Consider the following 50,267-nt stretch of genomic DNA (forward strand, 5'->3'; position numbering starts at 1 on the left):
CGCTTCCCGCCGCCGGGAATCCGGTCGGTGAACCGGGCCAGGCGGCCCGCGTCGCGGGCCAGCACCTCGGCGTCGCGCGCGATGATCGCGGCGCTGCCGTCGATTCCCTGCGCGCTCACCGCGATCCGTTCGGCGCTCTCGGCGATCTGCCGGGCGGCGACCAGCAGTTCGGAGAGGTCGTCGAGGGCGGGGCCGAGCCGGTCGATGAGCGCGCCGAGTTGCTGGGCGCGGTCCACGATCGGGGCGAACGCGTCGAAGACGCCGCGGGCTGCGGCGAGGGTCGCCATGAACTGACGTTCCAGTTCGCGGAGTTCACCGAAACCGCGCGTGAGCACACGTTCCGGCAGCAGGAGTGCGCTGGCGATGTTGATGGTGGCTCCTCGCCGTCAGCGGATCGCGTCGTAGTCGAAGACCCGGGCGTGCAGGACGACCCTGTTGCGCAGGGCGGAGCGGACCGCGCGGTGCAGTCCGTCCTCGAGATAGATCACGCCGTCCCAGAGCACCGCGTGCGGGAACAGGTCGCCGTAGAAGGTGGAGTCCTCGGACAGCAGGCGATCCAGCTCCAGGACCTTGGTGGTGGTCACGATCTCGTCGAGGCGCACCTGGCGCGGCGGGATCTTCGACCAGTCGCGGATCGACAGCCCATGGTCCGGGTACGGCTTGCCGTCCCTCACGCCCTTGAAAATCATCGGTGTTCCCGTCCCGGTAGTCGGGGGTGCGCGGTCGGCACCTGGCGCCGTTCGCGCACCCCACACAGTAAGGCCTCGCGGGAAGTGCCCGGCAGGGCGATTAGACTGGTAGCCGGTCGCGGGGGTGTGAACCACGCCGACCGTGACGATGGTCTCGCCGGACTTCCGGACGGGGGAGTTGGGTGACGGAGGTGGCCGCAGTGTCGAGTACCGATGAACGACGCTTCGAGGTGCTGCGCGCGATCGTCGCCGACTACGTCGCCACCCAGGAACCGATCGGCTCGAAGGCCCTCGTCGAACGCCACAACCTGGGCGTATCCAGCGCCACCGTGCGCAACGACATGGCCGTGCTCGAGGCCGAGGGCTACATCGCCCAGCCGCACACCAGTTCGGGCCGGGTGCCGACGGACAAGGGCTACCGGCAGTTCGTGGACCGGATCGCCGACGTCAAGCCGCTCTCGCCCGCCGAGCGCCGCGCCATCCTGGAGTTCCTCGAATCCGGCGTGGACCTGGACGACGTGCTCCGCCGAGGGGTGCGGCTGCTCGCCCAGCTGACCCGGCAGGTCGCGGTCGTGCAGTACCCGACGCTCTCGTCCTCCTCGGTCCGCCACCTCGAGGTGGTCGCGCTGACCCCGGCCCGGCTGCTGCTGGTGCTCATCACCGACTCCGGCCGCGTGGACCAGCGCATCGTCGAACTGGGCGACGTGATCGACGACGAGAGCCTGTCCCGGCTACGGGACCTGCTCGGTGGCGCGCTGGAGGGCAAGCGCCTGGCCGCCGCGTCGATCGCCGTCTCGGAGCTCGCCGCCGACGCCCCCGACCACCTGCGCGACGCCGTGGTCCGCTCGGCGACGGTGCTGATCGAGACCCTCGTCGAGCATCCCGAGGAGCGGCTGGTGCTGGGCGGCACCGCGAACCTGACCCGCAACGCGGCCGACTTCACCGGATTCCCCGGTTCCCTGCGGTCTGTCCTCGAGGCGCTCGAGGAGCAGGTAATCGTGCTCAAGCTGCTCGCCGCCACCGGCGACGCGGGCAAGGTGACAGTCCGGATCGGCGAAGAGACCCAAATGGAGCAGATCCGCGGGACCTCGGTGATCACCACCGGATACGGCGCGGGCGGCAACGTCTTCGGCGGCATGGGGGTGCTCGGACCCACCCGGATGGACTACCCGGGAACAATCGCATCGGTCGCCGCCGTTGCGAGGTATATCGGCGAGGTGCTCGCCGAGCGCTGACGCGCGTGCGCGGCCGGCCCGCGAGCAGGACTTTCACTGACAGCTGGAACTGATCGACAACGAGGACGAGAGACTTAACGTGGCACGGGATTACTACGGACTTCTGGGCGTCAGCACCAAGGCGACCGATCAGGAGATCAAGCGGGCGTACCGCAAGCTCGCCAGGGAGCTGCATCCCGACGTCAACCCCGACGAGGCGGCGCAGGCCCGATTCAAGGACATCTCGACCGCGTACGAGGTGCTCTCCGACCCTGAGAAGCGACGCATCGTCGACCTCGGCGGCGACCCGCTGTCCCAGGGCGGCGGGGGCGGCGCCGGATTCGGTGGTGCCGGCTTCGGCGGCGGACTCGGCGACGTGTTCGAGGCCTTCTTCGGCGGCGGCGGACAGACCAGCCGCGGACCGCGCGGCCGCGTCCAGCCCGGCGCCGACTCGCTGCTGCGGACCAAGCTGACCCTCGAGGAGTGCGCCACCGGCGTCACCAAGCACATCACGGTGGACACCGCGATCCTGTGCGACGCGTGCACCGGCTCCGGCACCAACGGCGACTCCAAGCCCGTGACCTGTGAGACCTGCCGCGGCGCGGGCGAGGTGCAGTCCGTCCAGCGCTCGTTCCTCGGCCAGGTGATGACCTCCCGTCCGTGCCCGACCTGTCGCGGCGCGGGCGAGACGATCCCGGATCCCTGCCACAAGTGCGGCGGCGACGGCCGGGTGCGCGCCCGCCGCGACATCGCGGTGAAGGTCCCGGTCGGCGTGAGCGGCGGCATGCGGATCCGGCTGGCCGCCCAGGGCGAGGTCGGCCCCGGCGGCGGCCACGCAGGCGATCTGTACGTCGAGATCATCGAGCAGCAGCACGACGTGTTCGTCCGCGACGGCGACGACCTGCACTGCACGGTTCGCGTCCCGATGGTCGACGCGGCGCTCGGCACCACCGTCACCGTCAACACGATCATCGACGGCCCGACGGAGATCACCGTCCCCCCGGGCACCCAGCCGGGCAAGGTCGAGTCGGTCCGCGGGCACGGCATGCCGAAGCTGCGTTCCGGGGTGCGCGGCGACCTGCACGCGCACCTGGAGGTCGTGGTCCCCTCGCGCCTCGACAGCAAGCAGGCCGCGGCGCTGAGCGCGTTCAAGGACCTGCGCGACAAGGACCAGGCCGAGGTCGTCACCACCGCCTCGCAGCACAACGGCGGACTGTTCTCCCGCCTGCGCGACGCGTTCAGCGGTCGCTGACGGGTCCGGCGAACGATCATGGCCGCGACGGTGTTCTATCTGGACCCGCTGCCCGAGGTCGGCGCGGTCGCCGTGCTCGACGGCAAGGAGGGCAGGCACGCCGCAACGGTGCGCCGGATCCGGGTCGGTGAGCGGCTGGTGCTCTCCGACGGCCGGGGTGCCGTCGCGGACGCGGTGGTCGTGGAGGTCGGCAAGGACCGTCTCGACCTGGAGGTCACCGCCCGCGACACCGTCCCGGCGGCCGTCCCGGCGGTGACGCTGGTGCAGGCACTGCCGAAGGCGGAGCGCTCCGAGCTGGCGGTCGAGCTGGCCACCGAGGCCGGGATCGACGCGATCGTGCCCTGGCAGTCCGCGCGGTGCGTGGCCCGCTGGGAGGGGCCGAAGGCCGACAAGGGCGTGGCGAAGTGGCGCGCGGTGGCGGCGGCTGCCGCGAAACAGTCACGGCGAGCACATATTCCGGAGGTCCTCGACCTGCACCGCACGCCCGCGGTTGTCGAGCGGGTGGCGCGGTCGGTGGCCGATGGTGGTGTGGTCGCGGTGCTGCACGAGTCGGCCACGACGGCGCTGGCGGAGCTGCCGCTGTCCCAGGCAGCCGAGGTGCTGCTGGTGGTCGGGCCCGAGGGCGGCCTGGACGACGCGGAGGTCGACGCGCTGACCGCGGCGGGGGCGGTCGCGGTGCGGCTCGGTCCCACGGTGCTGCGGACCTCCACGGCCGGCGCGGTGGCGCTCGGCGCGATCGGCGTGCTGACCGGCCGCTGGTCCGCGCGGCCCCCGCAGTAGCCGCCGTGCCCCGCCAACGCGTCGACTACGGACCCGAGCCGCAGCAGTTCGGGCACCTGTACCTGCCCGCCGCCCCGGTCGCCGAGCCGGTGCCGGTGGTGATGCTCGTCCACGGCGGCTATTGGAGCGCCGACTTCCACCTCAACCTGGCGACCTCCCTCGCCATCGAATTGGCCCGGCTCGGCGTGGCGTCGTGGAACGTCGAGTACCGCCGGGTCGGCGCGGGCGGCGGCTGGGAGCAGACCAGTGCCGACATGGAGGCCGCGCTGGCCGCGGTCGGCGGCGTGCTGCCCGCGCTGTCACCGATCCCGCTGGACCTGGCCAACGTCAGGATCGTCGGTCACTCCGCGGGCGCGCAGCTGGCGTTGTGGGTTGCCGGGCAACGGGATTCCCCGGTTCGCCCCGAGCGGGTCGTCGCGCAGGCGGGCGCGATGGACCTGGCGGCACGCGCGGCCGGTCGCACGGCCGGGGCCGCCTTGACGGCGTTCTTCGGCGCGCGATTCGAGGACGCGCCGCAGCTCTATCGCGACGCCTCACCGGTCTATCGGGTCCCGATCGGCGTCCCGGTGGTCTGCATCCACGGCGCGGAGGACATCCAGGTTCCGGCCGCCGCCAGCCGCGCGTACCGGGACGCCGCGGCGGCGGCCGGGGACACGGTGGCGTTCTGGGAGGTGCCGGGCGAGGGGCACAACGACTTCCTCTCCCGCGGTTCCCGCAGCTGGGATCTGACCGTGCGGGCGCTGCTCGACGACGATCCGTGGTCGACGCCGCCGGCGTGAATCAGGCCCCCGGACCGGGCCACCCGGCCCCCGGCGCCGGCGCGGACGTGCTGATCACGGTGCCCTCCCACGCCGCGTGCTCCATCAGACGCTCGACTCCCGGCCACCGCGCGGCGACGACGAAGAGGGTGTCGCCGTCGGCCCCGCCGAGCGCGCAGGCGAAGGCGCCGCGGTCGAGCTGCACCCGATCGGTGACCTGACCGCCCTCCGTGACGCGCACGCAGCACCGGTCGCCGACGTCGGCGTACCAGGCGGCGCCCTCGGCGTCGAGGCAGATGCCGTCGGGTGAGTGGTCGCCGACGTCGGCCCAGAGGCGCCGGTTCGTCAGCGACCCGTCGTCAGCGATCTCGAAGGCGGTGAGCCGGTGACGGTAGGACTCGGCGACGACGAGCGTGGCATTGTCGGCGGTGACGGCCATCCCGTTCGGGAAGGCCAGGTCCTCGGCGACCATGCGTGCTCGTCCGTCCGCGGTGATCAGTGCCACGAATCCGGGTGCGGTCCCGGTCGCGGGCGGCCCGTCGGCGAAGTCGAAGTTGATGTTGTTGACGTAGGTGTTTCCCCGGCCGTCGACGACGATGTCGTTGCTGCCGTAGGGCGACAGCGCCGACAGGTCCGCGTAGCGCGTGAGGGTCCGGTCGGGAGACAGGAGCAGCAGCGCCTGCTCGGGGCCCGAGGCGAGCACCGGTGTCCCGTCGGGCAGGAAGTCGAAGCACAGCGGCAACGACCGGTGCTCGACCACGGCCTCGATCCGGCCGTCCTGGTCGATCGCGTGGATCACCCCGGCCGTCCAGTCCGCGAACCACAATCGGCCGTCGTGCCACCGTGGGGATTCGAGCTGGCCGAAACCGCTCGCCAATGTCTGCATCACCCGCATGATCCGCCTCCCGTTGTGTTCCCTGGGGAGGTAGACCCCTCGGCGGGGCGAAACTCATCGGTCCGAGGTCCGCCCGCGCCGCCGGCTACGGTCGGTCGGTCGACCTGCCCGGCAGGATCACCGCCACCAGCACCGCGCCGATGGCGAGCGCGAGCCCACCGGCCAGGCTCGCGCTCACGATCGCGTCCGCGAACGAGGTGGAGGCCGCCTGGAGGAGCGGCTGCGCGTACGAGGCCGACAGCGGATTGGTCGCCAGCTCCTGCGCGACGAGCGCCGCGCCGCCGACGGACTCCCGCGAGACCTCCATCGCGTAGTCGGCCTTGGCGGCGAGTTCCCCGCCGAGCTGGGGGAGCGGTGCGCCGTCGATGAAGCCGGCGATCGAGTCCTTGTAGGTCGCGGCCAGGACGGAGCCGAGGATGGCGATGCCGAGCGAACCGCCCAGCTCGATGGCGGTGTCGTTGAGGCCGCCCGCGGCGCCGAGGTCGCTGTCGGGGAAGCTGCCCATGATCGCGTCGGTGGCGGGCGGCTCGCTCAGGCCGATGCCGACGCCGAGCAGGATCAGTGGCACCAGGAAGTCGAGGTAGCCCGAGCCGCCGTCGACCCGCGTCAGCAGCAGCACGCCCGCCGCCGCGAGGACCATGCCGGCCACGATCGCGCCGCGGACCCCGATGCGCGGGGTGATCCGGCCGCTGACGACCGCACCCGCCGACACCGCCGCCGCCAGGGGCAGCAACCGGACACCGGTCTCGAGCGGGCCGTACCCGAGCACGAACTGGAACTCCTGCGCGACGAAGTAGATGGCGCCGAACGCGGACAGGAACAGCAGCAGCACCGCGAGGGTGGAGCCGCCGACGGCGCGCTCGCCGAGCTTGCGCACGTTCAGCAGCGGCTGCGGGTGCCGGAGCTCCCAGGCGACGAACGCCGCGAGCCCGACCAGTGCCGTCGCGGCACCGACGAGCGGGCCTGCGCCCCAACCGAAGTGGAAGCCGTTGATGATCGCGTAGACGAGCGCCCCGATCGCGACCACCGACAGCAGACCACCGATCCAGTCGATGCGGCCGAGGCCCTCCGCCCGCGACGGCGGCACGAGGATCACGGCGGCGACGGCCGCGACCGCGGCGATGGGGACGTTGATCAGGAAGGTCGCGTTCCAGGAGTGGCTCTCGAGGATCCAGCCCGCCAGCAGCGGCCCGAACGCGATGGCCAGCCCGGAGGTGGCCGCCCACGCGGCGATCGCGCGGGAGCGCTCGGTCTTGGGGAAGGTCGCGACGAGCAGCGACAGCGTCGCGGGCATGATGATCGCCGCGCCGATGCCCATGATCATCCGGGCGGCGATCACCGCGTTCGTCGTGTCCGCGAGGCTGCCGAACACCGCGCCGCCGCCGAACACCAGCAGGCCGGTGAGCAGCGCGCCGCGGCGGCTGTACTTGTCGCCGATCACGCCTGCCAGCAGCATCAGCGCCGCGTAGGGCACGGTGTAGCCGTCGATCACCCACTGCAGCTGGGCGCTGGTCAGGGCGAGGTCCCTGGTCATGTCCGGCGCCGCCACGATGAGCGCGGTGTTCGCCATCACCACGATCAGGAGGCTCAGGCACAGCACGCCGAGCGCGGCCCAGCGCCAGCGGTAGGGCTGCTCCATCCGGGAGACCGGTTTGGTCGCGAGTGTGGTCATCGTCGGCGCTCCGTTCGGCGGCGGTCCGGTGAGGTTCCGGGCCTATCTGCACATTGATGTGCAAGTTAATAGCTTGCACAGTGCTGTGCAACTATGCTTGACGCAGATCACATCGGGCGGCGAGAGGGTGGATGCGACGGTGGCGGAGCCGGTGAGGCGTCGGCGCAGCGAGGCGCGGGCCAATCGGACGCGCATCATCGACGCCGCGATCGGCGCCTTCGCCGCCGATCCGGATGCGAGCATGGACGACGTCGCCCGCGCGGCAGGGGTGGTCCGCCGCACGGTCTACGCGCATTTCCCCAGCCGGGAGGCGCTCGTCGAGGGCATCGCGGACGAGGCGTCGGCCGCGCTGGTTGCGTCGTTCGGTGCGGACATCCCGCGGCCGGAACGTCCCGACCTCGCGCTCGCCGTGCTCGCGCTGCTGACCTGGCCGGTCGGCGACCGGTTTCGGATGCTGCTGACCTTCGCGCGCAAGGAGCTCGGCGAGCAGCGGATGCTCGACCTGATGGAACCGGCGCGGGCGCCGACCATCGCCCTCGTCGAGCAGGGCCAGCGCGACGGGCTCTTCTCGTCGTACCTGCCGGCCGGGCTCCTGGTCGCGATGACCGAGGCCGTCACGATGACCCTGCTCGACCAGGCCAACAAGGGCGGCATCCGCGATTCCGGGGAGTCGTTCGGGGTCACCTCGCTTGTGCTGCTCGGGGTCCCGCCCGAGCGGGCGGCGGCGGTTGTCGAGGAGGCATGGGCGTGGATCCGCGACAGCGCAGGCCCTTCGGTGTCCACGGCTGGCCCTGACCGGCGGTAATCGTGTGGGCGGCGCGAACGACCCGCGATAGACTTCGAGGTATCAGGGCGGCCCGAGCCGTCGGGACACGGAACCAGGAAAGTAGGCCATAGCTACCACGTGAGTGCAGACAGCGACATGGGCGATCAGTCGGACGACGCAGGGGGACGCGCTTCGCGCGCAGGGGCGAAGGCCAACGGCAGCCAGGACCGCCCAGCGCAGCGCACTGTGCGGTCGAGCATGGAGGTCTCACCCGACGCGGTGCTCCCGCTCCTCGGTTCCTCGGATCAGAACCTCAAGGAACTCGAACGCGCCCTCGACGCAGACATTCACGTTCGTGGCAACGCGATCACCCTCACCGGCAGGGCCGCGGACGTCGCGCTGGCCGAGCGGGTGATCGGCGAGCTGATCGCGGTCGTCGCCGGCGGTAACTCGCTGACCCCCGACGCGGTGCGGCGCAGCATCGCGATGCTCACCGAGGGCGTCGCGGAATCGCCAGCGGAGGTCCTTAGCCTCGACATCCTGTCCCGGCGCGGCAAGACCATCCGGCCCAAGACGGTCAACCAGAAGCGATACGTCGACGCGATCGACGCGAACACCATCGTCTTCGGTATCGGCCCCGCGGGCACCGGCAAGACCTACCTCGCCATGGCCAAGGCCGTGCAGGCGCTGCAGAGCAAGAACGTCAGCCGGATCATCCTGACCCGCCCCGCGGTCGAGGCGGGGGAGCGGCTCGGGTTCCTGCCCGGCACATTGCACGAGAAGATCGATCCGTACCTGCGGCCGCTGCACGACGCGCTGCACGACATGATGGATCCCGAGGCGATCCCGAAGCTGATGCAGGCGGGCGTCATCGAGGTCGCCCCGCTGGCCTACATGCGCGGCCGCACCCTCAATGACGCGTTCATCATCCTGGACGAGGCGCAGAACACCACGGCCGAGCAGATGAAGATGTTCCTGACCCGGCTCGGGTTCGGTTCCAAGATCGTGGTGACCGGTGACGTGACCCAGGTGGACCTGCCCGGCGGCGCCCGGTCCGGGCTGCGGGCGGCCTCGGAGATCCTGACCGACATCGACGACATCCACTTCGCGGAGCTCACCAGTGCGGACGTGGTGCGGCACCGCCTGGTCTCCGACATCGTCGACGCCTACGACCGTTTCGAGACCGAGCGGATCGACGAGGTCAAGCTCGGCAACCGCTCGCAGCGCCGGGCGGCGCAGGCCCGCTCGTCGCGGCGCTGACGGTCAGCCCACGTGAGCCACACCGCCCCCGCCCATCACCGCCGCAGGCGGCCCCGAGGAGAACGACTGTCATGAGTATTGAGGTATCCAACGAGTCCGGGATCGACGTTTCCGAGGGCGAGCTGATCAGCGTCGCGCGGTTCGTCATCGGCCGGATGGACGTGCACCCGGCGGCCGAGCTGTCGATGGTGCTCGTCGACCTCGACACGATGGCCGACCTGCACATGCGGTGGATGGACCTGCCCGGCCCGACCGACGTGATGTCCTTCCCGATGGACGAGCTCGAGCCCGGCGGGCGGCCCGACGCCCCCGAACCCGGACCGGCGATGCTCGGCGACATCGTGCTGTGCCCCGCGTTCGCCGCCGACCAGGCCGCCAAGGCGGGCCATTCCACCGCGCACGAGCTGGCGCTGCTCACCGTGCACGGTGTGCTGCACCTGCTCGGCTACGACCACGCCGAGCCGGAGGAGGAGAAGGAGATGTTCGCGCTGCAGAACAGCCTGCTCGCCGACTGGTACGACGAGCTGCGCATTGCCGAGCGAGAGGCGGAGCTGGCCGCCCGTGACCGCAGGCTGCTGGGCAAGACCGGGTTCTTCGACGGCCCCGAGCAGTGAGTGATGAGCTAGTCCAGATCCTGCTCGCCGCGGTCCTGGTACCGCTCGGCGGGCTGTTCGCCGCCATCGACTCCGCGCTCAACACGATCTCCCGGGCCCGGGTCGAGGACCTGGCCAAGGACGCGCGGCCGGGTGCGCAGCGCCTCCTGACGGTCGTGGCCGACCGGCCCCGGTACGTCAATCTCATGGTGCTGCTGCGGATCCTGGCCGAGATCACCGCCACGGTCCTGCTCGCCGCCGCGCTCCTGGACATGCTCGATCGGAGCTGGGCGCTGCTGGTCACCGCCGTCGTCATGGTGCTCATCGTCTATGTGGCGATCGGGGTCGGGCCGAGGACGATCGGTCGCCAGCACGCCTACTCGATCACGCTCGCCGCGGCGCTGCCGCTGCAGGTGATCGGCGTCCTGTTCTCCCCGATCAGCGGACTGCTGATCCTGGTCGGCAACGCGCTCACCCCCGGCCGGGGTTTCCGCAACGGCCCCTTCGCCTCCGAGATCGAGCTGCGTGAGCTGGTCGACATGGCGCAGGAGCGCGGGGTGGTGGCCGACGAGGAACGCCGGATGATCCAGTCCGTGTTCGAGCTGGGCGACACCCCCGCGAGGGAGGTGATGGTCCCGCGCACCGAGATGGTGTGGATCGAGGCGACCAAGTCCGCGGGTCAGGCCACCTCGCTGGCCGTCCGCAGCGGGCACTCCCGGATCCCGGTGATCGGCGAGAACGTGGACGACATCCTCGGCGTCGTGTACCTCAAGGACCTGGTCCAAAGGACGTATCACTCGACCGACGGCGGACGTGGCGTCACCGTCGGCGAGGTGATGCGACCGCCGGTGTTCGTGCCCGACTCCAAGCCGCTCGACAGCCTGCTCGCGGAGATGCAGCGCGACCGCAACCACATGGCGCTGCTCGTCGACGAGTACGGCGGCATCGCCGGGCTGGTCACCATCGAGGACGTCATCGAGGAGATCGTCGGCGAGATCGCCGACGAGTACGACATCGGCGAGATCGCGCCGGTGGAGGACCTGGGCGACGGCCGGTACCGGCTCTCGGCCCGCCTGCCGGTCGAGGATCTCGCCGAGCTGTTCGAGATCGAGATCGACAACGACGAGGTCGAGACGGTCGGCGGGCTGCTCGGCTACGAGCTGGGCCGGGTCCCGCTGCCGGGCTCGGAGATCACCACCGACGGCCTGATGCTGCGTGCCGAGGGCGGCAGCGACGTCCGCGGCCGCGTCCGGATCAGTACTGTTCTTGCGTGGAGAGCGCCCGAACCGGACGCCGACCTGGTCGGCGATGACGAGGGAGGCGAGGGCCGACATGACTGAGCATCTCGACGAGGAGGACGCCAAGCTGGTGGTCCTCGCCCGCGGAGCCATGGGGCGAACCGGCGGCGCGCAGGGCGCCGCGGTGCGGGACCTCGACGGTCGCACCTATGCCGCAGGCCCGGTCTCGCTCGACGCCCTGACCCTGACCGCGTTGCAGGCCGCGATCGCCGCGGCCCTCTCGAGCGGGGCGGAGGGCTTCGAGGCCGCCGCGGTGGTCGGCGACCTGCCCGGCAGCGCCGCGGACATCGTCACCGCCGTTCGGGACAACGAGCCAGGGGTGCTCGCACTGACCGAGGTGACCGCATCCGCCAAGCTGATCGCCGCCCGAGCCGACGGCTCGGACCCCTATGTCATGGGCTGGGAGCCCTACCGACCCATTTCTGGAGATGCCCATGAGCACTGAGACCGAATTCCGTTCCGGCTTCGTCTGTTTCGTCGGACGGCCGAACACCGGCAAGTCGACGCTGACCAACGCGCTGGTCGGCAGCAAGATCGCGATCACCTCGTCGCGGCCGCAGACCACCCGGCACACCATCCGCGGCATCGTGCACCGCCCGCACGCCCAGCTGATCCTGGTCGACACCCCCGGGCTGCACCGGCCGAGGACGTTGCTCGGTCAGCGGCTGAACGACCTGGTGCGCGACACCTACTCCGAGGTCGACGCGATCGGCCTGTGCATCCCCGCGGACGAGAAGATCGGCCCCGGCGACCGCTGGATCCTCGAGCAGGTCCGCCAGATGGCGCCGAAGACCAAGCTGATCGGCATCGTCACCAAGATCGACAAGGTCAGCCGGGAGAAGGTCGCCGAGCAGCTGGTGGCGCTGTCGAAGCTGCTCGGACCGGAGACCGACGTGATCCCGGTGTCGGCGGCGTCGGGGGAGCAGGTCGAGATGCTGGTCGACCTGCTGGCAAAGTCGATGGACGAGGGCCCGGCCTTCTATCCGGACGGCGAGATCACCGACGAGCCGGAGGAGACGCTGATGGCCGAGCTCATCCGCGAGGCCGCGCTCGAGGGGCTCGGCGACGAGCTGCCGCACTCGCTGGCCGTGGTGATCGAGGAGGTCATCGAGCGCGAGGGTCGCACCGAGAAGCAGGGCGAGATGCTCGACGTGCACGCGCTGCTCTACGTCGAGCGCCCCAGCCAGAAGGGCATCGTGATCGGCAAGGGCGGCGCCCGGCTGCGCGAGGTCGGCACCAAGGCGCGCACACAGATCGAGAAGCTGCTCGGCACCAGGATCTTCCTGGAGCTGCACGTGAAGGTCGCCAAGGACTGGCAGCGCGACCCGAAGCAGCTCGGCCGCCTGGGGTTCTAGCCGGTGCCGATCGGGCGCGCTAGCGCGGCACGACGAGCCTGAGGATGGCCGCCGACACGTCCTGGACGGTGCCGGTTGCCAGGCGGCGCAGCTGCAGGCCGGCGATGGTGGCGACCAGGGTCGGCGCGATCGCCGCGGCGTCGGGCACCCCGAGCGCCTCGAGGATGGTCAGGGTGAGCGTGTCGTAGGCGGCGAAGCACTCGTCGGCGGCCGCGCGGAGCTCGGGGTCGCGGCCTGCCTGGATGTACAGCTCGAACGGCGCCATCCGTTCGGCGTCGAACGCGAGGTCCCGGACCACCTGCTCGGTCAGCGAGGCGGCGTCCTGCACGCTCAACCCGGCGTGCCGGTACTGCTCGGCCAGCTCGGTCAGCCGGGCGGTCTCGGCGGTGACGAACCCGAGCAGGGCGTCGCGCAGCAGGTCCGTCTGGCTGGGGAAGTGGTAGGTGATCGAGCCGAGCGAGACCTCGGCCTGCGCCGCGATCCTGCGGTTGGTGACGGCGGCGATGCCGTCGGTGCCGATGATGTGCAGGACCGCGGCGAGGATCCGCTCACGAACCGGGGCCTCGCTCACCGGTCACCACCACTGTTCGGGACGTTCACGATCCCAACGTAGTTCACGTTCGAGCTGGGCCGCGAGCGAGACCAGCAGCGGTTCGGTGTTGTCGTGCCCCATCAGCTGCGCGCCGACCGGCAGGCCGTCCGAGGTGAAGCCGGCGGGCACGTTCACGCTCGGCCAGCCCAGGATGTTCCACGGCCAGGTGTACGGGCAGGCCGCGGTGATCACCTTGTCCGTCTCGAAGTGCCCGGTGCCGTCGATCGCGTCCACCGGCGGCGGCGGGGTGGCGGTGGTCGGGGCCAGGATCACGTCGAAGTCGTTGAAGATGGCGCCGATCCGCCTGCGCATGCGCGGCTCGGCGGCGCGGGACGCGCGCAACGGCAGGCCCCCCAGTAGCCTGCCGGTGCGCGCGTTGGACAGGGTGCGCGGGTCGAGCAACGTCGGGTCCGGCACCCGCGAACGCCACTGCTCGAGACCCGCCATCGACCGCGGCAGGAAGTTCGTGCCGAGCAGCAGCCCGTAGGCGGGGTCGGCCACGGTCACCTCGTGGCCCAGGCGGCGCAGCGCGTGCGCGGTGGCGCCGATCGCCGCCTTGACCTCGGGGTGCAGGGTCCTCGGCGTGGCCGTATAGGGGATCTTCAGCGACAACGCGATGCGCAGCTTGCCGGGCTCGCGGTCCACGGCGTCCCGCACGGTCACCGGCGGGGGCTGGTGTAGGTCACCCTCGTGGCTGCCGGAGACCAGGTCGAGCAGGAGCGCCGCGTCCGCGACCGTGCGGGCGAGCGGGCCCATGACGGTGATGCCGTAGAACGCCTCGGGCTCGGGCCAGGTGGAGATCCGGCCGCGTTGCGGCTTGATGCCGACCAGGTTGGTCCAGGACGCCGGGATCCGGACCGAACCCGCGCCGTCCGAGCCGAGCGCGGCGGGCACCAATCCGGCGGCGACCGCGGCCGCGCTGCCGCCGGAGGACCCGCCGGGGGTCCGCTCGCGCGCCCACGGGTTCCTGGTGTGCCCGAAGCTGCCTCCCGTGAACGGCCACTGGCCGAGCTCGGGGCTGTTGGTCTTGCCGACGATGACCGCGCCCGCGGCGCGGAGTCGCCGCACGACCTCGGAATCCGCGGTCTTGGCGGGGAATTCGCCAGCGCAGCCGAAGGCGGTCGGCTCGCCGGTGACGTCGACGTCGTCCTTGACCGCGATCGGGACGCCGAGCAGCGGCAGGCGCTCGCCCGCGGCAAGCCGACGGTCGGCCTCGGCGGCCTCCGCGAGGGCGGCTGAACGGCGGACCACCCGGAAGGCGTTGAGGCTCGACTGGCTGGCGTCGATGGCATCCAGGCTGTGACGAACCAGGTCGACGGACGTGGAAGCACCGGTCGCCAGGGAGTGTGCCGTCTCCTCGAGCCCGAGCTCTCGAGTGTCTTCCATGTGCGTGCTCACGCCGTGCCTCCCCATGTCTGTTCGTTCGAACGAACAGTACCTCTGTCGGGTGTCGGCCGCCAGGTTTTCGGGCCCGGAAGCGTGGCCGGGTGAGTAACTTTGGGCCCAGCGCCGAACATCGGAGGAGTCATGAGCGGTGATCTGAGCGCCTGGGAACGCCGTGGGCGCCACCTCGAGGTCGACGGGAACCGGATCTTCGTCGTCGAGGTCGGGGCTGGACCGGGGGCACCGCTGGTGATCGTGCACGGGTTTCCCGGGTCGTCGCACGACTTCGCCGGGGTGGCGGAGCGGCTCGGGTCCGGGCGGCGGGTGGTGCTGCTCGACCTGCTGGGGTACGGGCTGTCGGACAAACCGGCCACGGCCCGCTACTCGCTGTTCGAGCAGGCGGACCTGGTGGAGGCAGTGCTCGGCCGGTTGAGCATCGCCCGCTGCGTGCTGATCGCCCACGACATGGGGGACACCGTGGTGGCCGAGCTGCTGTACCGCCACAACCTCGGCGTCCTGGGGTTCGTCCCCGAGCAGGTCATCCTGACCAACGGCTCGATCTTCATCGACCTCGCGCACCTTACGTCCGGCCAGCGCGCGATGCTGCGACTGCCAGCGCGGGCGTTGCCGTTCTCGCCCCCGCGATGGCTGCTGACCCGCGCGATCGACCGCAGCTTCTCGCCGCGCGCGCCCGCGCCCGCCGGTGCCATCGACGCCCTGATCGAGGCCATCGAGCGTGGCGGCGGCGCGCGGCTGCTGCCCCGTCAGAACCGCTACATCCTCGAGCGCCGGGCGCACCAGGATCGCTGGACCGCGGGGCTGGTGGAGTACCGGGGACCGCTGGCGCTGCTGTGGGGCGAGTGCGACCCCATCGCCGTCCCCGAGATGACCGCGCGGTTGCTCGAGCTACGTCCCGCCACCGCTGTGACCGTGCTGCCCGGCGTCGGGCACTGGCCGCAGCTCGAGGCGCCGGAGCGGCTCGTCGAGCTGATCGGGCAACATTTGGTATGACACGGTGCGCGCCCGGGAGGGCGGCCCGGGATTGTCCGCGCACCGTGGGACACTCTCCTGGTGAGGTTGTACCGGGACCACGCGGTGGTGTTGCGCCAGCACAAGCTTGGCGAGGCCGATCGCATCGTCACCCTGCTGACCCGCCAGCACGGGCTGGTGCGGGCGGTGGCCAAGGGTGTGCGTCGCACCAAGTCGAAGTTCGGGGCCCGCCTGGAGCCGTTCGCGCACATCGACGTGCAGCTCTACCCGGGCCGCAACCTCGACATCGTCACCCAGGTGCAGACCCTGGACGCCTTCGCAGGCGACATCGTCGACGACTACGGCCGGTACACCACCGCCTGCGCGGTGCTCGAGACCGCCGAGCGGCTCGCGGGCGAGGAGCGTGCCCCCGCGCTGCGGCTGCATCAGCTCACCGTCGGCGCGCTGCGCGCGGTGGGGGAGCAGGCTCGGCCGCCCGAGCTGATCCTCGATGCGTTCCTGTTGCGGGCCATGGGTTTCGCCGGCTGGGCACCCGCGCTGGAGGAGTGCGCGCGGTGCGCAGCCCCCGGCCCGCATCGCGCCTTCCACGTGGCCGCGGGTGGGGCGGTGTGCGTGCACTGCCGCCCGCCGGGCTCGGCGACCCCGTCCCCTGGCGTGCTCGACCTGATGGACGCGCTCGCGCGCGGCGAGTGGGCGCACACCGAGACCGTCACGGCCGCGGTCCGGGCGCAGGCCAGCGGGCTGGTCGCCGCGCACCTGCAGTGGCACCTCGAGCGTCAGCTGCGCACCCTGCCGTTGATCGAGCGCTCGCGCCCGCACGCCGCTGTCGAGCCGGATGCCGCGGATCCGCGGGCGGTGGCGGGAGCACCCCGTCCGGTCGGGCAGGATGGTGACCGTGATTCGACGACGCGAACCGCAAGCTCCGCCTAACCGCGTGATCCGGCCCCCGGCCCCACATCCGTCCGGCGCCAGGGCGCCGATCCTGCAGCCCGAGCTGATCCCGCGGCACGTCGCGCTGGTGATGGACGGCAACGGTCGCTGGGCCCAGGAGCGGGGCCTGCCGCGCACGGCAGGCCACGAGCGCGGCGAGGCGGTGCTGATGGACACCCTCGAGGGCTGCATCGAGATCGGCGTGAAGTGGCTCTCGGCGTACGCGTTCTCCACCGAGAACTGGAAGCGCAGTCCCGAAGAGGTGAAGTTCCTGATGGGCTTCAACCGGGACGTGATCCGGCGTCGGCGCGACGAGATGCACGAGATGGGTGTGCGGGTGCGCTGGGCGGGGCGTCGACCCAGGCTGTGGGCCAGCGTGATCAAGGAGCTCGAGATCGCCGAGGAGCTGACCAAGCACAACACGACGATGACCCTGACGATGTGCGTGAACTACGGCGGTCGCGCCGAGATCGCCGACGCGGCACGGGAGATCGCGCGCCGGGTGGCGGCCGGCGAGCTGAACCCGGAGAAGGTCACCGAGGCCACCGTCGCGAAGTATCTCGACGAGCCCGACATGCCCGACGTGGACCTGTTCCTGCGCCCCTCGGGTGAGCTGCGCACCTCGAACTTCCTGATCTGGCAGTCCGCCTACGCGGAGATGGTGTTCCAGGAGAAGCTGTTTCCTGACTTCGACCGCCGCGACCTGTGGGCCGCGTGCGTCGAGTACGCCTCGCGCGACCGACGCTTCGGTGGGGTCAAATGAGCGCAGGCACCGCGCAGGTATTGCAGGACCGCGCCCGTGACGCGCTCGCGCATTTCGTGGATGTACGCGAATCTGACGACGGGTCACTGGGTTTCGAGTACGCGGGGGCGCTGTGCTCGCTGCGGGCGGTGAACCTCGCGCCCGGGCTCGACGTGCTGTCGGTGACCGCCGTGCTGGCGTGGGATCGTCCGGTCAAACCGGCGCTGCACAAGAAGGTCGCCGAGAAGAACTCGATGATGCAGTTCGGCTCGATCACGGTGATCACCCGCGGCAAGTTGGCTGACGTGATCCTGCGCTACACCTTCCCTGCCGCCGGGCTCGAGGACGAGGCGCTCACCACGATGCTGCTGCTGGTGCTCTCGGGTGCCGACCAGGGGCGGCAGGGGCTGCTGCCCTAGTCGCCGCGCTCGGGCATCACCGATGTGCGCGTTTGGATTCGCGGGCTGCCTTCTTCGCTGAGCGGGTGATGCTCTTGAGCTCGTCGCGGGTGAATCCGAGGTGATGGGCGGATCGCATCCAGGTGTAGAGGTCCGATGCTGCACGGTGCTGGCCGAGTCGCGTGTAGCAGGCCGCCAGGTCGAAGGCGGACTTGCGGCCTCGTTCGGCGATCTCGGAGTCCGGGAAGGCGCAGGCGATGTCCAGGATGATTCGGTGGGCGCCGGTCGCCTCGGGTAGGCGGCCGAGACCGGTCAGGAGTTGCGCCTTGTTGCGCAGTGTCTTGATGCGGCGGAGCCGGCGCTCCGCGGAGTCGACGGACTGGTCGTGGATTCTGAGGACGTGGTCGTAGGCGGCGATCGCGGCGAAGGGGTCGTCCAGGTTGTCGGTCAGGACGGCGCGGTTGTAGGCGGCCACTTCGCGGGCGTTCACGATGTCGCCGTCGGTCGATCCGTCGGCGAGCCGCTCGAGCGCCTCGTAGGCCTCGATCGCGGCACGCTCCTCGCCGAGCCGGCCGAGCGCGATGCCGAGCCTCAGGTGACCACGCGCGTGCACCCGGCGTGCCCGGGTGTCGAGACCGGGGCGGCGCAAGGCGGCGCCGCGTGCGACGGGGACGAGCTCCTCCCACCGCCCGGCGTCGACCAATAAGCCTCCGAGCACGTCCAAGGCCGCGAGCCCGAGCATGACGATGTTCGGATCGGGGTCTGCGCTGGTGTCGGCCACAATCGCCGTGAGGAGTTCTTCGGCGTCCGCGTGGCGTCCCTCGGCGACCGCCGTATCGGCCCGGTACACCCGTTCGCGAAATTCACGGTAGCGGGCCTCTCCCGCCGAGGCGGGGGCCGCATCCGTGGGGGAGGAGATCGCGAGGATCCGTTGATTCTCGGTCGCCAGTTCGACGGTGTCGCGAGTATCCGGGTCGTCGCTGTCGGCATGCCTCGTCAGCAGGCCCTGCAGCACCGTCGCCGCCACCTGGTGTTCGCCTCGTTCTGCCGCGCGGGTCGACTGAGCGAGGCGTCGCCGGGCGTCCAGGCGCCGGATGCGTTCGTCCGGGTCGTCGGCGAACAGGTCTGCGAAGCGTTGTAGGGCACCATCGATCTCGGTGGGATCGAGCTGGGGTGACTGCCACGTCGAGAAGAGCGCGTTCGCCGCCCACACGCGCACATCGGCGTCGGCGTCGGGGGCCGAGCGATCCACAGTGTCGCCGACGACGCGGCGAGATTCGGCCAGCTCGCCTGCTTCGCGCAGTAGGCGTCCTCGCCAGTACATCGCTTGGGCGATCGCGGCGGGGACGCCGGGCGCACTGGCGGCAGTGGCGTAGCGGTGCGGCACCTGCGCCAGCACATCGAGTGCATCTCCGCGTCGTCCGATGTCGGAAAGTCGGAGTGCCCGGTCGACCATGGCCAGGGCGAGCGGCACGACGAGGCGCGCGTCGTGTTCGTGCCCGGGGAATCGAGCATCGAGCCGCTCGTAGAGCCGCACGGCGCCCTCGGGGTCGCCGAGGTGCGCGGTCGCCTCGGCGAGGCGTGCCGCCACCCGCGCGCGTGCTGCCGCGGTGAGCGGGCTCGGGTCGGTGCCGAACGCGTGGTCGGCGTGCGCGAGGATCTGCCGACCTGCCTCCGACACCGCGCCCGCGTCCCCGGGAACACTCCTGAGCACCCACCACAGGATCGCCTCGCGTGCGTCCTCGGATGCGCAGGCGGCATAGCGGTCTACCAGTGCGGCGGAGTGCTCCACGACGGCGAGGTCGCGCTCGGTCTCGGGAAGCCGCTCCAATATCTGGTCGAGGTGCCGGGCCTGTTCGGTGGCCGGCTCGAAGCCGAGCTCGGCGACGGGCACATCCAGGGCACGGAGGCCGTGGGCAATCGCCACAGCCGCCGGCGCCCCTCGACCGATCTCATCGTCGACCAGGCAGAGCGATGCGGCGTGCAGGAGCGTCCGCGCCGAGGGGACAGGCTCGGCCTCGGCGATGACACGGTGCATCAGCGCGATCGCCGACTCCGGGTCATCTCTGGCGTCGTAGCGGATCTGCGCCGCCCGATAGAGCGCGGCAATGCGCAGGTGACGCAACCGCTTGTCGGATTCCGCGGTGAGCGTGAGCGCCAGCGTCTCGAGCCCGACCGCCACCCGATGGTGATCTTGTCCCAGGTGCCTCCGCAGGATCTCGGCGGTGAACATTGCCTCCGCTCGTGCCCGCCGCACACCGAGCGGTTGCTCTTCCCCACTGTGACGCGCCGCGAACGACTCCGCCGCTCGCATCACATCGACGAGCACGACCGCATCGTCGGGCTCGTGCCGGTGGACCCACTCGATCGCCTCGAGCTCGGCGAGCGCGCGGGCCTCCCGGACGGCGTCGGCGTCGAAGCCATCGGTGAGTTCGGTCATCCTCGCGATCCGCCGCTCGACGACATGGTGAGGTTCGGACGGAGCCTCCATCCGGACGAGCATCCCGGTCGCCTCGGCCACGGCGATTGCTTCCACGTCCTGGGCGGCAAACCTCTGCCCATCCAGCGCCAGCGTCAGGATCGCGTGCGCCTGCTCCTGGTCACCTTCCGCGAGCAGCTCGCGCGCAAGGCGCACGACGTCACGAATCAACGTCGATCCTTTCCGGTTGACGAGCACGGCCCGAATGAGAACTGAACTCTAAAATCTATAGGCCTCGATGCGCGCAGCGGATTCGTCCGGTGAGACCGGGGCGTATTATCTGCGTATGAATGCAGATAGTGGCGCTTGTCGGCGGCGGCTGCAGGACGACCAGGTCGGCCTGGTCGTGGAGGTCTTCCGCATGCTGGCCGACGCCACTCGCGTGCACCTGTTGTGGGCGCTGATCGACCGGGAATGCTCGGTCAACGAGCTGGCGGCGCACGTCGGCAAGCCGGCTCCGTCGGTGTCGCAGCACCTGGCGAAGCTGAGAATGGCGCGCCTGGTGCGGACACGCCGCGAGGGCACGACGGTGTTCTATCGGCTCGAGAACGACCACGTGCGGCAGCTGCTGACCGACGCGGTGTTCAACGCCGAGCACGCCGGTCCCGGCGTGCCAGGCCATCACCGCACCGACAGCGGGTTGCGGGTCCTGCACGCCGATGCCGCGGGGGAGGCGGCGGTCGGCGAGATCGGCGGCCAGCCGTGACGCACGGACACCACGGGCACGGCCACCGGCGAGCGGACGGCGGCGGCGGCTTCCGGTCCGCGGCGCGGGAGCTGTTCGTCCCGCACCGCCACGACGCGGCCGACCGCGTGGACGATGCCCTCGAATCGAGCGCGATCGGCATCAGGGCCGTCAAGATCAGCCTGGTGGCATTGGCTGTCACCGCGCTCGTGCAGGCGACGATCGTCGCGGTCTCGGGGTCCGTGGCCCTGCTGGCCGACACCATCCACAACTTCGCCGACGCGCTGACCGCCGTCCCCCTGTGGATCGCGTTCGCACTGGGCCGACGCGCCGCGACCCGCCGCTACACGTACGGGTTCGGTCGGGCCGAGGATCTGGCCGGCCTGTTCGTGCTCGCCATGATCGCGCTGTCCGCGATGATCGCGGGTTACGAGGCCGTGCGCCGGCTGCTCGAACCGGTGCCGATCGAGCACCTCGGATGGGTGGCGGCGGCCGGGCTGGTCGGGTTCGTCGGCAACGAGCTCGTCGCGCTCTACCGGATCCGGGTCGGTCGGCGGATCGGATCCGCCGCCCTTGTCGCCGACGGCCTGCACGCGCGCACGGACGGTTTCACCTCGCTCGCGGTGCTGTTCGGTGCGGGAGGCGTCGCCCTCGGGTTCCCGCTGGCCGACCCCGTCGTGGGCCTGCTCATCACCGCCGCGATCCTGGTCGTGCTCGGGAGCGCGGCGCGTGAGGTGTTCCGCCGGCTGATGGACGGGGTCGATCCGGACCTGGTCGATGCCTGCGAGCGGGTGCTCGCCGCCGAGCCGGGGGTGGCGGGGGTCAGGAGCCTGAAGATGCGGTGGATCGGTCATCGGCTGCACGCCGACGCCGAACTCGACATCGACGCCTGCACCAGTCTCGAGGACGCGCATCGGATCGCGCACCGAGCCGAACACGCGCTCACCCATGCGGTCCCCGAGCTCTCGACCGCGCTGGTGCACGCCTATCCAGCGCACCCGCTGACCCGGGCGGCATGAGCGGCGGGCGCGGAACGGCGGAACTGCCCCGATCTCAGGCGGAGCAGTTGCGGCAGGTACCGAAGATCTCGACGGTGTGGCTGACGTCGGTGAAGCCGTTCTCGTCGGCGATGGACTGCGACCACTGCTCGACCGTCGGGCCCTCGACCTCGACGGTGAACCCGCACGAGCGGCACACCAGGTGGTGGTGATGCCCGGAGGAGCACCGGCGGTACACCGACTCGCCGGTGTCGGTGCGTAGGACGTCGACGGTGCCTGCGTCGGCCAGGGTCTGCAGCGTCCGGTAGACAGTCGTCAGGCCGATGCCCTCGCCGCGCTTGCGCAGCTCGTCGTGCAGGTCCTGCGCCGAGCGGAACTCGTCGATCTCGTCGAGGAGGGCGGAGATCGCGCTGCGCTGCTTGGTGGCCCGCACGCCGACCACGACCGGGTTGCGCCTGTCGTTCTTCTCGGTCACGGTCTCGGTCCTTCCTCGGCGTGGGCGACGGCGTCGATCACGATGTGGGCGAGGTGGTCGTCGACGAGGCGGTAGAACACCTCGCGGCCGTTGCGTTCGCCGCGCACGACGCCCGCCGACTTGAGCACCCGCAGGTGTTGGCTGATCAACGGTTGGGTGACACCGAGCGCCTCGACGAGTTCGTGCACGCAGCGCTCCGCGTCGCGCAGCTGCAGCACGATCGCGATCCGCACCGGGGCGGCCAGGGCGCGCAGGATGTCGCCCGCCGCGCTCAGGGTGTCCTTGCTCGGCAGGGCGGCAGGCGGCCGCGATCCGGACGGAACGTGTTCGGTGGTGTGGAGATCGTCGGCATCGCTGATGCTCACCCTGCGCCCACCTCCTCGTCGGACCCGCCGTGTCGGTCCGTGCTCGCCTTATTGCAAATCGATTCCATTTTGATATGCATGGATGCGCATGTCAAATGGGGAGATTTCGGTCGGCCCGGCGGGGCAGATAGGCTGGGTGCCAGAAAATCGCACGTGACCGCAGCATCTATTACCCAGATGGAGAGCTCCCCAAGTGGCACCCAAGTCCATGATCGAGACCGTCGCCAACCTCGCCAAGCGCAGGGGGCTCGTCTATCCCTGCGGTGAGATCTACGGCGGGACCAAGTCTGCCTGGGACTACGGGCCGCTCGGCGTCGAGCTCAAGGAGAACATCAAGAAGCAGTGGTGGCGCAACATCGTCACCAGCCGCGACGACGTCGTCGGCCTCGACTCCTCGGTGATCCTCCCGCGCGAGGTGTGGGTGGCATCCGGGCACGTCGGCGTCTTCAACGACCCGCTCGTCGAGTGCCTGCACTGCCACAAGCGGCACCGCCAGGACCACCTGCAGGAGGCCTACGCGGAGAAGAAGGGCCTGGACAACCCCGACGACGTGTCCATGGAGCTAATCGTGTGCCCGGACTGCGGCACCGTCGGCCAGTGGACCGAGCCGCGTGACTTCAACATGATGCTCAAGACGCACCTCGGCCCCATCGAGACCGAGGAGGGGCTGCACTACCTGCGGCCCGAGACCGCGCAGGGCATCTTCGTCAACTTCGCCAACGTGCTCACCACCTCGCGCAAGAAGCCGCCGTTCGGCATCGCCCAGATCGGTAAGAGCTTCCGCAACGAGATCACGCCCGGCAACTTCATCTTCCGCACCCGCGAGTTCGAGCAGATGGAGATGGAGTTCTTCGTCAAGCCGGGCGAGGACGAGCAGTGGCACCAGTACTGGATCGACACCCGGCTCGCCTGGTACACCGATCTCGGCATCGACCCGGAGAACCTGCGGCTCTACGAGCACCCCGCCGACAAGCTCTCGCACTACTCGACCCGCACCGTCGACATCGAGTATCGCTTCCGGTTCCAGGGCAGCGAATGGGGCGAGCTCGAGGGCGTCGCCAACCGCACCGACTTCGACCTCAAGACCCACTCGCAGCACTCGGGCACCGACCTGAACTACTTCGACCAGGCCAGTGGTGAGCGGTACACCCCGTACGTCATCGAGCCGGCAGCAGGCCTGACCCGTTCGCTGATGGCCTTCCTGGTCGACGCCTACTCCGAGGACGAGGCGCCCAACGCCAAGGGCGGTGTCGACAAGCGCACCGTGCTGCGCCTGGATCGTCGCCTGGCCCCGGTCAAGGCCGCGGTGCTGCCGCTCAGCCGCAACGCCGACCTCACCCCGAAGGCCAAGGACCTCGCGGCCCTGCTGCGCAAGAACTGGAACGTCGAGTTCGACGACGCGGGCGCCATCGGTCGCCGCTACCGCCGCCAGGACGAGATCGGCACCCCGTTCTGCATCACGGTCGACTTCGACACCCTCGAGGATCAGGCCGTGACGATCCGAGAGCGCGACACCATGGAGCAGGAGCGGGTCTCGCTCGACAAGGTCGAGGGCTACCTCGCTCAGCGCCTGATCGGCGCCTAGTCCGGTAAGGGTCTGACCCACAAAGGCCGCCCGCAGCGTCTACTTCGCTGCCGGGCGGCCTTTGTCATGTCGACGTAGACGGCGACCAATTCGCAACCAATGGTTGCATATGAGCAGGGGTGTCGCTAACGTCTTGTGCAACCAAACATTGCACAAGAAGGAGAAGGAATGATGATGGACATCCTGCATCGGGTCGGCGCGAAGACGCCGGCGCCGGAACCGATCTATGACGCGCTGACCTCGATCGACGGCCTTGCCGCGTGGTGGACCCGCGACACGTCGGGTACGGCCGACGAGGTCGGCGGCGTCATCGAGTTCAGGTTCCCGCCGGTCGGCGGGTTCGACATGGAGGTGGTCGAGCTCGTCGCGGGCAAGCGTGTCGTGTGGCGAGTCGTGGGGGAGAGCCCCGAGGAGTGGCTCGGTACGACGATCGAGTTCGACCTGCGCCAGGACGGTGACTACACGATCGTTCTCTTCAAGCACGCCGGCTGGCGGGAGCCGGTGGAGTTCATGCACCACTGCAGCACCAAGTGGGCGACGTTCCTCCTCAGCCTGATCCAGTTGGTCGAGACCGGGACGGGGGCGCCGGCGCCCGACGAGGTCCGCGTCGGTGACTGGCGCTGAGCGACCACGCGCAGAAGGGCAGGCCGACCACGCGGTCGACACGCCCTGCGGTCTGTTTGTCATGGTGCGACAGGGGTAGTTTCGGGTCACACGACGACGAAACGACAGGACGCTCGATGTCGACCTTGGTGAAGGAGAAGCCCGGGAATCTACCGGCGGAGCTGACCAGTTTCTTCGGCAGGCGACACGAGATCGCCGAGGCGAGGCGGCTGCTGGCGACCTCGCGGTTGGTGACGTTGGCCGGCATCGGTGGGGTCGGCAAGTCCAGGCTGGTGTTGCGGGTCGCCGAGGATTCGCGGCGAGCTTTCGCGGATGGGGTGTGGTTTGTCGCGCTCGGTGACCTGCAGGATTCCGAGTTGTTGGTGGAGACCGTCGCCGGGGCGCTCGGGCTGCCGGATCAGCCGGGCCTGTCGTTGGTTCGACTGCTGACCGATCACCTCTCCACCCGGCACACATTGTTGGTCCTGGACAACTGCGAGCACCTCTTGGGTGCCGTCGCGGATTTGGCGCAGAACCTGTTGCGAGCGTGCCCGGAGCTGCGGATCCTGGCCACGAGCCGCGAGATCCTCGGGGTGGACGGTGAGCGGGTGCTGAAGGTGCCGCCTATGACGGCGCCCGAACCGCAGCAGACCCCGAAACTCGAGGCGATGCCCCGGTACGAGTCGGTGGCACTGTTCGTCGCGCGGGCCACCGACGCTCTGCCTGATTTCGTGCTCACCGAGGCCAATTGCGCTGCGGTGGCGGGGATCTGCCGCCAGCTGGACGGACTTCCCTTGGCCATCGAGCTGGCCGCGGTGCGGATCCGCGCGATGACCGCCGAGCAGATCCTGCAGCGCCTGACCGACCGCTATCAGCTGTTGACCGTCGGATCCCGGGTCGCACCGTCCCGACAGCAGACGTTGCGGTCCTGCGTGGACTGGAGCTACGAGCTGTGCGGGCCCGGTGAGCAGCAGCTGTGGGCGTGGCTGTCGGTTTTCGTGGGCGGTTTCGAGCTGGACGCGGCCGAGGGTATCTGTCCCGAGGAACTGGTCGACGGATTTCTCGACTCGGTGGCCTCCCTCGTCGACAAGTCGATCCTGGTTCGCCAGGAGTGCGGGGCGGTGGTGCGGTTCGGCATGGTCGAGACGATCGGTGCGTATGGCAGGGAGAAATTGCGCGAATCCGGCGATTACTCCAAAGCGCGGCGGCGGCACCTCGGGTGGTACGAGCGGTTGGTGAAGCGGGTCGAGATCGAGTGGATCGGCCCCGACCAGGCGGACTGGGTCGATCGATTCGATCGGGAGCAGCCGAACCTGCGGGAGGCGCTGACGTTCAGCATGACCGAATCGGTCATCGCCACCGACCCGGATGTCACCGCGCGCATGGCGAACGCCTTGTGGTTGTTCTGGTCGTGCCGGGGTCTGTTGACGGAGGCCAGGTATTGGATGGGCCGCTGCCTCACCGGCTCCGACACCGCGGGGGCCGAGGAACGCGTCAAGACGTTGTACGGCGACTGTTTGTTGGCGGGGATGCAGGTGCAACTCGAGGAGGCCGCGGCACTGGCGGTGGAATGCTGTTCGCTCGCAGAGCAATTGGGGCACGCGGAGTCGCTCGAGATCGCGAACTACGCGCGTGGATATCTGGCCTTGTTCACCGGAGACCTCGCCGCGGCGGTCGAACCGTTCCAGGCGGCCCTCGTCAGGGCACGTGCGGAGGGCTCCCACCCGACCGGGACCGGACTCCAGATCGCACGATCGATAGGCGGATTTCTCGGTCTTGCGATCGCGAGCGGACTTTCGGGGGACGAGGAGACCGCGATCGCCTGTCACGAGCAGGTGCTTGCGATCACCGCGCCGCGAGGTGAGTCCACCTACCGCGCGTGGGCATCGTGGGCCCTCGCGCTGACGGCATTGCAGGCAGGGGACACCGATCGGGCAACAGCCCTCCTGAAATCGGCGTTGCCGCTCCTCCGGCGCCTCAAAGACCTGGTCGTGGCGGGCTGGTGCCTGGAGTCGTTGGCCTGGGCCGCGATTCGCGAGGACCAGGCGACCCGGGCTGCCGTCCTGATGGGCGCCGCCGAGACGCTGGCGCAGACGGTCGGGAGGATCTCGGTGACCCTCCCGAACCTGCTCGGCAACCACGACGAGTGCGAGCAACTCACCCGCAACGCACTCGGGGACAGGGCCTACGGTGAAGCATTTCGTACCGGTACCGCCATGAATCTCGACGAATCCGTGGCCTACGCACTCGGGGAGAACCTCACCGACCAGCCCGAGCCCGCACCGGTGGCGTCACTGTTGACCCCGCGCGAAACCGAGGTCGCACGGCTGGTCGCGGCAGGCCACACGAACAAGGCGATCGCCTCGATGCTGGTGATCTCTCCCCGCACCGCGCAGGGCCACGTCGAACACGTCCTGTCCAAGCTCGGGTTCACCTCGCGAACCCAGATTGCCGCCTGGATTGCCGAGAACCAGCAGGATGGACAGCCCTGATCCGAGCCGGGAAACCCACTCGCTGACCTGAGTGGAGCGGCATTGCTCGATCGATGAGGAGACTCGCTGTGCGCGCCCGCCACGAAGGGGCTGTCCCCGGCCGCGGTGGCCGGGGACAGCCCCTTCATCGTGTGCCGGTCGTCAGGAGCCGAAGCCGGCGAGGAGCTTGCTGAGGCTGCCCGTTCCTCCGGTGCCGCCGGTGCCACCTGTGCCGCCGGTGCCACCTGTGCCGCCGGTGCCACCTGTGCCGCCCGTGCCGCCTGTGCTGGCCGGGGCGACGGTGATCGACGGGCCCTTGTTGCCGTAGTTGCCGCTGCCGAGTGATCCGGTGTAGTCCATGCCGGTGGTCAGGGGGGTACCGATGGGGCAGTTCGCGCCGACCTTGTAGGAGACGCTGTACTCCGGTGTGGCGTGGAAGCCCGGGCGATTCTGGACCACCCAGGAGATGATGCTCCAGGAGGAGTGGGCGTAGTCGGGTTTGACGTCGTCCGTGTCGGTCGGGGCCCCGCCCATCTTGGCGGAGCCGGGGATGTAGGTCAGGCAGGACGGGTGGCGGTCCGTGACGCTGTAGATGTACTCGTCTACCCAGCTGGTCCGGTCGAACTTCGTTGTCACGGTCACCGTGTCGCCCACCGTTGGGGTGGTGTTGCTGATGGTCCGGGTGAACTGGGACTTGCCGTCGTCCCAGGAGATCGAGCCGGGGGCCGCGCCTGCGGTGCCTGCGCCGAGGATGGCGAGCGCTCCGATGGACAATGCGGCGGCCACGCCTGCGGCGACGCCGCGGGTGGTCTCTCGTTGTGTCATGGCTGTTCCTTCGGTGGTTGGGAACGCGACCGTCGACATCGGCATGAGGGTCGCAGTGTTGGGCGTGGAGCCGTGTGCTCGGCGCGCGGCGGTCGCTGCGCCGAGCACACGGGGTCGAGGGGCGGGTGTCGATCACCCGGGTGCGGGAACCAGCTGCTGTTGTTGATGGCTCGGGTGATGGTGTCGCCGAGGACGTCGCCGGCGGCGTGGGTCATGAGCAGGGCGACCGCCTGAGCGGAGGGCGAAGGGCCGGTGCTCCTCGGGAGAGCACCGGCCCCGAACCGAGCCGTCAGCTCAGCGACTGCAGCAGGGTGCCGACCGCGCCGACCTTCCCGAGCACACCGAGGACCGTGAGGAAAGTTGCCATTGATCACTCCTTGAATCGAATTCTGAAATTTGTGCGGCCGCAACCAGGGGGCAGTTGCGGCCGCATAAATTTCTACCACGACGTCGAGGCGTCATGTGTGTGAAATAGAAAGGGATTCGGTCTGGAGTTCTGTGTCGCCTCCAGAGGGGGCGCGATTCACCATGTGTTCACGGATTGTTTGCGTCGAGAGTTGCCATCGGTGCCCGTTGAAGAGTGCTGGATCCGGTAAATATGTGCAGCTCAAGGTCGTGATTGGTGCCGAGGAGTGAGTTGACGGGATGGGTTGTCCAGGTATCGATGGCGTTGACTGTGGCCGATTCTAATTGAATTACAATGAGTCATTGTTTATTGGCGCGGTATTCTGGTTAATAATCTTCTGGGCATGCAAAATTGCCGCCCGTGCCGACCATATTTCGGGGGCGGTGTGTTCGATGGGGAGGTGTTCTTAAAATGGTTGAAGATGCGCACTTCTGTGCGAATGGTGTCGGTTTGTGTTCGGTACCTCAGGTGGATTGTCGAATGTTGGACAGGTGTCGGGAAGCGAGTGCGGGCCGTCTGTCAGTCGATGGGGAACGCTTGGTTGCAGTCGGCGCCGCAGGCGCAGAACACGGGATACCAGTCCCCGGAGGCCATGTGATCGAACTGCACGCGGACGTGCTGGTCCGAGCGAACCGCGATCTCGCCCTCGAGCCAGGTGCAGATCCAGGGGCCGTCGTCGAGTGCGACGACCGCGAGCAGGCTCGGCATCGGATCGCCGCAGCTGTCGGGTGACTCGCGATCGACCACCGTCCACGTGCGAATCTCCCCGAGTCCCGTCGACGGGACTCGCGGCAGGTCCTTGCCTCCGCAGACGTCGCAGGTGGTGCTCTCCAGGCTCAGTAGTGTCGCGCAGCGCGCGCAGTGCCTGATCATCAGCACCTCCGGCGCGTCGTCGCGGGGCGGTCGGTTTCCGGCCGTGGTGGGTCGTGTGAGCAAGAGCATCGGAAAACCTCGACTTCACGCTGGGCAGATCTGACGAATTTCATACTTCGCTGGGGCTGTGTCGAGCACCACGGTGGGATGACGGGGGGACGTACCTGTTTACGGGCCGCGCTGTGACGGCACCTCCATCCGCGCGGCGGCGCACGGCGCCCTGACGTTACAGTTCACTCTAAAGTGTCAAGTCGGAGCCTCGCCGCACGAGGCGGGTTCCGGCCGATATCGGTCGCGGCCCTGTGCCCGGGGAAGACGGGAGTGACGATGCCGCCCACCGTCCCCGGCAAGGTGGCCGGGAACCTGCCGCTCGAGTTGAACACCTTCGTCGGCCGCCGCAACGAGACGGCCGAGTCGAGGCGACTGCTGTCCTCCTCGCGGCTGGTGACGCTGACCGGAATCGGCGGTGTCGGCAAGACGCGGCTTGCGCTGCGGGTGGCCGCCGATTCGAGACGAGACTTCGCGGACGGGGTGTGGCTCGTCGAGCTCGGTGACCTGCGCGATCCGGCCCTGCTGGCAGGCATGGTGGCCGCCACGCTCGCGCCGCGGAGCATCTCGAGCGAGCCACCGCTCGAGATGTTGGCTGGACACCTGCGAGATCGACGGCTGCTCCTCGTGATCGACAACTGTGAGCACGTGGTGGATGCGGTTGCTTCGCTGGCCGCGACGCTGTTGCGAAGCTGTCCGGGGCTGCGGATCCTGACGACCAGTCGCGAGGCCCTTGCTGTCGGCGGAGAAGCGGTGTTGCGAATCCCGTCGCTCGCGGTGCCCGACCCGGACGAGCCGCCGTCGCTGCAGGAGCTCTCCCGCTCCGAGGCGGTGACTCTGTTCCTCGACCGCGCCGCCGTTGCGGTCCCCGGTTTCGCGCTCACCGAGTACAATCGGGTGGCCGTGGCGCAGATCTGTCACCGGCTGGACGGGCTCCCGCTCGCCATCGAACTGGCGGCGGTCCGGCTGCGGACACTGTCGGCCGACCAGATCCTCGACCGGCTGTCCGATCGGTATCAGCTGCTCACGGGTGGCCGCAGGGGAGCGCCGAGCAGGCAGCAAACGCTCAGGTTGTGCATCGAGTGGAGCCGCGAACTGTGCACCGAAACCGAACGTGAGCTGTGGGGTCGGTTGACGATCTTCTCGGGCGGGTTCGAACTCGATGCAGCGGAAGGGATCTGCGCAGGCGATCGGCCGACAGGCGAGGTGCTCGACGTGCTGGCTTCGCTCGTCGACAAGTCGATCCTGATCTGTGAAGGCGCGGGGGCGGTGGTGCGATACCGGATGCTCGAGACCCTCCGCGAATATGGCCGCGAGGAGTTGCTCGCCCCGGATGACCTCCCGATCCTCCGTCGACGGCACCTGAACTGGTACCGGGATCTGGTCTCGACGACGAGATTCGAGTGGATCGGTCCCCGCCAGGTCGAGCTCATGGCGCGACTTGGGCGCGAGCAGACGAACCTGCGAGAAGCGATGCACCACTGCATGAGCGAGCCGGACGAGGCCGAGATCGCCCTGCAGATCTCCGTCGCGCTGTTCCCGTTCTGGCTCTCCCGTGGTCAACTCCGCGAGGGCAGATACTGGCTCGACTGCGCGCTGGACCTGCACGGGGACGAACCGACCGCCGACAGGGTCAAGGCGCTGTGTGCGAACAGCCTCCTCGCCGGGTATCAGGGCGACACCGCGTCTGCGACCGCGTTGGCTGCGGCGGCACACGACCTCGCGGAGCGGCTGGACGACGACGCGTTGCGTGCGGCCGTCATGCATGCGAACGCGTACCTCGCCGCCTTCGCCGGGGACCTGCCCGGGGCCGTGGCCGGATGGGCGGATGCCCTCTCGGCCTTCCGGGACCAGGGGAACAATCTCAGGCAGATCTCGACATTGCTCGGGCTCACCCTGGCAGCTGGGCTGCTCGGCGACGCCGCCGGGGCGGTCGGGTACCAGGAAGAAGCCCTTTCCATCAGCGAACGAACCGGCGAGTTCGTCTACCGGGCATACGCGGCATGCGCCCTGGGACTCGCGCTGTGGGAGGCCGATCCACCGCGCGCGGCCGGCCTCCTGGAACAGGGCCTGCGACTGTCCCGATCGGCGGACGACATGCTCGCGGCCGCGATGTGCGTCGAGACGCTGGCGTGGATCGCGTGTGCGGCGAATCATGCCCGACGTGCCGCGCTGTTGCTCGGCGCGGTGGAGACGATGTGGCGAACGGTCGGTAGCCCCGGGGTGGTTGCCAGGACGCTGCAGGCGTACCACGCAGAATGCGAGCAGCAGACCCGTCGGGTCCTCGGTGACCGGGTCTTCGAGGGGGCCGTCCGAGAAGGGGCAGGGTGGGGCCCTGAGGAGGCGATCGCGTTCGCGCTCGACGAGCTCTCCGAGGCCGAGGAGGAGCGGCGGTCCCCTGGGCCGGCATCGGTGCTGACGCAGCGTGAGCGGCAGGTCGCCGAGCTCGTGGCTCAGGGCCTGACCAACAAGGCGATCGCTGCGCAGCTCCTGATCTCCCAGCGCACCGTGCAGGGACACGTCGAGCAGATCCTCGCGAAGCTCGGATTCGCGTCCCGGATCCAGGTCGCGGCGTGGATCGTCGAGCAGGGACTGGGCAGCCGGTCGGTGAGCTGACGCCGAGAACAGCCGACGGCGTCAGCGCCTGACCGCGGCCCGGGCCACCAGTTCCATCGTCACGGCCACCGCGCAGGTCTGCGCCAACAGCAGGCCGACGAGCACCAGGATCTGCACCGCCCCTGCCTGGATCGCAGATCCGCTGGCGAGCAGCACGCCGACGAAGGCGCCGGGAAGCGTCACCAGACCCACCGTTCGGGTCTGGTCGAGGCCGGGGAGCAGCGCGTCGGACGCGGCCGTGTGGATCACCTCCATCCGCGCGTCCCGCGGGCTCAGGCCGAGGCTCAGCGCCGCCTCGACCTCCCCGTGCCGTTGATCGATGGCGTCGAGCGCACGCTTGGCGGCGAGGGAGGTGGCGGTCATCGCGCCGCCGAGCACGATGCCGCCGATCGGGATCAGTGCCACCCCCTCGAGCGGGACGACCCCGCTGATCAACATCAGCGGCAGCACGGCCGCGGCGCCCACCGCCAGGGCAAGCGCCAGCCATCGACCCGACCGATCGGCGCCCGATCGGCGCGCGGCGGTTGCCGAGGCCGCGACATACATCAGGAGCAAGACCGCGGCCGCCGACCACAGGTGGCGCAGCGCGGCCGCAAGCACGACGGAGACGACCGCGAGCTGCAGTGCGCCCCGGAGCGCTGCCCGAGGCACGGTGAGCGGAGGGTCGAGTGCCGCAACCCGGTACACCGCCGCGGCGATCGCGGCCATGGCCATGCAGACGACAGCCAGCGCCGGCCCTGGCTGCGCGAGCGCGGAGCTCACGGTGTGTCCCTGGCGGTCGGCGCCGGCATCGAGGCGGTCTTAGAACCGCCCGCTGCGACTGATCCGTCCGGAACTGCTCGGGCCGCCGAAGGAGCCGGGACCGCGGCCGCCCCCGCCACCTCCGCCGCCACGGTTGCCCCAGCCGCCGCTCATCCCGCCACGCATCATCGACTCGATGAGGATGCCGCCGAGGATCGCGCCGGTGTTCGAGCCGGAGTTCCTCGGCTGCCTGCTCGCCTCCCAGGTGTGCACGTCGCCCTGTGCGAGTCGCAGTGCCCTTGCGCCGAGGTCGCCGGCGGCCTTCGCGTGCTGCAGCGCCTTCGCGGGATCGGACTGGCTGAGCTGGCGGGCGGCGTCGAGGTGGCGCTCCGCCTCCGAGAGTCGGGTGCGTGCCTCCGCGCCGACGGCGCCGCGGCGGGTGTTGATGTAGTCCTTGGCGGCGGTGATCTGTGACTGGGCGACCGTCAGGTCCTGGGCGAGGCGCTGCGCGGCCCGCTCGGTCTGCTCCTTGGCGTCCATCGCGGTGGCCAGGACGGTGTCGAGTTCGTTGTCCGCCTTGGCGATCGCGTTGAACGCCCCGAGCGGGTCGCTCTCCTTAAGGGCCTCGGCCTGCGCCAGCGCCGCCTCCGTCGCGGACTTGGCCGAGGCGAGGGGCTGGCCGCCGTGCTGGGCCAGCGCGGCCGCCGCCGCAATGTCCTTGCGGGCGTCGTCGAGGACCGCGGGCAGGGTGGCGATGGCGGTGCGGATGTTCTCCGCGGCGTGGTCGACTCCGTCGAGCAGTTCGCGGACCTGTGCGATGGCACCCTCCGCGGCCCGGATCGCGACGACGGCGGGACCCTGCTTGCCTGCGGGCAGCGCGGCCGCCCCGCGGCCCGCGGTGATGTTCTGATCCGCGAACGACAGCTGTTGCTGCGCCATTGCGACATTCCCCGACACCGATGCGAGCGCGGGGGCAGGGAACTCGTTCTGCAGCCCGGCGAGGGTGGCCTCCGACTTCGGGACCCGGACGGTCAGCTCGACGACATCCTGGGTGAGGGCGTCGAGACGGGCAGGCGCGTCGAGGAGCAGATCGCGCATCCCGTCGAACTCCGTCACCCGCGAATTGAGCTCCTTGTCGGCGCGGCTGCACGTCGAGATCAGCTGGATCAGCATGTCCCGCTTCTGATCCGGGGTTTCGGGGATGTCGTCGTCCAGGCGCTGGCGGAGGGTGAACGCCGACGCGAGGGCGGCCTTCGCGGCCTCGTAGGCGGCCGTGAACGGCGCGGTCGACTGATCGCCGAACTCGCCGCGGGCCAGGTTCAGCTCCTCCTCGCTGGTACGGATCGCGTTGTCGGTCTCGACCAGTACCTCCTTGGCCCTGGCATCGAGGGTCTCGATCGGCAGGGCAGCGATCGCGTCGGGGTTGGTCCAGTCGACGTCCTTGGCCGCCTCGATGCCCTCACGGATCCGCTCGCTCTTCTTGCGGCGCGAGTACAGCAACACGCCGCCGGCCCCGATGACCACGACGCCACCGCCGATGAGCAGGTACTTGGCGGTCGATCCTGACCCCGACGAGCTCATCGCGTCGTCGATGCCGCCGGCGGCCGCGATCGCGGCGCCCGCCCAATCATCTTGTCGCAGGGCGGGAACGATGGCGTCCTGCTCGATGCTGTCGATCTCGGCGGTGCTGACATTGCTCAGGTTCGGCGGCAGGTCGAGGGCGTAGGCGCGGTCTTCGGTGGCCACCGCCAGCAGCGCGCTGTTGTCCCCGAGCCCGCTCTGCTGCGCCGTCTTGCTCGCCCATTGCCCGGCGTCCATGCCGTCGAAGCTCGCGACGTAGGTCACCCAGAGCTGCACGTGCTGCTCGTCGAAGAGCGCGTCGAGCGCGGCCCGCACGTCTGCGCGTTCGGCGTCGTCGAGGGCGCCGACCCGGTCGGAGATCTGGCCGGGCATCCGGAACGGCGCCTCGGCGGACGCGACTCCCGGCAGGCAGATCAGGCCGAGTAACGCCAGCACGGAGGCCGTGGCCGCGGCGATCGAGATGCGGTGGGAAGCGTGTCGACCGCGAGCGTGCGGCTGTGCGAGTGCCATGCGCTGAATCTAGCGTCGATCGCGGGCTCCGCGCTGTGATCCGGGCGCGCCACACCGCGCTATGGGAGCGCCTGCTGGCAGACTTGCGGGGTGAGTTCAACAGCAGCCCGCGTGCACGAGACCGACCGCCTCGGTTTCGGGGGCACCCTTGCCCGGTGGACGCGCCGGGCCATCGCCGGTGCGGTGCTGATGGGCCTGCTGCTGGTCGGCGGTACCGCGGCCCGCGTGTGGCAGGTCGCCCGGATCGACGACCCGACCAAGGCCGACGCGATCGTCGTGCTCGGCGCGGCCCAGTACTCGGGGACGCCGTCATCGGTGTTCGAGGCGCGCCTGGAGCAGGCCGTGAAGCTGTTCAACAGGGGCGTCGCGCCGAGCGTGGTCACCGTCGGCGGTAAGCAGGAGGGCGACGTCTACACCGAGGCCGCGTCGGGACGGAACTACCTGATCGGTCGCGGCGTGCCGGGGGACCGGATCATCGCCGTCGAGGAGGGTTCGGACACCCTGCGCAGCATCGAGGGCGTCAGCCGGGAGATGGGCGAGCACGGCATGACCTCCGCCGTCCTGGTCAGCGATCCGTGGCATTCGCTGCGCACCAGGACGATGGCCCGCGACGCCGGGCTCGAGGCATGGACTGCGCCGACCCGGCAGGGACCCGCAGTCTTCACCCGGGAGTCGCAGGCTCACGGAATCGCAAGGGAGACAGGGGCGTTGATCTGGTATCAGCTCACCCACTTCTCCGCGGACTTCCCCTACACCGCGGGACAGTGATGGCGCCGGATCCGGTGGCGGCCTACACCGAGCACGACCTGGAGCGGCGGGTGTCGGAGGCGCCGAAGACCGGCGGGCTGCCCGGCACGTCGGCCAGGCGGACCGACTTCTCCCGCGACCGGGCCCGGGTGCTGCACTGCGCGGCGCTGCGTCGGCTCGCCGACAAGACCCAGGTGGTCGGTCCGCGCGACGGCGACACCCCGCGGACCCGGCTCACCCACTCGATCGAGGTCGCGCAGATCGGCCGCAGCATCGCGGACGGCCTCGGCTGCGACCCGGACCTGGTCGACCTCGCCGGGCTCGCGCACGACATCGGCCACCCGCCGTACGGCCACAACGGCGAGAAGGCGCTCGACGAGGTGGCCGCGGACTGCGGCGGATTCGAGGGCAACGCCCAGAATCTGCGGATCCTCACCAGCCTGGAGCCGAAGGTGCTCGATGCCGACGGAGGCAGCGTGGGGCTCAACCTCACCCGCGCGGCCCTCGACGCGTCGATCAAGTACCCGTGGACGCGTCCGGCGCCCGGCGCCAAGTTCGGCGCCTACGAGGACGACGCCCAGATCCTGGCCTGGGTGCGCAAGGGGGCCCCCGGGCGGCGGCGCTGCCTGGAGTCGCAGGTGATGGACTGGGCGGACGACGTCGCCTACTCGGTGCACGACGTGGAGGACGGCGTGATCGCCGGTCGCATCGACCTGCGCGCGCTCGCGGACCCCGCCGAGCAACGGGCGCTGGCCGAGATGGGCGCCTCTGAGTTCCGCGGCCTGATCGTCGACGACCTGGTGGAGGCGGCGCGCAGGCTGTCCGTGCTGCCGGTGGTTGTCGGCGCGGGCGGCGGCTTCGACGGCACGCTGACCAGTTCGGTGGCACTGAAGAACCTCACCAGCGAGTTGGTCGGACGGTTCGCCACGGCGGCCGTCACCGAGACCCGCCGGGTGGCGGGCGAAGGACCGCTCGCGCGCTACGCCGCCGACCTGGAGATCCCGCCGGTGGTGGCCGCGGAGGTCGCGCTGCTCAAGACGGTCGCGCTGCGGTACGTGATGTCCGATGCCGGGCACCGCACCAAGCAGGACCGGCAGCGTGACCGCATCCATCGGGTCTCGGAATGGCTGCACCGAACGGCGCCGTCCGGGCTGGACCCGCTGCTGCTCTCCGCCTGGGAGCGCGCGGCGGACGACACGGCCCGCACGAGGGTGATCGTCGACCAGATCGCCTCGTACACCGAGAGCCGGCTCGAACGAGTCGACAAGCAGAGCCTCGGCGCGCAGGCGAGCTGGGGATAACGAGCGTGTCGGCCATTCGGCTACTGGTGCTCGGCGCCGTCCGCGAGCGCGGCCGGGCGCACGGCTATCAAGTGCGCAGCGACCTGGAGGAGTGGGGCGCGCACGAGTGGTCCAACGCCAAGCCCGGCTCGATCTATCACGCACTCAAGCAGATGGCCAAGCAGGGACTCTTGCGCGCGCACGAGGTTGAGCCGAGCGCCGTCGGCGGGCCGCCGCGCGTCGAGTATGAGCTGACCGATGACGGCGTCGAGGAATTCTCGAACCTGTTGCGCCGGGCACTGGTTCGTCACGACGAGAAGATCGACGAGCTGACAGCGGGTGTCGGCTTCATCACCTGCCTGCCCCGAGCGGAGGCGATCGCGCTGTTGAAGGAGAGGGTGGCAGCACTCGAGGCGTGGCGGGCGGAGGTCACCAAGCACTGGGCTCCCGGGGCGCAGGTCGACGAAGAGTGGGGATCGGTCGGGGAGATCATGCGGCTCTGGGTGCACTTCACGGACGGCGGTGCCGAGTGGACGCGAGGCCTCATCGAACGGCTCGAGAGCGGGATGTATGTGATGGCAGGCGAGGCGTCGCCCGATTCCTGATCGCTCCGCGGCAGCGAGAGGTCCTGATACATTGACCCAAGTAGTCAAACTTGACTACTTGGATTCCGGGAGGGAAATGCCATGGCAGGCGAAACGACGGTGCCGCTGCTTCCGTGTCGATCGATCGACGAGGTCGCCGAGTTCTACGGGGCGTTGGGGTTCACCCAGACCTATCGGCAGGTCCGCCCCAACCCGTACGTCGCGCTCCAGCGCGAGGACCTCGGCCTGCATTTTTCGGGGATCCCGGGTTTCAACCCGGAGGACTCCTACGGATCCTGTCTCGTCATCGTCCCGGATATCGGCGCAATGTACGGGTCCTTCGTCGAAGGCTTGCGGGCGGCCTTCGGCAGGGTTCCGGTCTCGGGGATCCCCAGGATCACCAGGCCTCGCAAGCGAAAGAACACCGGGGAGCTGTCCGGCTTCAGCGTCATTGATCCCGGCGGGAACTGGATCCGGATCTTCGCCGCGCCGACCGGGGAGGTCACCCCCACCCCGCCCGCAACAGGCAAGCTGGCCAGGGCTCTGCAGAGCGCGATCGTCCTAGGTGATTCCAAGGGCGATGACGGGCAGGCTGCGCGCATCCTCGACGCCACCCTGGCCCGTGAACAGGAAAAGGCGTCCGCGGCAGATCTCGTCGAGGCTCTGGTGTACCGGGCGGAGCTCGCGATCAGGCTCGGCGACGTGGTGGGGGCAGGTGCGTTGTTGTCCCTTGCTCGTGAGACCGTCCTCGACGAATCCGAACTGGCGAGGCTCGCCGATGCGCTGGCAAACGCCCGAGATCTGGAAACGACCCTGACCTGAGGGGCGGCCGAGCCGGAGCGCCTACACTGCTCGGGTGGCCGGCCGAATTCCTGAACGAGACATCGCGGCCATCCGCGACCGGACCCACATCGAGGACATCGTGGGGGAGTACGTCGCGCTCAAGCGCAGCGGCGGCGACTCGATGAAGGGCCTGTGCCCGTTCCACGACGAGAAGTCGCCCTCCTTCCACGCCCGCCCCAACCACGGGACCTACCACTGCTTCGGCTGCGGCGAGGGCGGCGACGTCTACTCGTTCCTGCAGAAGATCGAGCACATCTCCTTCGTCGAGGCCGTCGAGCAGCTGGCCGACCGGCTCAACTACACGATCTCCTACGAGGGCGGCGGCCCCTCCGTGCAGCGCGACCGCGGCACACGGGCGCGACTGGTGGCGGCCAACGCCGCGGCGCAGGAGTTCTACGCGGCACGATTGCGGGAACCGGACGCCCAGACCGCCCGCGACTACCTCACCGAACGCAACTTCGACGGCCAGGCCGCGATCACCTTCGGCTGCGGCTACGCCCCCGACGGCTGGGACACCCTGACCAAGCACCTGATGGTCAAGGGATTCGAGGCGAACGAGATCATCGACGCCGGCCTGGCGACGCCCGGCAAGCGGGGCACCCCGATCGACCGGTTCCGGCGCCGGCTGGTCTGGCCGATCCGCAACCTCGGCGGCGACGTCATCGGTTTCGGCGCGCGCAAGCTGTTCGACGACGACACCATGCCCGGCAAGTACATCAACACCCCGGAAACCCTGCTGTACAAGAAGTCTCAGGTGCTCTTCGGTCTCGACCTGGCCAAGCGGGACATCGCGAAGGGTCACCAGGCGGTGGTCGTCGAGGGCTACACCGACGTGATGGCCATGCACCTGGCCGGGGTGAAGACCGCGGTCGCGGCCTGTGGCACGGCGTTCGGCGACGACCATCTGGCGATGCTGCGCCGACTCCTGATGGACGACAGCTACTTCCGCGGCGAGGTGATCTACACCTTCGACGGCGACGCCGCGGGCCAGGCGGCGGCGCTCAAGGCGTTCGAGGGCGATCAGAAGATGGCGGGGCAGACCTACGTCGCGGTGGCGCCGGACGGGATGGACCCATGCGAGCTCCGCCAGTCGGCGGGGGACGCCGCGGTGCGCGACCTGGTCGCCCGGCGCATTCCGATGTTCAAGTTCGTGGTCCGATCCCTGCTCGCCGAGCACGACCTCGACACCGGCGAGGGCCGGGTCGAGGCGCTGCGCCGGACGGTGCCGGTGGTCGCCCGGATCAAGGACGAGGCGCTGCGCGAGGACTACGCCCGGCAGCTGGCCGGCTGGGTCGGCTGGGACGACATCCCCACCGTGATCAAGCGGGTCCGCGAGGAGGCCCGCAGGAACTCGCCGAGGTCGGGTCGCGGGCAGCAGCGGCAGGAGCGGAGCCGGGTGCCGGAGCAGGCCGCCCATGAGGCGCCCGCGGGTCCCGCCCGGCCGAACCCGACGGACCCGACGTTGTGGCCGCAGCGCGAGGCGCTCAAGTCGGCCCTGCAGTACCCGGCGATCGCCGGCTCGGTGTTCGACTCGCTGCCGACCGAATCGTTCACCCATCCCGCGTACGCGCTGGTGCGCGACGCGATCGCGGAGGCAGGCGGGACCGGCGCCGGGCTCGGCGGGGCCGAGTGGATGGAGGTCGTCGGCAAGCGGGCCGAACCGCTGCAGTCGCTGGTGACCGAGCTGGCCGTTGACCCGATGCGGGCCTCGGACGTGCCTGCCTACATCCCGCGGGTGCTGGCCCGGCTGCAAGAGGTGTGGGTTGGCAACCAGGTGGCCGACCTCAAGTCGAAGCTGCAGCGGATGTCGCAGGCCGATCAGCCCGACGAGTACATGTCCCTGTTCGGCGACCTGGTCGCGCTCGAGCAGTACCGGCGCAGCCTGCTGGAACAGGCCGTCGGGGACAGCTCCGACGACCTGTAGCGCGGTCCGCCGCTACCGGCGGTCGCGCGGGACGTAGATCGTGGTGTCCGAATCGATGGCCTCGAGCGGCTCCAGCCGGGGCTGGGTGTTCAGGCTGTCGGAGAGCTTCTGCCTGCCCACGTCGATGACCTTCTTGGTGGCGGGGCTGCCTGCCACGGCCTTGGCGGCCTTGCTGATCTGTTCGTAGCGCGACCTGCCCGCCTTGGTCCCCAGCACGTACCCGACGCCGACAGCGATCAACAAGCGCATCATCCCTGCTTTCCTCCTCCGACCAGCCTCTCGACAGTCTGCCTGATGGGCCTCCGGGCAGGCGATTTGGTACCTGGGTGGGGGGATGGGTTAAAGTCTGTCCGCAGCCAAACGGAAACGAACGGCTGACGGAATAATCCCCTGTAGCTCAATTGGCAGAGCTTCCGACTGTTAATCGGACGGTTGCTGGTTCGAGTCCAGCCGGGGGAGCATCCGGGAGGACCCCGTCACACATCGTGTGACGGGGTCCTCTTGCTTTCGGCGGCACAGGCATCTGCTGGCCGCCGCACTCCGGCACCCTCGGCGGACAATGGGGTGAGCGGGGCCGGTAGCATTCGGCGGGCCGCAGGTGTGTTCGATGCGGCCATGGGGCGGTAGCTCAGTCGGTTAGAGCCGTGGACTCATAATCCATTGGTCGCGGGTTCGAGCCCCGCCCGCCCCACCGGAGAAGTCACCCTCGCGCGCCCACCGTGCCGGTAGGTTGTCACCGCAACGATCATTCGTGGACCCTGGCGAGGGAGCCCGACCATGAGCGCAGCGCAGCAGCCGGCGGGGTCGGCCCGTTACTACGCCCACCGCGTGCAGCGGATGGTCGGTCGTGACCCGGACGAGGCGCACCGGTCGGCGACCCCACTCGAACTGCTCTTCGACCTGACGTTCGTCGTCGCCTTCGGCGTTGCAGGCGAGGAGTTCGCGCACCTCATCGCCGAGGGTCACCTCGGGAGCGGGCTCGCCGGATTCGGGTTCGCGATGTTCGCGATCATCTGGGCCTGGATCAACTTCTCCTGGTTCGCCTCCGCCTACGACACCGATGACTGGATCTACCGGGTCACCACGATGGTCCAGATGGTCGGGGTGGTGATCCTCGCGCTCGGTCTGCCGCAGATGTTCGCCTCCATCGATCGCGGGGCCGAACTCGACAACTCCGTGATGGTCTCCGGCTACATCGTGATGCGCGTGGCAATGGTCTTCCAGTGGCTGCGGGCGGCGAAGCACGATCCGACGCACCGACCCGCCGCGCTCACATACGCCGTGACGCTCGTCATCGCCCAGGTCGGCTGGGTGGCGGTGCTCATCGCCCCGCTCACCCTCGAGGAGGTGTTCGGGGTCGCCGCGGTGCTCATGCTGCTCGAGCTCAGCGGACCGGTCATCGCCGAACGGAACAAGGGCGGGACGCCGTGGCACGTGCACCACATCGTCGAGCGCCACGGGCTGCTCGTCATCATCACGCTGGGGGAGGGTGTGATCGGCACGGTGGCGTCGCTCTCGGCGGTGGTGGGCAGGCAGGGGTGGACGCTCGATGCGGTTCTGGTCGCGGTCGCCGGGATCGGGCTCACCTTCGGTCTGTGGTGGGTCTACTACATCCTCCCGTCGGCCGAGGTGCTCGAGGTGTACCGAAACCGTTCCTTCGTATGGGGTTACGGCCACATCCTGATCTTCTCGTCGCTCGCGGCGGTCGGGGCCGGGCTGCATGTCGCGGCCTACTACATCGAGCACGTCGCGCACGTCGGTCCCGTGGCCACGGTGCTCGCCGTGGCGATACCCGTTGCGGTCTTCATCGGGGCCGTCTACCTGCTCTACGCCTATCTCGTGCGGGTGCCCGATCCGTTCCACCTGATCCTCCTCGTGGGCACCGTGGCGACCCTGGTTCTCGCGGTCGTCGTTGCCGCACAGGGCGTCTCGATGGCCTGGTGCCTGATCGTGGTGATGCTGACCCCCGTCGTGACGGTCGTCGGCTACGAGTGGGTCGGACACGAGCACGAGGCGCGCGCCCTCGACGAGTGTCTCGAGCGCGCGGAACCCGGGCGCGGTAACTAGCCTGGACCCATGACGATCACGCCCGACACCAAGAACTGGACCTGGGTCCTCGAGCGTCCCTGCGCCGACTGCGGATTCGATTCCGGTGCGGTCGAGTACGACGAGATCCCCGGCCTGGTCCGCGCGAACGCGGCGGCCTGGCCCGCGGTGATGGCGCGGCCGGATGTCGCCGTGCGGCCGGACGAGCAGACCTGGTCGGCATTGGAGTACTCCGCGCACGTGCGGGACGTGTTCCGGATCTTTCTTGAACGCCTCGAGCTGATGCTCGCGCAGGATGACCCGCACTTCGCGAACTGGGATCAGGACGAGACCGCCGTCGCCGAGCGCTACGGCGAACAGGACCCGGCGACGGTCGCGGCCGAACTCGGTGCCGCCGCGGCCGCCGTTGCGGACGCGTTCGAGACGGTCCCGCTCGCGGACCGGGGGCGGCGGGGACTGCGCAGCGACGGATCGGCCTTCACGGTGGACTCGCTGGCGCGGTACTTCGTGCACGACCCGATCCATCACCTGTACGACGTAGGCGGCTGACGGACGAACGTCCAGTTCGGGGCCTGGAAACTCACTCACTGGGACTCGGAGGGGCCCGCGTGTCGGCTCCGAAACCACCCCTGTCCTGGCCTTTTCGTGCTTCGTTAGACCATGGCACGAAATTCCCCTAGAACGTGTTCCAATTTGCCGAATTTCGGGATAGTGTGTGCGCTGTGATCGCCGTCACCTCGATCACGTATAGCGGATGCGGACGAAAGGCCGGAACGAGATGAAGACAAAAGGCGCACTCCTGTGGGGCCTGAACGAGCCGTGGTCGGTCGAGGAGATCGAGCTCGGTGACCCGCGGGATGGTGAGGTCCAGATCCGCATGGAGGCGGCCGGGATGTGCCACTCCGACTATCACCTCGTCACCGGCGCGACCCCGATGCCGTCCTTCCCGGTCCTCGGTGGGCACGAGGGCGCGGGCGTCGTCACCAAGGTCGGTCCGAACGTGAAGCGGCTCAAGGAAGGCGACCACGTCGTCCTGTCCTTTATCCCCGCCTGCGGCGCCTGTGACCCGTGTACCCAGGGTCACCAGAACCTCTGCGACCTGGGCGGTGGCCTGCTCACCGGACAGTCCATCTCCGACGGCTCGTACCGCATCCAGGCACGCGGCCAGAACGTCATCCCGATGGCCCTGCTCGGCACGTTCTCTCCCTACATGACCGTGCACGAGTACTCCGCGGTCAAGATCGATGAGCACATCCCGTTCGAGGTCGCGGCGCTCGTTGGCTGCGGCACGACGACGGGTTGGGGCTCGGCGACCAACGTCGCGCAGGTTCGCCCCGGTGACACCGTCGCGATCGTCGGTGTCGGCGGCGTCGGCATGGCCGCCCTGCAGGGTGCGGTGGTCTCGGGCGCGCGCAACATCATCGCCATCGACCCGGTCGCGTTCAAGCGCGAGCAGGCCCTCAAGTTCGGCGCCACGCACGCCTTCTCGAGCCTCGAGGAGGCCATCGTCCCGGTCATGGAGCTGACCTGGGGCAAGATGTGCGACAAGGTCATCCTGACGATGGGTGAGATGGACGGCGCACTGGTCGATCCGGCGCTGACCCTGACCGCCAAGGCCGGCACCTGCGTCGTGACCTCGATGGGCAAGATGTCCGACATGGACGTGAAGATGAACCTCTTCCTCTTCGCGATGCTGCAGAAGACCCTCAAGGGCAACGTCTTCGGTGGCGCCAACCCGCGTCACGAGATTCCGATGCTCCTCGACCTGTACAAGTCGGGTCAGCTGAACCTGCAGGACATGATCTCCAACACCTACAGCCTCGAGCAGGTCAACGAGGGCTACCAGGACATGTTGGACGGCAAGAACCTGCGCGGCGTCATCAAGTACACCGACGCGGACCGCTAGACAGCACCTCCACGGCGCCGGGCAGCTCAGTCGAGCTGCCCGGCGCCGTTGTCTATTCCGTCAGCCACTCGTCGATGAGTTCGGCGACCCGGTCCGGGGCGTCGAGCGGGACGAACGCGCCGCAGTCGTCGAGGATCTCGAGCCGCGCGCCCGGGATGTCGGCCGCCAGCCTGCGGCCCAGGTCGAGGGCGAAGGCGCGGTCGTCGGAACCCCAGACGAGCAACGCGCCGCCCGTGTAGTGGCGGAGCTGCCGCGCGGCCGTCAGGGTGTGCGAGGCCTCGATCCCCGCGAAGAACTTGACGGTGTCCCGGCGCAGCGCCCGGTCCCGCAACGGTCGGGTCCAGCCGGCGACCACCTCGTCGCCCACCCCGCGATGGCTCAGCGGGCGGGGGATCGCGAACCGTCGCGCCGTCCGCAGCCGCATGAGCTGGCCCCCGAGGGCGAGAACGCCGGGCGCCCTGCCGAGCGCGAAGAAGGCGCGCAGCGAGCGGGGCGGGAACTGTTCGTAGGCATCGCAGGCGGTGAGGACCAGCGTCCGCACCAGCTCCGGATGCCGGGCGGCCAGGATCTGGCTCAGTCCGCCGCCGGTGTCGTTGCCCACCACCGTGACCGCGCGGAGCCCGAGTTGCCCGACCATCTCGGCGGCGAGGTCGGCAAGGGCGGGCGGATCCAGGTCGGCGCCAGGGTTCATCGGCCGGGTGTGGGAGCCGAGGGGCAGTGTCGGCAGCAGGCATCGGTAACCCAGCGCGGCGGCCCGCTCGGCGACGCCGTCCCAGAGGTGACTGTCGACGAGCGCGCCGTGCACGAACAGCAGTGGGGCGCCGGTCGGGGGGCCGAGCTCGCGCAGATGGACCGGGCCCGCGGTGGTCTCGATCCAGCGTTCTATGTCCAGGTTGGTGCCGCCGTGCGTCATGTCGGACTCCCTGTATTGAAAGTGGATTCAATAGCATCTTCGACGGTAGCCTCTATTGAACGTCATTTCAATAGCCTTCGAGCGCCTAGAGTGGGCGCGACCGAGGGGAGGGGTGCCGATGCCCGAGCAACGCACCCGGCTGACGACCGAGCAGCGTCGCGCCGAGCTGATCGAGGCGACCCTGCGTGCCCTGGCCACTCGGGAGCCGGAACGGCTTTCCGTGCAAGAGATCTCGGCCGAGGCCGGGGTGTCCGTCGGGCTGCTGTACCACTACTTCGGCGGTAAGGACGCGCTGGTCTTCGCGGCGATGGAGTCCGCGGCGGACAAGATGATCGCGGACCTGACCGCGGCCGCGGGGGAGGGACCCCTGCTCGGCAGGCTGATGACCGGGCTAGGGGCCTACCTGGACCATGTGCAGTTGCACAGCGTCGGATGGCAGGCGTTGATGCGGGCAGGCGGTAGTTCGGGCCTCGCCGAACTCGGGCGCAGGGTGGACGCGGCCTCGTTCGAGCTGATCCTCGACGCGCTCGGCATCGATACGCCGAGCGAGGTCGCGGTGATGGCGATCGAGGGCTGCCTGGCGTTCGAGAAGGCCGCGTGCCTGCGCTGGCTGGCGAGCGCGGACGTCGAGCGGGCGGTGCTCGAGCAGGTGCTGGCCGGGACGTTCCTGGCCGCGCTCCAATCCGCCTCGGGTGCGGATCCGGCAATCGCCGCGGGGCTGGCCAGGTTGGCGGAGGGGTGAGTGCGGTCTCGTAGGCTGCAAAGGTGCACAGCCTCAATGCGATCGAACACTGGCCCGTAGACCACGCCGCGGTGGCGGTGGTCGGTCCGGACGGCACGATCGGCGCGGCCGGGGATCAGGACCGGGTGTTCGCGCTCGCCTCGGTGACCAAGCCGCTCGTGGCGTACGCCGCGCTGGTGGCCGTCGAGGAGGGTGCGATCGAGCTCGACCAGCCCGCGGGGCCGCCCGGCGCCACCGTGCGGCACCTGCTCGCACACACCTCGGGGCTGGCCTTCGGCGAGCCGACGGTGCAGAGCGCGCCCGGGACCAAGCGGATCTACTCCAGCGCCGGATTCGAGGTGCTGGCCGACCTCATCGCGTCGGAGACCGACATCGCGTTCCCTGACTACCTGCGCGAGGCGGTGTTCGAGCCGCTCGGCATGGCGGCGTCGACCCTCGACGGTCCGGCGGGGCACGGCGCCAGGTCCAGCGCGGCCGACCTGGCTCGGTTCGCGGGGGAACTGCTCGGCCCGACCCTGATCTCGGCCGAGACGGCGCGGGAGGCCGTGGGTGTGCAGTTTCCCGGGCTGGACGGTCTGCTGCCCGGCTATGGCGTCCAGCGGCCCAACGACTGGGGGCTCGGCTTCGAGATCAGGTCCCACAAGGCGCCGCACTGGACGGGTGCGACGAACTCGCCGTCGACCTACGGTCACTTCGGTCAGTCCGGGACCTTCCTGTGGGTCGACCCGGCCCGCTCGATCGCGTGTGTCGCGCTGGCCGACCGGGCCTTCGGAGATTGGGCCAAGGCGGCATGGCCTGCGCTGAGCGAGGCCGTGCTGGCCGAGCTCGCGGGCGCGTGATCACACCAATCTCGTCTATCACTGGCGTAACAGGGGCGCACAGGGCACACTGGTGACGCAAATCGCGCGGCAGGCACAAATGAGGTCGTTGGGGAAGACGTCCCTCGTCTGAGCCGGAGGTGCTTGTGCGCGCGTTGAATCAGTTCGCCGATGCGACGACTGGTGTGCTCTACGTGCATTCGTCGCCCGCCGCGGTGTGTCCCCACGTCGAGTGGGCGCTCACCGCCACCCTCGAGAGCCCGGCCAACCTCAAGTGGACCTCGCAGTCCGCAGGGGCAGGGCTGCTGCGCTCGACCAGCAACTGGGTCGGGCCCGTCGGCACCGGCGCCCGGCTGGTCACCGCGTTGCGATCCTGGCCGATGCTGCGGTTCGAGATCACCGAGGACCCGAGCGACGGGGTCGACGGCGAGCGCTTCAGTCACGTCCCCGGGCTGGGGCTGTGGCGCGGCGCGATGAGCGCGAACGGCGACGTGATCCTCGGCGAGATGCGGCTGCGCGCGCTGATGCAGGCCCACGGCAGTACGGGTGAGCTGGCCTCCGAGCTCGACACCGCGCTCGGCACGGCATGGGACGAGGCGCTCGAGCCGTACCGCAGTGGCGGCGAGGGCGCCGAGGTCACCTGGCTGCGTAGGAACGTCGGATAGTCGACTCCGTCAGGATTCAGCTGTCCGCGGCCAGCAGGTCGGCGAGGTTGTCCAGGCTCGCCTGCCGCGAGCGGTCGGCAGCCTTGGTGACGAAGGGGTCGGCGAGTTTGCCGAAGACTCCGCCGAGACCGGTCTCGGTGTCGGTCCGATACGTGAACCGGGTGCCGCCGTCGACCTCCTCGAGCCTCATCGTCGTGGTGAAGTCGATCGTGCTCTCCACGGACTTGGAGGCGGTGGACTTCGGGGGATCGAACTCGGTGAACTCCGCTACCCAGTCGATTCGTTTGCCGAGGACCCTGGTCACCCCTCGCCACCGCGTGCCCAACCCGAGCGGCCCGTCGGTGACCTGCTCGATTTCGATCATCGTCGACTCCCAGGACGGCCAGTTCGCCGGGTCTGTGAGAAAGTCCCACACCTCCGACGGGGGACGGGCAATCAAAACGGACTGCTCGAGGACAGGCATGGTGATCATCCCTTTGATGGTGGATCGGATCGGACCGAAGGTGGCCTACCCCCTCAGGATTCGCCACTCGCCTTCCGGGGAGAAGACTTGCATGTCACCCAGTGATACGTTCAGGACTATTGGTTTGTTTTGCCGAGAGTCGGGGCGCGGCCATGGATGATCACACCGTTGCGGGGCGAATGCTCGCCATCATCGACGCGACCGCCGAGCTCGACGGGCGCGCCTCCCTCGCGGCGCTGACCGAGTCCACCGGAATCCCCAAACCCACCGTCATGCGCGTCGCCAACGATCTGGCAGCGCGGGGTGTCCTCCAACGGGGCCCGGGCGGATACCGCCTCGGCGCAAAACTGATCGATCTCGGCACCACCGCGGCCATTCATCACGGCATGCGCGACGCGGCGATGCCGCACCTGCAGGAGCTGTTCGCCCGGACGGGTGAGGTGATCGTCCTCGCGTTGTTGTGCGGGGACGACGTGGCGGAACTCGAACGCGTCCACGGTCACAACAGGGATGCCATCGCCCAGCGCCAACTTGCCGGCGGTCCCGTGACGGACGCGGTCACGACTGCATTGGGGCGCTGTCTGCTGGCACATCGGCCGGACCTCGCCGATGTCGCTCTCAGCAAGCCGATTCGACGTTTGACCGCGTACACCGTCACTGAGCCCGGCAGGCTTCGCGACCAATTGACCTCGGTCCTCGACCACGGATTCTCGGTCGAGTACGAGCAGACCCTTCTCGGGTGGTCCTGCGTCGGTGCCCCGATCCTCGGCGGGAACGGGAAGGTCGTCGGTGGCGTGGGAATCATCGGTCGGCGCAGTGCCCGATACTCCCCGAACCGGCTCACGGGTGCGGTCTCCGCGGCCGCGACGGGCATCGCCGCGGACTGGGCGTTGGATCCGGGCCGAACCGGATCGACGGTGGCACCATCATTGCCGACGCAGACGGGGCGCGGCCGGCTGACGGGGAAGGCGTGAGGGGGAGGTTCTCGGGGCGATGGTCGAGTGTGGGCCCGAAAACCACCCCCTCAGCCCGGGAGCCACCCCCTCGGAAGTCTGTGGAGGGGTGCTTCGGCCATCCACAGGGCGCGTATTCCGTCCCTGAGTGGCGTCTGGTTCGGGGATGGTCGAGGCGTGAACCCGATGCCGTTCCGCGGAACCCTTGCCCTGCGCCGGGGCACCGTGACGGCACATCAGCTCAGGCGGGACTTCCTGCGGCTGCACCGAGACGTCTACGTGCGCAAGGACACTCCGCCGACCGCACTGGCTCGTGCACGCGCTGCACAGCTGTGGTCGGGGGACGCCGGCGTGCTCGCCGGGTTCTCCGCCGCCGCCCTGCACGGCAGCAGGTGGATCGATCCGAGCGAACCCGCCGAGTTGATCCGTGTGGGTCACGTGCGCGCGCCGAAGGGAATCGTCGTCAGGAAGGCACAGCTGCTCGACGGTGAGATCTGTCGGGCCGACGGCGTGGCCGTCACCACCCCGGACGAACAGCGTTCGACCTCGGACGTGCGCTCGGGTTCGATCGTGCGGTCGAGGTCCTCGACGCACTGTGCTGCGCGACCGGTCTCGACCCAGCCGTGGTGTCGGCGATCGCCGAGCGGCACCCCGGCGCGCGTGGCCTGGTCCAGCTGCGACGGGTGCTCGACCTGGTCGACGGCGGGGCGGAATCCCCGCCCGAGACCCGAACCCGGCTGTTGATCGTGCGCGACGGGCTGCCACGCCCCGAGACACAGATCCTGGTCCGGGACGGCTCTGGGCGTGTCGTCGCGAGATCGGACCTCGGATGGGAGAGCTGGCGGGTCCTGGTCGAGTACGACGGCGACCACCACTGGCTGGATGAACGGCAACGTTCACGCGACATCGACAGGGCCGCCGACCTCGAGGCGCTGGGGTGGGCGGTGATTCGGGTGAGTGCAGAGCTGTTGCGTGATCGGCCGGACGTGGTGCTGGAGCGGGTGCGCGCGAAGCTGCGCATGGCCGGGGCGCCGGTGTGAGCGGGCGAGGGGGAGGTACTCGGGGCGATGGTCGAGTGCGAGCCCGACAACCGCCCCCTCGACGGGGAGACGGCCCCGTCGGGAATGGATCCGCCGGCGAGGGCGTTGAACGAGGCGGTCGTAAGTTTTGTGTGTCTGTGTATTACGCACGCTCGCAGGAACTCAAGTTGCGTGCGCTCTGTTTGCCTTCAGGAATCTGGAGACGCCGAGTCTCGAACCGGCCCGGGACACCACACCGTGTGGGCCCCGTCATCCCAGCCCTGTGAGGAGCAGATATGAGTCAGGGAACAGTCAAGTGGTTCAACGCGGAGAAGGGCTTCGGCTTCATCTCGCGCACCGACGGACCGGATCTCTTCGTGCACTTCTCCGAGATCCAGGGTTCCGGTTTCCGGAGCCTCGAGGAGAACCAGCAGGTCGAGTTCGAGGTGACCGAGGGGCCGAAGGGCCCGCAGGCCACCGCGGTTCACGTGCTCTGAGCCACCCGTTCAGCGAGAAGGGCCCCCGACCTTGAACTG

49 protein-coding genes, 2 tRNA genes and 1 pseudogene are annotated in these 50,267 nt (G+C 69.6%); 36 read left to right on the plus strand and 16 right to left on the minus strand.

Going from position 1 to position 50,267, the window contains the following annotated elements:
* Together RM1_RS22530 and RM1_RS22535 are read right to left on the minus strand one after the other, a co-directional pair.
* The coding region (locus RM1_RS22530) for a hypothetical protein (protein ID WP_143069514.1) at window positions 1-287 on the minus strand (287 nt) is incomplete at its 3' end.
* Window positions 288-386: 99 nt separating this feature from the next.
* Window positions 387-689 carry a type II toxin-antitoxin system VapB family antitoxin gene (locus RM1_RS22535; RefSeq protein ID WP_027499959.1) on the minus strand — a complete coding sequence of 101 codons (303 nt, stop codon included), beginning with the start codon at window positions 687-689 and terminating at the stop codon, window positions 387-389.
* Between the two features lie 200 nt (window positions 690-889).
* On the opposite strand from RM1_RS22535, the gene hrcA reads away from it, so the two are divergent.
* The 4 genes from hrcA (at window position 890) to RM1_RS22555 (ending at window position 4,714) form a co-directional block, all read left to right on the plus strand.
* The gene (gene hrcA, locus RM1_RS22540; RefSeq protein WP_027499960.1) at window positions 890-1,924 is read left to right on the plus strand and encodes a heat-inducible transcriptional repressor HrcA; all 1,035 of its coding nucleotides are present in this window, start codon (window positions 890-892) and stop codon (window positions 1,922-1,924) included.
* A 79-nt stretch (window positions 1,925-2,003) separates the two neighbouring features.
* Window positions 2,004-3,155, plus strand: coding sequence for a molecular chaperone DnaJ (gene dnaJ / locus RM1_RS22545; RefSeq protein ID WP_027499961.1), 1,152 nt, complete (start codon window positions 2,004-2,006; stop codon window positions 3,153-3,155).
* An 18-nt stretch (window positions 3,156-3,173) separates the two neighbouring features.
* On the plus strand, window positions 3,174-3,935 hold the full coding sequence (locus RM1_RS22550) for a 16S rRNA (uracil(1498)-N(3))-methyltransferase (protein ID WP_072753889.1): 762 nt from the start codon (window positions 3,174-3,176) through the stop codon (window positions 3,933-3,935).
* Between the two features lie 5 nt (window positions 3,936-3,940).
* Entirely contained in the window at window positions 3,941-4,714 is a 774-nt protein-coding gene (locus RM1_RS22555; protein ID WP_072753890.1) for an alpha/beta hydrolase family protein, read from the plus strand.
* A 1-nt stretch (window position 4,715) separates the two neighbouring features.
* Here the strand turns inward: RM1_RS22555 and RM1_RS22560 are convergent, their stop codons facing one another.
* Together RM1_RS22560 and RM1_RS22565 are read right to left on the minus strand one after the other, a co-directional pair.
* The gene (locus RM1_RS22560) at window positions 4,716-5,579 is read right to left on the minus strand and encodes an SMP-30/gluconolactonase/LRE family protein (protein ID WP_245816557.1); all 864 of its coding nucleotides are present in this window, start codon (window positions 5,577-5,579) and stop codon (window positions 4,716-4,718) included.
* A 94-nt stretch (window positions 5,580-5,673) separates the two neighbouring features.
* On the minus strand, window positions 5,674-7,260 hold the full coding sequence (locus tag RM1_RS22565) for an MFS transporter (RefSeq protein WP_072753892.1): 1,587 nt from the start codon (window positions 7,258-7,260) through the stop codon (window positions 5,674-5,676).
* A gap of 139 nt (window positions 7,261-7,399) precedes the next feature.
* Here RM1_RS22565 and RM1_RS22570 point away from each other — a divergent pair, with 139 nt between their 5' ends.
* The 6 genes from RM1_RS22570 (at window position 7,400) to era (ending at window position 12,532) form a co-directional block, all read left to right on the plus strand.
* Window positions 7,400-8,065: a TetR/AcrR family transcriptional regulator gene (locus tag RM1_RS22570; RefSeq protein WP_083576906.1), complete on the plus strand. Its 666-nt coding sequence runs from the start codon at window positions 7,400-7,402 to the stop codon at window positions 8,063-8,065.
* Between the two features lie 219 nt (window positions 8,066-8,284).
* Complete coding sequence (locus tag RM1_RS22575; protein WP_245816561.1) at window positions 8,285-9,286, plus strand: PhoH family protein; 1,002 nt, start codon at window positions 8,285-8,287, stop codon at window positions 9,284-9,286.
* A gap of 71 nt (window positions 9,287-9,357) precedes the next feature.
* On the plus strand, window positions 9,358-9,900 hold the full coding sequence (gene ybeY / locus RM1_RS22580) for an rRNA maturation RNase YbeY (RefSeq protein WP_027499968.1): 543 nt from the start codon (window positions 9,358-9,360) through the stop codon (window positions 9,898-9,900).
* Entirely contained in the window at window positions 9,897-11,219 is a 1,323-nt protein-coding gene (locus tag RM1_RS22585) for a hemolysin family protein (protein ID WP_072753894.1), read from the plus strand. Before ybeY ends, RM1_RS22585 begins: the two co-directional genes overlap by 4 nt.
* On the plus strand, window positions 11,212-11,622 hold the full coding sequence (locus tag RM1_RS22590) for a cytidine deaminase-like protein (protein ID WP_051636960.1): 411 nt from the start codon (window positions 11,212-11,214) through the stop codon (window positions 11,620-11,622). The genes RM1_RS22585 and RM1_RS22590 overlap by 8 nt, the downstream gene beginning before the upstream one ends.
* Window positions 11,612-12,532, plus strand: a complete 921-nt coding sequence (era, locus tag RM1_RS22595; RefSeq protein ID WP_037175549.1) for a GTPase Era — start codon at window positions 11,612-11,614, stop codon at window positions 12,530-12,532. The genes RM1_RS22590 and era overlap by 11 nt, the downstream gene beginning before the upstream one ends.
* Before the next feature lie 19 nt (window positions 12,533-12,551).
* On the opposite strand, the gene RM1_RS22600 is transcribed toward era, so the two are convergent.
* Together RM1_RS22600 and RM1_RS22605 are read right to left on the minus strand one after the other, a co-directional pair.
* Window positions 12,552-13,103, minus strand: coding sequence for a TetR/AcrR family transcriptional regulator (locus RM1_RS22600; RefSeq protein WP_027499971.1), 552 nt, complete (start codon window positions 13,101-13,103; stop codon window positions 12,552-12,554).
* Between the two features lie 3 nt (window positions 13,104-13,106).
* Window positions 13,107-14,510, minus strand: a complete 1,404-nt coding sequence (locus tag RM1_RS22605; protein WP_072753895.1) for an amidase — start codon at window positions 14,508-14,510, stop codon at window positions 13,107-13,109.
* Between the two features lie 141 nt (window positions 14,511-14,651).
* Between RM1_RS22605 and RM1_RS22610 the strand changes: the two genes are divergently transcribed.
* Genes RM1_RS22610 through RM1_RS22625 form a run of 4 tightly spaced genes read left to right on the plus strand, consistent with a single transcriptional unit; the run spans window position 14,652 to window position 17,588 of the window.
* Entirely contained in the window at window positions 14,652-15,518 is an 867-nt protein-coding gene (locus RM1_RS22610; RefSeq protein ID WP_072753896.1) for an alpha/beta fold hydrolase, read from the plus strand.
* Window positions 15,519-15,578: 60 nt separating this feature from the next.
* The gene (gene recO, locus RM1_RS22615) at window positions 15,579-16,427 is read left to right on the plus strand and encodes a DNA repair protein RecO (RefSeq protein ID WP_072753920.1); all 849 of its coding nucleotides are present in this window, start codon (window positions 15,579-15,581) and stop codon (window positions 16,425-16,427) included.
* Window positions 16,384-17,190 carry an isoprenyl transferase gene (locus tag RM1_RS22620; RefSeq protein WP_072753921.1) on the plus strand — a complete coding sequence of 269 codons (807 nt, stop codon included), beginning with the start codon at window positions 16,384-16,386 and terminating at the stop codon, window positions 17,188-17,190. The genes recO and RM1_RS22620 overlap by 44 nt, the downstream gene beginning before the upstream one ends.
* A complete protein-coding gene (locus tag RM1_RS22625) occupies window positions 17,187-17,588 on the plus strand; it encodes a hypothetical protein (protein ID WP_072753897.1) in 402 nt (133 codons plus the stop codon). The genes RM1_RS22620 and RM1_RS22625 overlap by 4 nt, the downstream gene beginning before the upstream one ends.
* A gap of 16 nt (window positions 17,589-17,604) precedes the next feature.
* Here the strand turns inward: RM1_RS22625 and RM1_RS22630 are convergent, their stop codons facing one another.
* The gene (locus tag RM1_RS22630) at window positions 17,605-20,217 is read right to left on the minus strand and encodes a hypothetical protein (RefSeq protein WP_143069515.1); all 2,613 of its coding nucleotides are present in this window, start codon (window positions 20,215-20,217) and stop codon (window positions 17,605-17,607) included.
* 115 nt (window positions 20,218-20,332) lie between these two features.
* Here RM1_RS22630 and RM1_RS22635 point away from each other — a divergent pair, with 115 nt between their 5' ends.
* A complete protein-coding gene (locus tag RM1_RS22635; RefSeq protein ID WP_072753899.1) occupies window positions 20,333-20,752 on the plus strand; it encodes an ArsR/SmtB family transcription factor in 420 nt (139 codons plus the stop codon).
* The gene (locus tag RM1_RS22640) at window positions 20,749-21,750 is read left to right on the plus strand and encodes a cation diffusion facilitator family transporter (RefSeq protein WP_072753900.1); all 1,002 of its coding nucleotides are present in this window, start codon (window positions 20,749-20,751) and stop codon (window positions 21,748-21,750) included. Before RM1_RS22635 ends, RM1_RS22640 begins: the two co-directional genes overlap by 4 nt.
* 34 nt (window positions 21,751-21,784) lie before the next feature.
* Here RM1_RS22640 and RM1_RS22645 read toward each other — a convergent pair whose 3' ends face one another.
* On the minus strand, window positions 21,785-22,204 hold the full coding sequence (locus RM1_RS22645; RefSeq protein ID WP_072753901.1) for a Fur family transcriptional regulator: 420 nt from the start codon (window positions 22,202-22,204) through the stop codon (window positions 21,785-21,787).
* Complete coding sequence (locus tag RM1_RS22650) at window positions 22,201-22,563, minus strand: ArsR/SmtB family transcription factor (protein WP_425528728.1); 363 nt, start codon at window positions 22,561-22,563, stop codon at window positions 22,201-22,203. The genes RM1_RS22645 and RM1_RS22650 overlap by 4 nt, the downstream gene beginning before the upstream one ends.
* Before the next feature lie 199 nt (window positions 22,564-22,762).
* Here RM1_RS22650 and RM1_RS22655 point away from each other — a divergent pair, with 199 nt between their 5' ends.
* The 3 genes from RM1_RS22655 (at window position 22,763) to RM1_RS22665 (ending at window position 27,249) form a co-directional block, all read left to right on the plus strand.
* Window positions 22,763-24,154, plus strand: coding sequence for a glycine--tRNA ligase (locus RM1_RS22655; RefSeq protein WP_072753902.1), 1,392 nt, complete (start codon window positions 22,763-22,765; stop codon window positions 24,152-24,154).
* A gap of 174 nt (window positions 24,155-24,328) precedes the next feature.
* Window positions 24,329-24,778, plus strand: a complete 450-nt coding sequence (locus tag RM1_RS22660; protein ID WP_245816559.1) for an SRPBCC family protein — start codon at window positions 24,329-24,331, stop codon at window positions 24,776-24,778.
* Between the two features lie 116 nt (window positions 24,779-24,894).
* Window positions 24,895-27,249 carry an ATP-binding protein gene (locus RM1_RS22665; RefSeq protein ID WP_072753903.1) on the plus strand — a complete coding sequence of 785 codons (2,355 nt, stop codon included), beginning with the start codon at window positions 24,895-24,897 and terminating at the stop codon, window positions 27,247-27,249.
* 141 nt (window positions 27,250-27,390) lie between these two features.
* Here the strand turns inward: RM1_RS22665 and RM1_RS26235 are convergent, their stop codons facing one another.
* Together RM1_RS26235 and RM1_RS22670 are read right to left on the minus strand one after the other, a co-directional pair.
* Window positions 27,391-28,053 (minus strand): hypothetical protein, encoded by a 663-nt coding sequence (locus RM1_RS26235; protein ID WP_169922364.1) that lies wholly within the window; start codon window positions 28,051-28,053, stop codon window positions 27,391-27,393.
* A 925-nt stretch (window positions 28,054-28,978) separates the two neighbouring features.
* Window positions 28,979-29,401 carry a Zn-ribbon domain-containing OB-fold protein gene (locus RM1_RS22670; RefSeq protein WP_072753904.1) on the minus strand — a complete coding sequence of 141 codons (423 nt, stop codon included), beginning with the start codon at window positions 29,399-29,401 and terminating at the stop codon, window positions 28,979-28,981.
* 258 nt (window positions 29,402-29,659) lie between these two features.
* Between RM1_RS22670 and RM1_RS22675 the strand changes: the two genes are divergently transcribed.
* A complete protein-coding gene (locus RM1_RS22675) occupies window positions 29,660-31,996 on the plus strand; it encodes an ATP-binding protein (protein ID WP_072753923.1) in 2,337 nt (778 codons plus the stop codon).
* A 21-nt stretch (window positions 31,997-32,017) separates the two neighbouring features.
* Here the strand turns inward: RM1_RS22675 and RM1_RS22680 are convergent, their stop codons facing one another.
* Both RM1_RS22680 and RM1_RS22685 read right to left on the minus strand, forming a co-directional pair.
* Window positions 32,018-32,758 carry an ABC transporter permease gene (locus tag RM1_RS22680; protein ID WP_072753905.1) on the minus strand — a complete coding sequence of 247 codons (741 nt, stop codon included), beginning with the start codon at window positions 32,756-32,758 and terminating at the stop codon, window positions 32,018-32,020.
* Window positions 32,759-32,797: 39 nt separating this feature from the next.
* Window positions 32,798-34,828: a TPM domain-containing protein gene (locus tag RM1_RS22685; protein ID WP_072753906.1), complete on the minus strand. Its 2,031-nt coding sequence runs from the start codon at window positions 34,826-34,828 to the stop codon at window positions 32,798-32,800.
* 90 nt (window positions 34,829-34,918) lie between these two features.
* Between RM1_RS22685 and RM1_RS22690 the strand changes: the two genes are divergently transcribed.
* The 5 genes from RM1_RS22690 (at window position 34,919) to dnaG (ending at window position 40,206) form a co-directional block, all read left to right on the plus strand.
* Complete coding sequence (locus RM1_RS22690; RefSeq protein ID WP_072753907.1) at window positions 34,919-35,596, plus strand: YdcF family protein; 678 nt, start codon at window positions 34,919-34,921, stop codon at window positions 35,594-35,596.
* Window positions 35,596-36,876: a deoxyguanosinetriphosphate triphosphohydrolase gene (locus RM1_RS22695; protein ID WP_072753908.1), complete on the plus strand. Its 1,281-nt coding sequence runs from the start codon at window positions 35,596-35,598 to the stop codon at window positions 36,874-36,876. Before RM1_RS22690 ends, RM1_RS22695 begins: the two co-directional genes overlap by 1 nt.
* A 5-nt stretch (window positions 36,877-36,881) precedes the next feature.
* On the plus strand, window positions 36,882-37,460 hold the full coding sequence (locus RM1_RS22700; RefSeq protein ID WP_072753909.1) for a PadR family transcriptional regulator: 579 nt from the start codon (window positions 36,882-36,884) through the stop codon (window positions 37,458-37,460).
* Between the two features lie 81 nt (window positions 37,461-37,541).
* Window positions 37,542-38,261 carry a DUF8817 family protein gene (locus RM1_RS22705; protein WP_072753910.1) on the plus strand — a complete coding sequence of 240 codons (720 nt, stop codon included), beginning with the start codon at window positions 37,542-37,544 and terminating at the stop codon, window positions 38,259-38,261.
* Window positions 38,262-38,295: 34 nt separating this feature from the next.
* Window positions 38,296-40,206: a DNA primase gene (gene dnaG, locus RM1_RS22710; protein WP_072753911.1), complete on the plus strand. Its 1,911-nt coding sequence runs from the start codon at window positions 38,296-38,298 to the stop codon at window positions 40,204-40,206.
* 12 nt (window positions 40,207-40,218) lie between these two features.
* On the opposite strand, the gene RM1_RS22715 is transcribed toward dnaG, so the two are convergent.
* A complete protein-coding gene (locus RM1_RS22715; RefSeq protein WP_072753912.1) occupies window positions 40,219-40,458 on the minus strand; it encodes a hypothetical protein in 240 nt (79 codons plus the stop codon).
* A 134-nt stretch (window positions 40,459-40,592) separates the two neighbouring features.
* On the opposite strand from RM1_RS22715, the gene RM1_RS22720 reads away from it, so the two are divergent.
* The 5 genes from RM1_RS22720 to RM1_RS22740 all read left to right on the plus strand — a co-directional run bounded on the left by RM1_RS22720 (window position 40,593) and on the right by RM1_RS22740 (window position 44,158).
* A tRNA-Asn gene (locus tag RM1_RS22720) sits at window positions 40,593-40,665 on the plus strand.
* A gap of 158 nt (window positions 40,666-40,823) precedes the next feature.
* Window positions 40,824-40,897: transfer RNA gene (locus RM1_RS22725), tRNA-Ile, on the plus strand.
* A gap of 86 nt (window positions 40,898-40,983) precedes the next feature.
* Complete coding sequence (locus RM1_RS22730) at window positions 40,984-42,273, plus strand: low temperature requirement protein A (RefSeq protein WP_072753913.1); 1,290 nt, start codon at window positions 40,984-40,986, stop codon at window positions 42,271-42,273.
* Window positions 42,274-42,282: 9 nt separating this feature from the next.
* The gene (locus tag RM1_RS22735; protein ID WP_072753914.1) at window positions 42,283-42,801 is read left to right on the plus strand and encodes a DinB family protein; all 519 of its coding nucleotides are present in this window, start codon (window positions 42,283-42,285) and stop codon (window positions 42,799-42,801) included.
* A 229-nt stretch (window positions 42,802-43,030) separates the two neighbouring features.
* Window positions 43,031-44,158: an NDMA-dependent alcohol dehydrogenase gene (locus RM1_RS22740; RefSeq protein WP_072753924.1), complete on the plus strand. Its 1,128-nt coding sequence runs from the start codon at window positions 43,031-43,033 to the stop codon at window positions 44,156-44,158.
* Between the two features lie 52 nt (window positions 44,159-44,210).
* Here the strand turns inward: RM1_RS22740 and RM1_RS22745 are convergent, their stop codons facing one another.
* Window positions 44,211-45,071 carry an alpha/beta fold hydrolase gene (locus RM1_RS22745; RefSeq protein ID WP_072753915.1) on the minus strand — a complete coding sequence of 287 codons (861 nt, stop codon included), beginning with the start codon at window positions 45,069-45,071 and terminating at the stop codon, window positions 44,211-44,213.
* Between the two features lie 118 nt (window positions 45,072-45,189).
* Between RM1_RS22745 and RM1_RS22750 the strand changes: the two genes are divergently transcribed.
* From RM1_RS22750 to RM1_RS22760, 3 genes are all read left to right on the plus strand, one after another.
* Complete coding sequence (locus RM1_RS22750; RefSeq protein ID WP_072753916.1) at window positions 45,190-45,813, plus strand: TetR/AcrR family transcriptional regulator; 624 nt, start codon at window positions 45,190-45,192, stop codon at window positions 45,811-45,813.
* Window positions 45,814-45,836: 23 nt separating this feature from the next.
* Window positions 45,837-46,652, plus strand: a complete 816-nt coding sequence (locus tag RM1_RS22755) for a serine hydrolase domain-containing protein (RefSeq protein WP_072753917.1) — start codon at window positions 45,837-45,839, stop codon at window positions 46,650-46,652.
* 125 nt (window positions 46,653-46,777) lie between these two features.
* Window positions 46,778-47,296 (plus strand): DUF3145 domain-containing protein, encoded by a 519-nt coding sequence (locus RM1_RS22760; protein ID WP_072753925.1) that lies wholly within the window; start codon window positions 46,778-46,780, stop codon window positions 47,294-47,296.
* A 16-nt stretch (window positions 47,297-47,312) separates the two neighbouring features.
* Here the strand turns inward: RM1_RS22760 and RM1_RS22765 are convergent, their stop codons facing one another.
* On the minus strand, window positions 47,313-47,768 hold the full coding sequence (locus RM1_RS22765; RefSeq protein ID WP_083576903.1) for an SRPBCC family protein: 456 nt from the start codon (window positions 47,766-47,768) through the stop codon (window positions 47,313-47,315).
* A gap of 143 nt (window positions 47,769-47,911) precedes the next feature.
* Between RM1_RS22765 and RM1_RS22770 the strand changes: the two genes are divergently transcribed.
* From RM1_RS22770 to RM1_RS22780, 3 genes and pseudogenes are all read left to right on the plus strand, one after another.
* Complete coding sequence (locus RM1_RS22770) at window positions 47,912-48,733, plus strand: IclR family transcriptional regulator (protein WP_083576904.1); 822 nt, start codon at window positions 47,912-47,914, stop codon at window positions 48,731-48,733.
* Between the two features lie 165 nt (window positions 48,734-48,898).
* A pseudogene (locus RM1_RS22775) lies at window positions 48,899-49,752 on the plus strand (DUF559 domain-containing protein).
* Window positions 49,753-50,027: 275 nt separating this feature from the next.
* On the plus strand, window positions 50,028-50,228 hold the full coding sequence (locus RM1_RS22780) for a cold-shock protein (RefSeq protein WP_027500001.1): 201 nt from the start codon (window positions 50,028-50,030) through the stop codon (window positions 50,226-50,228).
* The last annotated feature ends 39 nt before the right edge of the window (window positions 50,229-50,267 follow it).

Source organism: Rhodococcus maanshanensis NBRC 100610 (assembly GCF_001894865.1).
Classification (GTDB): domain Bacteria; phylum Actinomycetota; class Actinomycetes; order Mycobacteriales; family Mycobacteriaceae; genus Rhodococcus_G; species Rhodococcus_G maanshanensis.

Coding starts and splice junctions, on each gene's coding strand:
- RM1_RS22660 (WP_245816559.1), top strand. CDS start 24,329: ATGGACATCCTGCATCGGGTCGGCGCGAAGACGCCGGCGCCGGAACCG.
- RM1_RS22675 (WP_072753923.1), top strand. CDS start 29,660: ATGCCGCCCACCGTCCCCGGCAAGGTGGCCGGGAACCTGCCGCTCGAG.
- RM1_RS22620 (WP_072753921.1), top strand. CDS start 16,384: ATGGTGACCGTGATTCGACGACGCGAACCGCAAGCTCCGCCTAACCGC.
- RM1_RS22535 (WP_027499959.1), bottom strand. CDS start 689: ATGATTTTCAAGGGCGTGAGGGACGGCAAGCCGTACCCGGACCATGGG.
- RM1_RS22665 (WP_072753903.1), top strand. CDS start 24,895: ATGTCGACCTTGGTGAAGGAGAAGCCCGGGAATCTACCGGCGGAGCTG.
- RM1_RS22695 (WP_072753908.1), top strand. CDS start 35,596: ATGGCGCCGGATCCGGTGGCGGCCTACACCGAGCACGACCTGGAGCGG.
- RM1_RS22780 (WP_027500001.1), top strand. CDS start 50,028: ATGAGTCAGGGAACAGTCAAGTGGTTCAACGCGGAGAAGGGCTTCGGC.
- RM1_RS22735 (WP_072753914.1), top strand. CDS start 42,283: ATGACGATCACGCCCGACACCAAGAACTGGACCTGGGTCCTCGAGCGT.
- RM1_RS22685 (WP_072753906.1), bottom strand. CDS start 34,828: ATGGCACTCGCACAGCCGCACGCTCGCGGTCGACACGCTTCCCACCGC.
- RM1_RS22740 (WP_072753924.1), top strand. CDS start 43,031: ATGAAGACAAAAGGCGCACTCCTGTGGGGCCTGAACGAGCCGTGGTCG.
- RM1_RS22610 (WP_072753896.1), top strand. CDS start 14,652: ATGAGCGGTGATCTGAGCGCCTGGGAACGCCGTGGGCGCCACCTCGAG.
- era (WP_037175549.1), top strand. CDS start 11,612: ATGAGCACTGAGACCGAATTCCGTTCCGGCTTCGTCTGTTTCGTCGGA.
- RM1_RS22565 (WP_072753892.1), bottom strand. CDS start 7,260: ATGACCACACTCGCGACCAAACCGGTCTCCCGGATGGAGCAGCCCTAC.
- RM1_RS22715 (WP_072753912.1), bottom strand. CDS start 40,458: ATGATGCGCTTGTTGATCGCTGTCGGCGTCGGGTACGTGCTGGGGACC.
- RM1_RS22730 (WP_072753913.1), top strand. CDS start 40,984: ATGAGCGCAGCGCAGCAGCCGGCGGGGTCGGCCCGTTACTACGCCCAC.
- RM1_RS22575 (WP_245816561.1), top strand. CDS start 8,285: ATGGAGGTCTCACCCGACGCGGTGCTCCCGCTCCTCGGTTCCTCGGAT.
- RM1_RS22765 (WP_083576903.1), bottom strand. CDS start 47,768: ATGATCACCATGCCTGTCCTCGAGCAGTCCGTTTTGATTGCCCGTCCC.
- RM1_RS22625 (WP_072753897.1), top strand. CDS start 17,187: ATGAGCGCAGGCACCGCGCAGGTATTGCAGGACCGCGCCCGTGACGCG.
- RM1_RS22750 (WP_072753916.1), top strand. CDS start 45,190: ATGCCCGAGCAACGCACCCGGCTGACGACCGAGCAGCGTCGCGCCGAG.
- RM1_RS22605 (WP_072753895.1), bottom strand. CDS start 14,510: ATGGAAGACACTCGAGAGCTCGGGCTCGAGGAGACGGCACACTCCCTG.
- RM1_RS22560 (WP_245816557.1), bottom strand. CDS start 5,579: ATGCAGACATTGGCGAGCGGTTTCGGCCAGCTCGAATCCCCACGGTGG.
- RM1_RS22705 (WP_072753910.1), top strand. CDS start 37,542: ATGGCAGGCGAAACGACGGTGCCGCTGCTTCCGTGTCGATCGATCGAC.
- RM1_RS22745 (WP_072753915.1), bottom strand. CDS start 45,071: ATGACGCACGGCGGCACCAACCTGGACATAGAACGCTGGATCGAGACC.
- RM1_RS22770 (WP_083576904.1), top strand. CDS start 47,912: ATGGATGATCACACCGTTGCGGGGCGAATGCTCGCCATCATCGACGCG.
- RM1_RS26235 (WP_169922364.1), bottom strand. CDS start 28,053: ATGACACAACGAGAGACCACCCGCGGCGTCGCCGCAGGCGTGGCCGCC.
- RM1_RS22635 (WP_072753899.1), top strand. CDS start 20,333: ATGAATGCAGATAGTGGCGCTTGTCGGCGGCGGCTGCAGGACGACCAG.
- RM1_RS22670 (WP_072753904.1), bottom strand. CDS start 29,401: ATGCTCTTGCTCACACGACCCACCACGGCCGGAAACCGACCGCCCCGC.
- RM1_RS22590 (WP_051636960.1), top strand. CDS start 11,212: ATGACTGAGCATCTCGACGAGGAGGACGCCAAGCTGGTGGTCCTCGCC.
- RM1_RS22550 (WP_072753889.1), top strand. CDS start 3,174: ATGGCCGCGACGGTGTTCTATCTGGACCCGCTGCCCGAGGTCGGCGCG.
- ybeY (WP_027499968.1), top strand. CDS start 9,358: ATGAGTATTGAGGTATCCAACGAGTCCGGGATCGACGTTTCCGAGGGC.